We start from the raw sequence: 57671 nt of genomic DNA on the forward strand, positions 1-57671 counted from the left end.
CGCCGGCGGTATCGACCCCGAATACCTCGTCGTCGATCCCGGCCTCGGCTTCGCCAAACAGGCCGGCCACGACCTCGCGCTCCTCGCCCATCTGCCGGAACTACGCTCCCTGGGCCGCCCGCTGCTGGTCGCCGCCTCCCGCAAGCGGTTCCTCGGCCATGTTCTCGCGGGCGGCGAGGGCTCCCCGCCGCCCGCCCGCGAGCGCGACGCGGCCACCGCCGCGGTCTCCGCCATAGCGGCCCACCAGGGCGCCTGGGCCGTACGGGTCCATGAGGTACGGGCGACCGCCGACGCCGTACGGGTCGCGCGCGCGGTCGAGGGCGCCGCCCGGTGACCGCCCTCACGGACCAGGAACAGGTCGAGCAGGCCAACACGACCTTCTACGAGGCCATGGAGCGCGGTGACCTCGACGCGCTGTCCGGGCTCTGGCTGGAGGGCGAGGACGACGAGATCTCCTGCGTCCACCCCGGCTGGCCCGTGCTCACCGGCCGCGGCGATGTGCTCCGCTCGTACGCCCTGATCATGGCGAACACCGAGTACATCCAGTTCTTCCTGACCGATGTCACGGTCTCCGTCGCCGAGGACACCGCCCTGGTGACCTGCACCGAGAACATCCTGAGCGGCGGCCCCGCCGAGGAGAGCGGCGAGCTGGGACCGCTCGTCGGCCAGCTCGTCGTCGCCACCAATGTGTTCCGGCGTACCCCCGAGGGCTGGAAGCTCTGGTCCCACCACGGTTCACCCGTTCTGACCGAAACCGATGAGGAACCGGACGACGAGACACCGGCCTGAGTGGGTAGGCGCTCCCTTGTGAACCGGTTGCCGGAGGCCGTGCGCGGGGACGGGCTCCGACGGCGCGGCGCCGCGCCCGTCACCCCCTCGGGGGAGAGCTGTCGGTGCCCGCGAGTAGATTCAAACGAGGGCACGCGGCCGCCCGTACGCGGTCGGGTGCCCCCGGACCAACGACAGCAGGAGTGATTCGCGTGGATCGTGTCGCGCTGCGCGGCCTCAAGGCCCGTGGGCACCATGGCGTCTTCCCCCGGGAGCGGGAGGAGGGCCAGACCTTCATCGTGGATCTGGTGCTCGGCCTGGACACCCGTCCCGCGGCGGCAGACGACGACCTGGCGAAGACCGTGCACTACGGGATCGTGGCCGAGGAGGTCGTGGAGGTCGTCCAGGGCGAGCCCGTCGACCTGATCGAGACCCTGGCCGAGCGCATCGCCCAGCGGTGCCTGAAGCACGACGGCGTCCAGGAGGTCGAGGTGGTCGTCCACAAGCCCGACGCGCCGATCACCGTGCCGTTCGACGATGTCACCGTCACCATCACCCGGAGCCGAGTATGACCGTGTTCTCTACCAATGGGCCGCAGAGCGACCCCACCGTGCAGCCGGTACCCGCCTCCGTGGTCGCGCAGGTGGACGCGGCGGACACCACGCTCTCCAATCCGAAACGCGCCGTGGTCTCCCTCGGCTCCAATCTCGGCAACAGACTGGAGACCCTCCAGGGCGCCATCGACGCGCTGGAGGACACGCCCGGCCTGCGGGTCAAGGCGGTCTCCCCGGTGTACGAGACGGAGCCGTGGGGTGTCGAACCGGGCACCCAGCCGTCGTACTTCAACGCGGTCGTCGTGATCAGGACGACCCTGCCGCCGTCGTCCCTGCTGGAGCGCGGCCAGGCCATCGAGGAGGCCTTCGACCGGGTCCGCGACGAGCGCTGGGGACCGCGCACCATAGACGTGGACATCCTGGCGTACGCGGACGTCGTCTCGGACGACCCGCAGCTCACCCTCCCTCACCCCCGCGCCCACGAGCGCGCCTTCGTGCTCGCTCCGTGGTACGACGTGGAGCCGGAGGCGCAGGTGGTCGGCCATGGCGCGGTCGCCGAGCTGCTCGCGCGGATCGGCCGGAGCGGTGTGCGGCCCCGGGCCGATCTGGAACTCCGCCTGCCCGAGTAGGCCCTGTCCGGCCGATCTTCGCGGGCCCGGAACGCCTGGCACGGCACCTCGCCGCGTTGTCGGAGTCGTCCAAGTACGTCCAGTACGAGGACGATCCTCCGCCTTGCGATGCACCGCACCAGACGCCCCGGGCTGATCCACGAAGATCGACCGGACAGGACCTAGTCGTTAGGCTCAGCGGGTCGGTACGGCAAGGCGAAGGGCGGCTCTCTCGGTGAAGCAGTTGCGGATCGGCGTCCTGGCCGGCCTGTTCGTGGTGGCCGGTGTGCTCGCCTGGGCCGGTGCCCGGCTCTGGGACTCGTTCGGCACGCTGCCGAGCGTCCCGCTCGCGGCGCCCATCGTGCTGGCCGTGATCGCCGCCGTGCTCACCGCCACCGCGCTCTCCCTGCGCGCCCGGCTCAAGGCGCAGCGCGAGCGCCGGCCCGACGCCAAGGGGGTCGATCCCCTGATGGCGGCCCGCGCGGTCGTCTTCGGCCAGGCCAGCGCCCTGGTCGCGGCCCTGGTCTCCGGCATCTACGGCGGTACGGGCGTCTACCTCCTGGGCCATCTCGACATCCCCTCCCGCCGCGACCAGGCCATCTATGCGGGCTTCTCGGTCCTGGCGGGCATCGCGGTGATCGTCGCGGCCTTCTTCCTGGAGCGCGTCTGCAAGCTCCCCGAGGACCCGGAGGACAAGAACCACAACAACCACGGCGCGGCCCCTGCCGGCCCGGTCTGAGTCTCCACGGCCTCTGAGCGCTACGGGCCGGCCGGCTGCGGCCGACCGGTCAGCGGGCCATGATCAGGCTCATGGCCTCCGCCCGGGTCGCCGGCACACGCAACTGCCCGCGGACCGCCGACGTGATCGTCTTGGCACCCGGCTTGCGCACCCCGCGCATGGTCATGCACATGTGCTCGCACTCGATGACCACGATCACCCCGCGCGGATCCAGGATCTCCATCAGGGAGTCGGCGATCTGTGTGGTCAGCCGCTCCTGGACCTGTGGCCGACGGGCATAGACATCCACCAGCCGGGCCAGCTTCGACAGACCCGTGATCTTCCCGTCCGCCGACGGGATGTAGCCGACATGGGCGACCCCCACAAAGGGGACCAGGTGATGTTCACAGGAGGACATCACTTCGATGTCCTTCACCAGCACCATTTCGTCATGGCCCAGATCGAACGTCGTCGTCAGGACGTCCTCGGGCGTCTGCCACAGGCCTGCGAATATCTCCTTGTACGCGCGGGCCACCCGGCCGGGGGTCGCTCGCAGACCCTCACGGTCCGGGTCCTCCCCGACCGCGATGAGAAGTTCGCGCACCGCATTCTCCGCCCGCTTCTCGTCGAATTCGCGGATGGGGGTCTCACCCTCCAGCGTCACCGGGTCGGTCATGTGTGCCTCGTTCCTGTGCCGTCCTCATGGGCGGGCAGACGAATGCCGCGCTCCCACAGGCTAAAACCTGGGGGGCGCGGCATCCATTCCGGGCCAGGTGAGGGGCCGGGCCTCAGCTCTCCGGGCGGTCCTCCGGGAGCGCCTCGGCGGAGGTGTCGCCGTTGGTCACCGCGGGCATTCCGCCGTTCGACCCTGCCGCGCCATTGGTCAGTGCCAGCTCCTTGGGCGAGAGAACCGGCGGGCGTGTCGAGGGCGTACGACGCGAGGAGCCGGTCCACGCCGGACGGGCCGGACGCTTGACGACGGTCGCGAAGACCTCGGCGATCTGGTCCTTGTTGAGCGTCTCCTTCTCCAGGAGCGCGAGCACCAGATTGTCGAGAACGTCACGGTTCTCGACGAGGATCTCCCAGGCCTCGTTGTGCGCGGTCTCGATGAGCTTCTTGACCTCTTCGTCGACCAGCGCCGCGACCTCTTCCGAGTAGTCGCGCTGGTGCGCCATCTCCCGGCCGAGGAACGGCTCCGTGTTGTCGCCGCCGAACTTGATCGCGCCGAGCCGCTCGGTCATGCCGTACTGCGTGACCATCGCCCGGGCCGTGGCCGTGGCCTTCTCGATGTCATTGGCCGCGCCCGTGGTCGGGTCGTGGAAGACCAGTTCCTCGGCCGCGCGCCCGCCCAGCATGTACGCGAGCTGGTCGAGCATCTCGTTGCGGGTGGTCGAGTACTTGTCCTCGTCGGGCAGGACCATGGTGTAGCCCAGCGCCCGGCCGCGGGAGAGGATCGTGATCTTGTGGACCGGGTCGGAGTTCGGAGACGCCGCGGCGACCAGGGCGTGTCCGCCCTCGTGGTACGCGGTGATCTTCTTCTCCTTCTCGGACATGATCCGGGTCCGCTTCTGCGGGCCCGCCACGACGCGGTCGATCGCCTCGTCCAGGGAGTGATTGTCGATCAGCTTCTTGTCGCTGCGCGCCGTCAGGAGCGCCGCTTCATTCAGCACGTTCGCCAGATCCGCGCCGGTGAATCCGGGCGTACGACGGGCGACCGCGCCCAGATCGACGTCCGGGGCGACCGGCTTGCCCTTCTGGTGGACCTTGAGGATCTCCAGCCGGCCCTGCATGTCCGGGCGGTCGACGGCGATCTGCCGGTCGAAGCGGCCGGGGCGCAGCAGCGCCGGGTCGAGGATGTCGGGCCGGTTCGTGGCGGCGATCAGGATGACGCCGCCCTTCACATCGAAGCCGTCCATCTCGACCAGGAGCTGGTTCAGGGTCTGCTCGCGCTCGTCGTGGCCGCCGCCGAGGCCCGCGCCGCGGTGCCGGCCGACGGCGTCGATCTCGTCGACGAAGACGATCGCCGGGGCGTTCGCCTTGGCCTGCTCGAAGAGGTCGCGGACACGGGAGGCGCCGACACCGACGAACATCTCGACGAAGTCGGAGCCGGAGATCGAGTAGAACGGCACCCCGGCCTCACCCGCGACAGCGCGGGCGAGCAGCGTCTTGCCCGTACCGGGCGGGCCGTACAGCAGCACACCCTTCGGGATCTTGGCGCCGACCGCCTGGAATTTCGCCGGCTCCTGGAGGAACTCCTTGATCTCGTGGAGTTCCTCGACCGCCTCGTCGGATCCCGCCACGTCGGCGAAGGTCGTCTTCGGGGTGTCCTTGGTGATGAGCTTGGCCTTGGACTTCCCGAACTGCATGACCCGGGAGCCGCCGCCCTGCATCTGATTCATCAGGAACAGGAAGACCACGACGATCAGGACGAAGGGCAGCAAAGACAGCAGTACCGAGACGAACGGACTCTGCTTGGACGGCGAGACCGTGTAGCCCTTGCTGATGTCGCCGTTCTGGAACTTGACCTGAAGTGTCTTGGCCAGCGTCGATCCCTGGCTGCCGATATAGCTCGCCTGGATCTTGTCGCTGCCCTTGACCTTCAGGCCGTCCTTGAGGTCGACCTTGATGATCTGTTCGTCGCCGGTGGTCAGTCTGACCTGCTCGGCCTGGTTCTTGTCGATCGCCTGGACGACCTCACCGGTGTCCACCGTCTTGTAGCCGCCCGACGAGCCGACGACCTGCATCAACACGACCACGGCGAGGACGGCCAGCACGATCCACATGACCGGCCCACGGAAGTATCGCTTCACGTCCATCCATACGGAGCGAAGTCGCCCCGTCCCTCCTGCCCGTAGGTAAATGCTGCTGTGAGAAAAAGACTGTTCTTCGGACGGTACCCCAGCATTGTGGCCCGCGATGGCACGGGACGGCTGACAAACCCGTCTTCCCATGCTTCAACGGCGCGAGAGCCGCCGGGGTTCCCGGCGCCCGAGCCTTTCCGGCGCCGGGTCCGGGCTGTGCCCGGCTGCCGTACTAGCCGCCGTAGACGTGCGGCGCGAGCGTCCCGACAAAAGGCATGTTGCGGTACTTTTCCGCATAATCCAGGCCATATCCGACGACAAACTCATTCGGAATGTCGAAGCCGATCCATTTGACGTCGATCGCGACCTTCGCGGCATCCGGCTTGCGGAGCAGGGTGCACACTTCGAGCGAGGCGGGCTCGCGGGAACCGAGGTTGGAGAGCAGCCAGGAGAGCGTCAGTCCCGAGTCGATGATGTCCTCGACGATCAGAACGTGCTTGCCCTTGATGTCGGTGTCGAGGTCCTTGAGGATCCGGACCACTCCGGAGGACTGGGTGCCGGCCCCGTACGAGGAGACGGCCATCCAGTCCATCGTCACGGGGGTGGACAGCGCCCGCGCCAGGTCCGCCATGACCATCACGGCGCCCTTGAGGACCCCGACGAGAAGCAGATCCTTGCCTGCGTACTCCGCGTCGATTTTCGCGGCCAGGTCGGCCAGCTTCGCGTCGATCTCTTCCTTGGTGATGAGCACCGACTGGAGGTCGCTGCCCATGTCCTTGTCGTCCACCCGTATCACTTTCTTTGTCGGCCGGGGGTCCGGGACTCACGCCCCGGGAGACACAGCCGTAGTGCTTCCGCGCTTCAGCCCTGCCGGACGACCAGTCTGCCACCCTGCCGCATGGCCTCCACCCGGCCGGGCAGGTTGATGGCTCCCTGGCCGCGCCAGCCCGTGATCAGGCGGTCGACCTCTTCGATGTGGCGGGCGAACAGGGAGCCGGCGGGGGCGCCCGCGGCGATGACCGCCCGGCGCAGCACCCGGCGGCGGACGGCGGGCGGCAGCGCGTACAGCTTGGCGCAGTCCAGCAGCCCGGTCTCGTCCCGTACGGCGTGGTCCGCGTCGGCGGCCCAGGCGTCGAGGGCGTCGGCGTCGTCGCGGGAGAGCTGTGCGGTACGGGCCAGGGCTTCGACGACGCCCTTGCCGAGACATTTCTCCAGCGCGGGCAGTCCTTCGTGGCGCAGCCGTGAGCGGGTGTACGCGGGGTCGCTGTTGTGCGGGTCGTCCCAGACCGGGATCGACTGGACCAGACAGGCCTTGCGGGCGGTCTGGCGGTCGAGCTGGAGGAAGGGGCGCCGGTAGCGGCCGGCCGTCCCCGAGACGGCCGCCATGCCGGACAGGGAGCGGGTGCCCGAGCCGCGCGCGAGGCCCAGCAGGACGGTTTCGGCCTGGTCGTCGCGGGTGTGTCCGAGCAGGACGGCGGCGGCGCCATGGCGCTCGGCCGCGGCGTCGAGGGCGGCGTAGCGCGCGTCGCGCGCGGCGGCTTCCGGACCGCCGTCGCGGCCCACGGTCACGGCGACGGACTCGACGGGGTCGAGCCGCATGGCGGCGAGCCGGGCGACGACTTCGGCGGCGCGGAGGTCGGAGCCGGTCTGGAGGCCGTGGTCGACGGTGATCCCGCCGGCCCGTACGGAGAGCTTGGGGGCCTCGAAGGCGAGCGCGGAGGCGAGCGCCATGGAGTCGGCGCCGCCGGAGCAGGCGACAAGCACGAGCGGCCGCCCGCCGTACGGGCGTGCGGCGGAGGCCGGGGAGGCGGTGGGGGACGAGACAACCGCGCTGTCGGTCAGGACGTCGTGGAGTACGCGGCGTACCGCCAGGCGTATCGCCGCGACCGCAGGATGGGGACCCATATCCGGTGCCCTTCGTGATGTGATTGGGGGGTGTCTCGCTCGGATTCCCGGCCGCTGTACAGACGGAGGGCGTCACTCAGAGTGCGTCGATGGTGACAGAACCGAGCCATTACCCGAGCATTGCACGCCTATCCCTCACTCACGGTCCCTCGGATGGGTGATACATGGGGCGTTCTTCTGCCACGGACCGCGAGGCACCGTCATGGGCCGCCGTGAGCCGGGCCGGGGTCATGAGTCCGCCTTACGGTGCACCCGAGCGACCCAGTCGGCCGGTTTGGCGATCTCCGCCTTGGTGGGGAGGGTGTTGGGCGAGGTCCAGACGCGGTTGAAGCCGGCCATGCCGACCTCCTCGACGACGGTCCGTACGAACCGCTCGCCGTCCCGGTACTGGCGGAGTTTGGCGTCGAGTCCGAGCAGCTTGCGCAGCGCCTGGTCGAGCCGGCTGGCGCCGCGGGCCCTGCGCTGCTGGAACTTCTCGCGGATCTCGGCGACGGTGGCCACGACATCGGGCCCGACCCCGTCCATCACATAATCGGCGTGGCCTTCGAGCAGGGACATCACGGCGGTCAGCCGGCTGAGGATCTCGCGCTGGCCGGGGGTCTGGACCAGCTCGACGATGCTTCTGCCGTGCTCGTCCTCCTCGCCCTCGGGCCGGCCGCCCGCGAGCGACTGGGCGGCCTCGCGGAGCCGCTCCAGGACGGTCATCGGGTCGACCTCGGTCTCGTCCAGGAAGGACTGGATCTCGCCCTGGAGGTGGTCGCGCAGCCAGGGCACGCCGGTGAACTGGGTACGGTGGGTCTCCTCGTGGAGGGCGACCCAGAGCCTGAAGTCGTGCGGGTCGACGTCCAGTTCGCGCTCGACGTGGACGATGTTCGGGGCGACGAGCAGCAGCCGTCCCGCGCCGTGCTCGCCCGCGGGGAGATCGCGGGTGGCGGGGGCGAAGGTCTCGTACTGGCCTAGCACCCGGGAGGCCATGAACGACAGCAGCATGCCCAGCTCCACGCCGGTCACCTTGCCGCCGACCGCTCCGAGCACGGCGCCGCCGGGGGTGTTCGAGCGGCGCTCCAGCATCTTTTCGAACAGGGGCTTGAGCAGCTCGCGGAACCCGGCGACGTTCGCCTTCACCCAGCCGGCCCGGTCGACGACCAGGACGGGGGTGTCCGGGGGTTCATGGCCGTCCGGGACCATTCGCGTGTACCCGCGTACGTGCTCCTCGGAGGCCTTGGCATGCCTGCGCAGCTCCGCGACGATCGCGCGCGCCTCGTCCCGGGTCACCTCGGGCCCGGGCCGTACCAGGCGGGTCGCGGTCGCCACCGCGAGATTCCAGTCGACCATCTCGGCACCACCGATGCTCGTCATGTGTCAACCGTACGTGGTCGGCCCGCGGAGCGGTGAGGTGTCACGGACCCGGATCCACCCTCGTACCGCCCCCTAGGGGCTCGCCTGCACCCCGGAATCAGGCCCGGAGACCGGGCGGGACACGCCCTCCTGAGCGGGTTGGGCCGTCGGAGGGCCGGGCGGGTGCAGGGGCGGGGGTACGAGAGGGCGCGCGGCGGTACGGCTGCGGGGCGCGCGGGTACGGGGGTCAGCGGATCAGGGCGGCCGAGAGCCGGTCCAGAGCTGCCTGCGCTCCCCCGGGGGCCGTGGTCGAGCCCGCCATGAAGGCGAAGGCCAGCAGTCGGCCCCGCGCGTCGACGACGGTGCCGGCCAGGGTGTTCACGCCGGTGAGCGTGCCCGTCTTGGCGCGTACGAGTCCGGCGGCGGGCGCGGCGTCCGCGTACCGGCTCCGGAGGGTCCCGGTGAACCGGGCGATGGGCAGCCCGGTCAGGACGGGCCGCAGCTCCGGGTGGTCCGGATCGGCGGCGCGCGCCAGCAGCGCGGTGAGCAGCGCGGCGCTGGCCCTGTCCTTGCGGTCGAGGCCGCTGCCGTCGGCGAAGCGGGCTCCGGTGAGCGGCAGGCCGAGCTTGCCGAGCTGGGCGCGGACCGCCCGGTCGCCGCCGTCGAAGCTGGCGGGCATGCCCAGCGCGATCGCGGTCTGGCGGGCGAGGGCCTCGGCGGTGTCGTTGTCGCTCTCGGTCAGGGTGCGTTCGACCAGGGCGGAGAGCGGCTGGGAGTAGGTGCGCGCGAGGGGCTTCGAGTCCTTGGGTGCCCTGCCCTCGGCGGGGGGCGCGGCCGTACGGATGCCCCGCTCGCGCAGCAGCTCGGCGAATTCGCGGGCCGCGGCGCCGGCGGGATCGCCGCCGCGGGGGGCGGGTCCGCGGGTGGACTCGTCGAGGCGGGCCTGCCGGGTCATCAGCGCGGTGACGGGGGCGATGTTGTCGTTGGGGCCGATGGGATGCAGCTTGGGGCCCGAGTAGAGGGAGATGTCGTACTGGAGCCCGGCCTTGGCGATTCCGCGGTCGCGCAGCGCGCGGGCGGTGTCGTCGGCGAGCGCGCTCAGTCCGGTGCGGTCGAGGGTGGAGTCCCCGCCGCCGACGAGGGTGAGCCGCGTGGCGTCGGGCGAGGCCATGACCGTGGTGGCGATGCGGTGGTCGGGGCCGAGGGCGGAGAGGGCGGCCACCGTGGTCGCGATCTTGACGGTGGAGGCGGGGGTCATCGGGGTGTCCGCGGCTTTTCCGTACAGCGCCTTGCCGGTCGTGGCGTCGACGACCGAGGCGCTGCGCAGCCGGCCGAGGTCCTTGTCGTCGAGCAGCGGCCCGAGCTTCTTCCTGAGCTCCTCGGACAGTTCGGCGGGCTCGGCGGACGGGGCGGTGAGCACGGAGAGCACCCCGGGGGCACTGGGCGCGGGCGAGGGCGTACGGGGAGCGGCCGGCTCGTGATGTGCGCCACCCGTGCCGCTCTGCGCGGCCGCCCACTCCCGCTCGGACCTGCGCTGACCGGATTCCCAGGGTCCTGCCATGGTCACCGCGACGGCCGCGAGGGCCAGGCCGACAACGGCGGAACCCGCCGTGAGCTGCCACACTTTCGGCTCAAGCACGGCCGACCAGCCCCTTTCGCGATCACACTGCTGCGTGGGGGACACTTAATCACTGCGCCTTGCCACGAGCATGGCACCCCGGCCCAGCGGCGGCCCGTCAGGCCGCCGGTCCGGGGGCCCTCCTCCGCGAAGACGCAGCACTCAGCAGTATCACCGGACAGATGTGTTGATCATGGAGGAGCCACCCGTGGAGTTCGACGTCACCATCGAGATCCCTAAGGGTTCGCGGAACAAGTACGAGGTGGACCACGAGACCGGCCGGATCCGCCTCGACCGGCGTCTCTTCACCTCGACCAGCTACCCGGCCGACTACGGCTTCGTCGAGAACACCCTCGGCGAGGACGGCGACCCGCTGGACGCGCTGGTCATCCTGGACGAACCGACCTTCCCGGGCTGCCTCATCAAGTGCCGCGCCATCGGCATGTTCCGGATGACGGACGAGGCGGGCGGCGACGACAAGCTGCTGTGCGTCCCGGCCTCGGACCCCCGGGTGGAGCACCTGCGTGACATCCACCATGTCTCGGAGTTCGACCGGCTGGAGATCCAGCACTTCTTCGAGGTCTACAAGGACCTGGAGCCCGGCAAGTCCGTCGAGGGCGCCGAGTGGGTGGGGCGTGCCGAGGCCGAGGCCGAGATCGAGGCCTCGTACAAGCGACTTGAGGCGCAGGGCGGCGCGCACTGACGGCGCACTGACCGCACACTCCTCCGGATGACCGGCCGGACGGCCGGGGCGGACGACGGGCGGCGCACCTCTTCGTGAGGTGCGCCGCCCGTCCGTGTGCGGGGGTGGCTGAGTGCCCGGGTCCGCGGACGCGGGTGTGGGCTCTCATGTCCGTGCTCATACTGGGCAGACGCGGGACTGCGGAACACGCGGACGCGTACGGGGGGCACGGACGAGTACGGGCGTAAGAGCGAGCACCACAGAGACGAGCACCACAGAGACGACAGGGAGCCGGGGAGTGAGGGCGTGACGGCGAGGACAGTGGCGGCCGAGCCGGACGGCCCCGACGAGCGCAAGCCCCGGTCGGACGAGGCGCACAGTGCCTTCACCCCGCCGCACGGGGTGGAACCGCTGACGCTGACCGGCGGTGAACGTCCGGGATCGGGTTTCGTGCTGCCCGAGGGATGGGCCAAGGGGGCGCCCTGGCAGGACCGGATGCGCACCCTGCTGCGGATGCCGCCCGGCGACCGGCCCGTACCGGAACCGGTGCAGCGGCACGACGACAACGGGCCCGCGGTGCCCCGGGTGCTGGACCTGACGCTCCGTATCGGTGAACTGCTGCTGGCGGGCGGCGAGGGCGCGGAGGACGTCGAGGCCGCCATGTTCGCGGTGAGCCGCGCGTACGGCCTCGACCGCTGCGAGCCGAACGTCACCTTCACCCTGCTGTCGATCTCCCATCAGCCGTCGCTGGTGGAGGACCCGGTGACGGCCAGCAGGACCGTACGGAGGCGGGGCACCGACTACACCCGGCTGTCCGCCGTCTTCACGCTCATCGACGACATCACCACCGCGGACACGGATGTCACGCTGGAGGAGGCCTACCGGCGGCTGGCGGAGATCCGGCGCAACCGGCATCCGTACCCCGGATGGGTGCTGACGGTGGCGAGCGGGGTGCTGGCGGGGTCGGCCTCGGTGCTGGTCGGCGGCGGGTTCCTGGTGTTCGTGGCGGCGGCGTTCGGCGCGATGCTCGGGGACCGGCTGGCCTGGCTGTGCGCGGGGCGCGGGCTGCCGGAGTTCTACCAGTTCGTGGTGGCCGCGATGCCGCCCGCGGCGATGGGGGTGGCGCTGACCCTGGTGGGCTCGGCCGCGCAGTGGGAGGTACGGCCCTCGGCGGTGATCACCGGCGGTCTGTTCGCGCTGCTGCCGGGGCGCGCGCTGGTCGCGGGGGTGCAGGACGGGCTGACCGGCTACTACATCACCGCGTCGGCGCGGCTGCTGGAGGTCATGTACTTCTTCATCGCGATCATCATCGGCGTGCTGACCGTCCTCTATCTGGGGGTGCAGCTCGACGCGCAGCTCAACCCGGACTCCGCGCCGCACACCGCGGAGCGTCCGGTGGTGCAGATACTCGCGGCCGTGGTGCTGAGCTTCACCTTCGCGATCCTGCTCCAGCAGGAACGTTCCACGGTGCTGATGGTGTCCCTCAACGGCGGGATCGCCTGGGTCGTGTACGCGGCGATGCACGATACGGGCGGGATCTCGCCGGTGGCCGCGACGGCGGTGGCGGCCGGTCTGGTGGGGCTGTTCGGACAGCTCTTCTCGCGCTACCAGTTCGCCTCGGCGCTGCCCTATGTCACGGCGGCGATCGGACCGCTGCTGCCGGGTTCCGCGACCTATTTCGGGCTGCTGGGGATCGCGCAGAACAATCCGGACCGCGGGCTGGCCTCGCTGTCCAAGGCGGCGGCGCTGGCCCTGGCGATCGCGATCGGGGTGAATCTCGGGGGCGAGATCTCCCGGCTGTTCCTCACGGTGCCGGGGGCGGGCCGGGCGTCGAGCCGCCGCGCGGCCAAGCGGACGCGCGGCTTCTAGAACGTACGGGTACGGCCCCGGCGCAGCGGGGTCGGCGGGCTCAGCCGGCTCAGCGCTTGGCGTGACGGCCGCGCTGGCCGCCGGCGCCCGGGGCGCCCGGGATGTCCCCCTGCGCCGCACCGGAATCCTCGTCGGCCGTGAGCGCGGCCTTCTTGGACTTGGAACGTGCCCGCAGGAACTCGATCACGATCGGCAGCACCGAGATCAGCACGATCAGGATCAGGATCATCTCGATGTTCTTGTGAACGAACTCGATCTTGCCGAGCGCCGCTCCCAGCAGCGTGACCCCCGCGCCCCAGAGCGTGCCGCCGATGACGTTGAAGATGATGAACGAGCGGTAGTTCATCCGGCTCACACCGGCGATGATCGGCGTGAAGGTCCGTACGACGGGCACGAAGCGGGCCAGGACCAGGGACTTGGGGCCGTACTTCTCGAAGAACTCGTGCGCCTTCTCGACGTTCTCCTGCTTGAAGAGCCTGGAGTCCGGGCGCTTGAAGAGCGCGGGGCCGACCTTACGGCCGAAGAGATAGCCGACCTGGTCACCGATGATCGCCGCGAGCACCACCAGCGTGCAGACGAGCCAGAGCGGGTGGCCGAGCGTGCCGGAGGTCACCAGCAGACCGGTGGTGAAGAGCAGTGAGTCGCCGGGCAGGAAGAACCCGATCAGGAGGCCGGACTCGGCGAAGACGATGACCAGGACACCGATCAGTCCGAAGGTCCCGATCAGATAGTCCGGGTCCAGCCAGCTTGGTCCGAGCGCAATGGTCGTCACGGGTTCCGGACTCCTGTGTTGTGTCGATAGTCGGTCGATCGTCAATTCGGCGTGGTCGGCCGCGCACAAGCTATCAACGCCCGCCCGCTCCTCCAGGTTCCACCCGGCCCCGTGGACATGCACCACGGATGCGCCGCAGCGCCATTTCGGGCATAAATGAAGAAAGCTGACCGGAAAAAGCCGGCCCTGATCAGATCCGGGCCGCGCCGACGCCCCCGACCGGCCGCACCGACGCCCCTGAGGAGAACCGCCGATGCCACTCCACCGAGGCGCGGACGCGACCGGCATGCCCGAGGCCGAGCGCGCCGAGCGGCAGCGGCTGTCGATCAACCCCTTCTACGGGGAGGCCGACCCGGTCAGCGGAATGACCTCGGCCCCGCCCATCCACCGGCTGCCCGACGGGCCGATCCCGCCCGCCATCGCGTACCAGCTCGTCCATGACGAGCTGATGCTGGACGGCAATTCGCGGCTCAATCTCGCGACGTTCGTCTCCACCTGGATGGAACCGCAGGCCACGACACTGCTGTCGGAGTGCCGGGACAAGAACATGATCGACAAGGACGAGTACCCGCGCACCGCCGAGCTGGAGCGGCGCTGTGTGGCGATGCTCGCCGACCTCTGGAACGCCCCGGACCCCGCGACGGCCGTCGGCTGCTCGACGACCGGGTCCAGCGAGGCGTGCATGCTCGCCGGAATCGCGCTCAAGCGCCGCTGGGCCAGGCGCAACGCGGACCGCTACCCGGCGACCGCCCGGCCCAATCTCGTGATGGGCATCAATGTGCAGGTCTGCTGGGAGAAGTTCTGCAATTTCTGGGAGGTCGAGCCGCGCCAGGTGCCCATGGAGGGCGAGCGCTTCCATCTCGACCCGCGGGCCGCCGCCGATCTCTGCGACGAGAACACCATCGGGGTGGTGGCCGTGCTGGGCTCCACCTTCGACGGCTCGTACGAACCGGTCGGCGAGGTCTGCGCGGCGCTGGACGCCCTCCAGGAACGTACGGGACTCGACATCCCCGTCCATGTCGACGGGGCGTCGGGGGCCATGGTCGCGCCGTTCCTCGACGAGGACCTGGTGTGGGACTTCCGGCTGCCGCGCGTCTCCTCCATCAACACCTCCGGGCACAAGTACGGACTCGTCTACCCGGGCGTCGGCTGGGCGCTGTGGCGCTCGGCCGCCGAACTGCCCGAGGAACTCGTCTTCCGGGTGAACTATCTGGGCGGCAACATGCCCACGTTCGCGCTGAACTTCTCGCGTCCCGGCGCCCAAGTGGTCGCGCAGTACTACACGTTCCTGCGGCTGGGCCGCGACGGCTATCGCGCGGTGCAGCAGACGGCACGGGACATCGCCACCAAACTGGCCGGGCGGATCGAGGGCCTGGGCGACTTCCGGCTGCTCACCCGGGGCGACGAACTGCCCGTGTTCGCCTTCACCACCGCGCCCGGCAACGAGAACTTCGATGTCTACGACGTCTCGGCCCGGCTGCGCCAGCACGGCTGGCTCGTGCCCGCGTACGCCTTCCCGGCCGACCGGCAGGATCTGTGCGTGCTGCGGATCGTCTGCCGCAACGGCTTCTCCGCCGATCTCGCCGCACTGCTGATGGACGATCTGGAGCAGATCCTCCCCGCGCTGCGCGCCCAGCCGCATCCGTCGGTGCGGGACAAGTCGCTGGCCACGGCGTTCCACCACTGAGCGTACGGAGGCGGGGGCGGGCGGCGGGTCGGGTACGGCCGGCCTCGCCGCCCGTCCGGTACGGCTCGCTCCTCAGCGGCTGAGCCGGGCGAACCGCCGTACCGCCAGCGGGAAGAACACCGCGAGCAGGACCACCGGCCAGAGGACCGCCAGCAGTCCGGCGTGCTCCGCGGCCCAGGAGCCGCCCGCCGCGGCCGGGTTGCCGAAGAGGTCGCGTACGGCGGTGGCCGTGGCCGACATCGGGTTCCACTCCACGACCGCGCCCAGCCAGCCCGGCATGGACTCGGGTGTCGCGAACGCGTTGGAGAGGAAGCCGATCGGCCAGACCAGGATCTGCACCGCCTGCACCATTTCGGGGCGCCCCGCCACCATGGCGAGCTGGATGCCGAGCCAGAGCATCGCGAACCGGAAGAGGAGCAGCAGCCCGACGGCGGCGAGGAAGGACGCGGTTCCTTCGTGCCAGCGCCAGCCGAGGGCGCTGCCGACGCCGATCATCACGCACAGGCCGACCACGGACTGGAGCATGTCGGCGGCGCTCCGGCCCACCAGGACCGCGGACGGCGCCATGGGCATCGACCGGAACCGGTCCACCACGCCCTTGTTGAGGTCCTGGGTGACGGCGAGCATCGTGGACTCAAGGCCGAAGGCCATGGTCAGCGCGAGCATGCCGGGGACGAGGAACGCGACGTACTCCCCCTCGATCCCCCGGCCGCCGCCGATCAGATAACCGAACATCAGCAGGAGCATCACCGGGAAGACCAGCCCGACGACGACCTGGACGGGCTGCCGTGCCCAGCGGGCGAGTTCGCGGCGGGTCATGGTCCAGGAGTCGGCGAGGGCCCAGCCGAGGCGGCTGCGAGGGGTTTCGGAGGGCGCGGGCGCGTGCGCCGGGGCGTGCAGGGTCGTCATGCCCGTACCTCCTGTTCCTGCTGCTGGTCATGGGCCTGCGTGCTCTCCCCGCCCGTCAACTGGAGGAAGACCTCGTCCAGCGTCGGCCGCCGCAGCGCGATGTCCTCCGCCTCGATCCCCTCCCCGTGCAGGGCCCGTACGGTCTCCGTGAGCGCCGCCATCCGGTCGGTCACGGGCGCGCTGAGCAGCCGCCGGTCCGCATCCGTGCTGACCGCGTACGTGCCCGTCGTACGCGCCAGGGTCCGCGCGCCGTCCGCGAGCCGGGCCGCGTCGCGCAGGACGACATCGATCCGGTCGCCACCGGTCCTGGCCTTGAGTTCGTCCGCGGTGCCGCCGGCGATGACCCGGCCGCTGTCCACGACCGAGATACGGTCGGCCAGTTGATCGGCCTCCTCCAGATACTGCGTGGTCAGCAGTACGGTCGTACCGCCGCCGACCAGTGAGCGCACCGCGCTCCACACCTCCGCCCGGCCGCGCGGATCGAGCCCGGTCGTCGGCTCGTCCAGGAAGAGCACCTCCGGGCCGGTGATCAGGGACGCGGCCAGATCGAGCCTGCGCCGCATGCCGCCGCTGTACTGCTTGACCGGCTTGCGGCCGGTGTCCAGCAGGCCGAACCGTTCCAGCAGGGCGTCGGCCCGCTCCCCCGCGCGCCGGGAACCGAGGTGGTAGAGCCGTCCGAACATCTCCAGGTTCTGCCGGCCGCTCAAGTCCTCGTCGAGGGCCGCGTGCTGGCCCAGCAGCCCGATCCTGCGCCGTACTCCGCGGCCCTCGGTCCGTACGTCCAGACCCGCCACCCGTACCTGCCCCTCGTCGGGGCGCAGCAGCGTGGTCAGGATCCGTACGGCGGTGGTCTTGCCCGCGCCGTTGGGGCCGAGCACGCCATGGACCGTGCCGCGGGCCACCGTCAGATCGAACCCGTCCAGGGCCTGCTTCTCCCCGTACCGCTTGCGTACACCGGTCGCGACGATCACGTCGGTCATATCCCTCGCCTCCCCATTCCTCACCCCTACGCAGTAATCAAACTTGACTACTGGCTCGCGAAGAGTAGCCCTCGCCCGCGGATTGGTCAAACTTGATTAGTGGGTGTCGCCCTCATCGGGGATCCCCGTCGCGTACGGGTTCTCCTCGCCTTCGCCGAGCACCCCCACGAACGGCTCGCCCTCGCCCGCGAAGGTGTAGGCGCCGCCCTCGATGCGTTTGATCAGGCCGCGTGTCCACTCCGCGCCCGAGTCCGCCGAGTACACCCAGAGGTTCATGATCTCGCCGATGTGCCCGAGCTGCTCGGGGCCGTCCTCGGGTACGTAGTGCTCGGTCACGGCGGACCGCCAGGCCTCCATCCCGGCCACCCGCTCCTTGAGCAGCTCGACGACCTCGGCGCGCGGCAGATCGACGATGGCGCCGAGCCCGGCGGACAGGACGTCCATCTTCTGGTCGTATGTGGTGAGCGACTCGCGCAGCAGCCGGAAGTACTCCTCGCGGCCCGCGTCCGTGATCTCGTACTCGGTCCGCGGCGGTCCGCCCGCCGTGCTCGGCGCCACCTCGTGCGCCAGCAGCAGGCCCTGCTTCGCCATCTGCTTGAGCGCGTGGTAGATCGAGCCGGGCTTGGCGGTGGACCACTCGTGGGCGCCCCAGTACTCCAGGTCGTTGCGCACCTGATAGCCATGGGCCCGGCCGTGCTGACGGACCGCGAAGAGCACGAGCAAACGGATCACTGACATGGCTCCAGGTTATGACCCCGGCGAGCAGCGCCTCTCGCGGCTCCGGTCAGCGTTCCCGTTCCGGCCGGCGCCGCTGTTGGGCGCGCCGCTCCAGCTCGACCAGTTCGTACGCCGTCGCCCCGTCGATCGTCTCCCGGATGATGTCGGCATGGCCGGAGTGCCGGGACATCTCCGTGATCAGGTGCAGCAGCAGCCAGCGCATCGACACCCGCTCCCCCGGCGGGAACCAGGGGGCTTCGGGCAGCGGGAAGGTCTCGTCCAGGCTGTCGAGACCGAGGATGAACATCTCGGTCTGCCCGGCCACCTTCTCCCAGTACGCCAGTCTGTCCGCGACCGTCTCGTCCCCGGCCGGCCGGAACGACTCCTGCCACTCGTCCTCGGAACGCCGTACATCGGGCGCCACCCCCTGAGCCCGGGAGAGCCAGCCCTGCTCGACCTCGGCGGCGTGCTTCAACAGGCCGGCGAGGGAGAGTTCGCTCGCGCTCGGGGCCGTCGTCGCCTGCTCGTCCGTCAGCCCGAGCAGCGCCCGGCGGATGCCGCCGCGCTCGTCGTCCAGGCAGGAGAGAAGCGCGCCGCGCTCGTCGCCGGGTGCTTCCGCGTAGATGCGGGTGGCCATGGGTGGTGCCTCTCGTCCGGTGCCGGCCCTTGCTGTTGCCTGTCCTGGCCGGCACCCGTGAAGCTATCCACCCTTTTGACCATTTCCCGTCCCCAACCGCCGACGACACGCCCGGCGGCCGCCTCGCGCCGCCGCCGGCCCGCCGGAGCGGGGGTTCAGAGCGGGAATTCCGTACGGCCGTGCTGTACCGAGATCCACTTCTGCGTGGTGAACGCCTCGACCGTGGAGTCGCCGTTGAGCCGGCCGAGACCCGAGAACTTCTCCCCGCCGAACGCCACCATCGGCTCGTCCTGCACCGTCGAGTCGTTGACGTGCATCATGCCGGTGACAATCCGCTTGGCGAAGGCCACGCCGCGCTCGACGTTCGAGGTGTGCACGGCCCCGCTCAGTCCGTACGGCGTGTTGTTGGCGAGCCGTACCGCCTCTTCCTCCCCGTCGAACGGCATCAGCACCACCACGGGCCCGAATATCTCCTGCTGCATCAGCGGCGAGTCCTCGGCCAGCCCCGACAGCACCGTCGGCTCCACGAGATTGCCGCGCGTCCGCCCCCGTACCAGCGCCGTGGCGCCTTCCCCGAGGGCCTGGTCAACCAGGGCCGTCAGCGCGTCCGCCTGGAAGGTGTTGATGACCGGGCCGATCTGGGTCTCGGGATCGCGAGGGTCGCCGGTCCTGAGCGCGGTCACCTTCGCGACGAACTTCTCGGTGAACTCCCGCTCGATGCTGCTGTCCACCAGGATGCGGTTGGCGGCCATACAGACCTGGCCCTGGTAGATGAACCGGCTGGCGACGGCCGCGTCCACGGCGTAGTCGAGTCCCGCCTCGTCGAGATCGTCCAGGACCACCAGGGCGCTGTTGCCGCTCAGTTCGAGGATGGCCCGCTTGAAGTTGCTGCCCGCGACGGCGCCCACATGGCGGCCGACCCGGTCGGAGCCCGCGAAGGAGATCACCTTGGGGACGGGGTGCTCGATCAGTGCGTCACCGACCTCGGCGATGTCCGTCACCAGCACATTGAGCAGTCCGGCCGGCAGCTCCGCGTCCTCGAACAGCTTGGCTATGAGCCCGCCGCCCACCACCGGCGCGTTCTGATTGGGCTTGATGACCACGGCGTTGCCGAGCGCCAGCGCCGGCGCCACCGACTTGATCGTCACCAGGAAGGGGTAGTTGAAGGGGCTGATCACCCCGATGACCCCCACCGGCAGCCGGTACACCCGGTTCTCCCGGCCGTCGACCGGTGACGGCAGGATCCGGCCCTCCGGGCGCAGCGCGAGCTGGATGGCCTCGCGGAGGAACTCCTGCGCGCTGCGCACCTCGTACTCCGCCTTGACGCGCGTACCGCCCAGCTCGTCGATGATCGCCTCGACGATGTCGTCCTTGCGCTCCTCGACCAGTCTGAGCACCCGCTCGAAGACCAGCCTGCGGGCGTACGGATTGGTCTCGGCCCAGCCGCGCTGCGCGCGTTCGGCGGCGCGGTAGGCCTCGTCGACCTCACCGACGGTGGCGATCGTGATGGCCGCGAGCTTCTCCCCGTTGTACGGGTTGAAGTCGATGATGTCCCACGAGCCGCTGCCGGTCCGCCACTCGCCGTCGATGTACTGGTGGGCCAGATCGGTGAAGTAGGACATGCGATCCCTTACTGCAGGTGCAAACTCCTGATGTGAGGTCATCGTACTGATGTCTCAGATCACTTGGAGCAGCTCGCGGAGGACATCCCGGCTCTCCTCCGGACCCGGGCTGTCAACCTGTAGTCGCCCCATCACCCGTTCGTACTGAGCGACCTCCTCGCTCTTGTCCAGATACAGCGCGCTGGTGAGCTGTTCCAGGAAAACGACGTCGGAGAGATCCGACTCGGGGAAGCTCAGCATGGTGAATGCGCCGCTCTCGCCCGCGTGTCCGCCGAAGCTGAACGGCATCACCTGGAGCGTGATGTTCGGCTGCTCGGAGATCTCGATGAGATGTTTCAACTGGCCCTGCATCACCGAGCGGTCGCCGTACGGACGGCGCAGCGCGGCCTCGTCGAGAATGGCGTGGAAACGCGGTGCCCGCTCGGACACCAGAACCTTCTGCCGCTCCAGCCTGAGGGCCACACGGCGGTCGACCTCACCGCGCGGCGCGTCCGGCTGGCCGCGGGTCACGACAGCGTGCGCGTACGCCTCGGTCTGCAGCAGACCGTGCACGAACTGCACCTCGTAGATACGGATCAGTGAGGCGGCGCCTTCCAGACCGATGTACGTCTGGAACCATCCGGGCAGCACATCACCGAAGCTGTGCCACCACCCCGCGACATTCGCCTCTCTGGCGAGGCCGAGGAGGGCAGCGCGTTCGCCCTCGTCAGCGACACCGTAGAGGGTCAGCAGGTCCTCGATGTCTCTGGCCTTGAAGCTCACCCGTCCCAACTCCATACGGCTGATCTTGGACTCGGAAGCGCGGATCGAGTAGCCGGCGGCTTCACGTGTGATGCCGCGCGTCTCGCGCAGCCGCCTCAGCTGTGAGCCAAGCAGGATGCGCCGCACCACGGAACCGCCCGATTCGGCTGCGGTCACGTCTCCAACCCTCCCCATCGCATGTTGTTCTGCCTGGAGCACCCCCGGACTCCAAGTGCCGGATTCTGCCATCAAAACGCTTCAGCCCGTACTCATTCGATTACGGAAATAAGAAGCCTTTGCGTAGAGACCAAAACTGGTCACGAGGAGAAATCTGCCAGAACCGGTACGGTCATGGTCAAGTCCGGCGCGTGCACGTGCATCTGCCCTTGCATCTGCCCTACGCATTGGGAACCATGGTGCTCGCGCACCTGCGTGCTCGTTCGTGATTGACGTGATGTGACTCTGGACCACCGCAGTATCGCTACGGCCGCGAATCCCGGGAGTGCCTCGCATGGGGATGAATGGATCGACCATGCTCGAGCCGTTAAGGCAGGGGCTTCCCCCGATCGATCCCGCGGGCGCCGCGGGGTCCGCGTCGTGTGCGCTGCCGGCCCGCTATGAAGCGGTGCGCGGGGCCCGGCAGTTCACCCGGACCACGCTCAGCCGCTGGGAGCTGGACGACCGCTTCGACGATGTCGCGCTGGTCGTCTCCGAGCTGGTCACCAACGCGCTGCGCCATGCCCTGCCCGCGGACACGCCGCGGGAGCCGCAGGATCCTCCCGTACGGCTGCATCTGATGCGGTGGACGTCCCGGCTCGTGTGCGCGGTACGGGACCCGAGTCACTCGGGGCCGACGGCGCGGGAGGCCGGGGAGGACGGCGCCGCGGAATCGGGGCGCGGGCTGTTCCTGGTGGAGTCGTTCAGCGACACCTGGGGCTGGCACCCGCTGGCGGGGTCGCTGCACGGCAAGGTGGTCTGGGCGCTGTTCCAGTTGCGGACCGACTGAAGCCGACCGAGTTCGACCGCCCTGAGCGAGGCAGCTCGGGCGGGTGGCCGAAATATAACTGTTGAGACGGCGGCGGTACGGGCTTCACGCCCGGGACACGCCCGTGCGGCGGCGGCCGGTTGCCGGGCGTGGCGCCTGCCGGAACGTTCCGGCAGGCGCTCAGGCGCCCGTCGCCAAGTGATCGAACTCCCCGTCCTTGACACCCAGTAGCAGTGCCTCTATTTCGGCGGGCGTGTAAACCAGAGCGGGACCGTCGGGGAAGCGTGAGTTACGTACCGCCACTTCCCCGCCCGGCAGCTTCGCGAACTCCACACAGGACCCCTGCGAGTTGCTGTGCATGCTCTTCTGCCAGACGACTCCGTGAAGCTCTGTGGCCGTTATGCCGTTGTACACGTGGTGCACAGGTCGCTCCCCGAGTTTCAAGGTGCAGTAGTCAACTGTCTCGGATCATAGCTGTGTTTCATGTGCTGATGCATGAGCAAATGCACGTGCACGCGGGGTGGTCCTTTGATTACAGACACCGCACCGAGGCGGTCGTCCGGAGCGAATCCCTCGTGCTCTAGGAACAGACGCGTTTCACGCCCATTCGGATCCCAATTCCGGCCATGGTCTACGGGTTTGAGACCGATATGAGACCGGTTCAACACATGGGAGCCCCTTCTGACCTGCTCAGGAGGGGCCCCCGGGGCTCGGCGCACTGCCGGGCCGTACGGCGGCGGCGCCTTTTCCCGGGCGTTCTTGACCGCCCGCGCCGGCGCGCGCTGTTGCCGGGCCGTCACCCTCGTCACACGGTGGCTCCGATTCCGCTCGCGGCCGGAGATGAATTCCGCGACAGATCCGTGTCCTTGTAGTCGCTTGTAGTCGATATAGGGCACGCGAGTGCTCCTGGTAGCTTGGCGCGGTCCGGTATCCGGTACCCGACAAGGGGGACTTGAACGTGCAGAAGCTCGTACGAACCAGCGCCGCCGCGGCCGGCCTCGTCGCCGCACTCGCCTTCGCGCTCACGGGCTGCGGCGGTGACAGCGGGGACGGCGACTCGGGGAAGGACAGCAGCAGTTCTGGGGGGCCGAGTGCGCCGGTGTCCGGCTCGGGTTCCAGTTCGGGCTCCGGCTCCGGTTCGAATTCCGGCTCCGGTTCCGGCGGGGACGCGAGCGGCGGTGTCGAGGGCACCTGGGCCGGGCTGACCGACGGCAAGGCCGTCGCGCTGTCCGTCAGGGCGGGGAAGGTCGCGCTCGTCGCCGACAACCATGTGTGCCAGGGCTCGGTGGAGGACATGGGCGAGCCGATGCTCTCCCTGACCTGCGACGACGGGAACACCGACCGCACCATGGGGTCGATCGAGTCCAACAACGGCAAGACGCTGGTGATTTCGTGGGGCAAGGGCACGAAGGACACGCTGGCGAAGACCGAGACCGGGGTGCTTCCGGAGGGTCTGCCGACGGACCTGCCGACGGCTGTGCCGACGTCGTAGCCGTAGCTCGTGGGTGATTGTGGCCGGGCGCCGGACGGCTCGCACTGAGCATGTCCGGCGGTTGAGCGGTGCTTGAGGGCGGCGGTCGAGAGCGACGGCGGTTGAGAGCGGCGGCGGTTGAGAGCGGCGGCGGTTGACGGTGGACCGTCAGCCCGACACGCGCGCCGCGTCCGCCGCCGAGGTCCCGTGGTGCCAGCCCTCCGCGTCCGTCACCCCGCGGACCCGGGTCGCCACCGTCTCCGGGAACATCCGGTCCGTACGGTCGGTCACCGCCACATCGCGCGCCGCGAGCACGGGCAGCAGCCCGCCGCCCTCCCCCTCGTCGCTCACGCTCGCCTCCCGCGTCGTACGCTCCGTGGCCTCCGCCAGGCGCTCGCCGATGCGGTGGGCGTATGCCATCAGGAACGACTGACGGAACGTCTTCGTCCGTTTGCGGCCGCCCGCGCGCTGGGCGGCCTCGGCGCGGGTCATCGCCGCCGTCCCCTGGACCAGCAGCGAGGTGTGGAGCAGTTCGACGGCCTCCAGATCGGGTTCGAAGCCCACGACCGTCGAGAAGCCGTACGCGCTGTTCCAGACGGCGCGGCAGCGGTTCGCGGAGGCGACGGCGTCGAGCAGGATCGCCTTCGCGGTCTCGTACGGGGCGTCCACCCCGATCCGGCAGGCGCCCGGCACGTCGCCCCGGTGGGTACGGTCGGCGAGCAGGGCCTCGTCGATGCTGTGCCGGGCCATCAGCTCCTGCGCCTTGGCGGTGAGGGCCTCCGCCTCCTGCGGGTAGCCGGTCGCCTCGGCCTTGGCGAGCAGCGCCCGGATCCGGGTGAGCATCCGCGGCTCGCCGTCCGAGGGAGGCAGGTGTACGGGCGTACCGGGCACCGGTCCCACCGGCTCGACCGCGGGCAGCCGGATGAGCAGCACGTACAGCTCCAGTACGGCGGTGGCGTACGAGAAGCGGTCGGTCCTGCGGGACCGCGAGCCGGCCTCGTCGTCGGGACCGGCGAACTCGGCGAGGTCCGCGAGCTGGGCGGTCCAGCGGGGTGGCAGCCGCTCGTACCGCCGCGCCTCGGCCGTTATCAGCTCGGCGAGCAGCCGCAGATGCGGGGCGTCGAGGTCGCGCCGTACCAGCCGTACGAGATCGGCGGGCTGCCAGCCGCGCTCCCAGGCCAGCCGTACGAACCCCTCGCCGCGCAGGCGCAGTTCGGCGTCGGCCGCGGGGTCGGCGGCGAGCAGGGAGGCGCCGGAGTCGATGCCCTGGCCGCGATCGCCCTCCGGCGTGGAGAGCACGGTGTGCAGGGCACGCTCGACGGTTCGCGCGCCCGCGGCGGCGGCATCCGTGTCACTCATGGTCCCGATGATCCCAGGTCCGGCGGGAGCGGGGTCGGGCCAGGTCCGGCGGGAGGGAGGTCGGTACGGGTGGTTGCGGCAGCTCTGTCCACAGGCTGTGGATATCCAGGCCCGGTGCGAGGCGGGCCGACTACCGTTGCTGTCTCCAACACCTGATCCGACAGCGCCTGATCCGACGGTCCGGCGCGGGAGAGGACTTCCATGGGCGAGAACAAACGCCGCATGCTGGCCGGGGACTGGTTTCTTCCGGACGACGAGGAGCTGGGCGCGGACACCGAGCGCCGGTTCGCGCTCTGCGCGGCGTACAACGCCAATGGCGGGGCCGCACCGGGCGAGCGCGCCAAGATCCTCGCGGAGCTGCTGGGTTCGGTGGGCGAGGGCGTGCGGATCCGGCCGCCGTTCCAGTGCGACTTCGGCCGTTACATCAGTATCGGCGCCCGTACGTTCGTCAACTTCAACGCGGTGTTCCTGGATTCGGCGCCGATCAACATCGGCTCCGACGTCCAGATAGGCCCGAATGTGCAGTTGCTCACCCCTATCCATGAACTCGCCGCGGAACGCCGCCGGGCGGGCTGGGAGCGGGCCGCTCCGGTGACCATCGGCGACAACGTCTGGCTGGGCGGCGGGGTGATCGTCTGCCCGGGGGTGACGATCGGCGAGAACACGGTGGTGGGCGCGGGAGCGGTGGTGACGAAGGACCTCCCGGCGGGTGTGCTGGCGGTGGGGAATCCGGCGCGGGTGATCCGGACGCTGGAGATATGAGGGAGGGCCCTGGAGACCAGGGCCCGAGGGACCCGAGGAAGCAGGGCCCGAGGGGCGGGTCGACGGGCGGGGCGGCCGACGGGCCGAGCGGTAAGGGAGCGCTTGCGCTCTAGCGGCCGATGAACTCGCACCACACCACCTTTCCCCGGACCGGGCCCGCATGGTCGCCCCAGTCCGCCGCGAGGGCGGTGACCAGCAGCAGGCCGCGGCCCTCCTCGGGGTCCGCCGTGTCCGCGCCGGCCGGCCCGGTGCCGATGGGCCAGCGCGGGGGCGTACGGGACGGATCGGCGACCTCGACGCGGAGCCGGTTCCACGCGACCCGGCAGTCCGCGCGGCCGTCCGACCGGTTCTCCGTGTGGCCGTAGGCGCGGCCGTACGTACGGGTGTCCGTACGGTCTTCCGTGCGCAGGATGCTGAGCGAGACCGGGCCCCGGGTGCAGCCGCAGAGGCAGACCCCGTGGCGTACCGCGTTGGTGACCAGCTCGCTGACCACCAGCTCGACGGTGGCGGTCAGTTCGGCGTCCACCCGGCGCAGCGCGAGCACCTCGCGGGCGTGCCTGCGCGCCCTGGGGGCCGCTTCCGGCTTGTGAGGAAGCGGGATTCGCGTCAGGGGCAGCCAGGACCGGCCGGGGTCGTAGACGTCGTGCACAAGTCCACTGTCAGCGGGCATCGTTACTCTCTGGAATCAAGAATTACTGAAAGCAACCTATGGTGCATGAGAGGAGCCCTCCGTGCCATGTCACCCGTTTCAGCGCTTGCTCCGGCAGTTGTGCCTGCACATGTGCCGGAGCTTGTCCCGGCGCTTGTTCCCGCACTTGGGCCAGCAGTTGGTCCGGCAGTTGGTCCGGCGATCAAGGCTTGATCACCAACTTGCCGCCCGCATGACCGCTCTCGCTTGTCTCCTGGGCCTTCGCCGCGTCCGCCAGCGGGAAGGTCCCGGCGACCCGGAGGCGCAGTTTTCCCTCCGCCGCCAGCCGGACGTTCTCGGCGAGGGCGGCGCGCTTCCTGCCGGGGGCGGTGACGCCGGAGGAGAAGGTCACTCCGTGGTCGGCCGCTCCGGGGTCGGCGATGGTGATGATCCGGCCCGTGGTGCCGCCGCGCAGCTCGATCGAGTCGGGCAGCGCCCCTCGGCCCGCGGTGTCGAAGACCGCGTCCACGCCCTGGGGCGCGACCGCGCGGACACGCTCGACCAGGCCTTCGCCATACGCCACCGGGATCGCGCCCAGCGAGCGGAGGTAGTCGTGATTGGCCGGGGACGCCGTGCCGATCACGGTGGCACCGCGGGCCACCGCGAGCTGTACGGCCACGGAGCCGACCCCGCCCGCCGCGCCGTGCAGCAGCAGGGTCTCGCCCCTGCGCACGGCGAGCTGGTCGAGCACGCGGCGGGCCGTCTCGCCCGCGACGGGGATCGCCGCGGCCTCCTCCCAGCCCAGGGAGGGCGGTTTGGACACCACGGTCTCGGCAAGGGCGTACTGGGCGTAGGCGCCGGTTGCGGTCCAGCCCACCACGTCGTCGCCGACCGCCATGTCCGTGACGCCTTCGCCGGTTTCGTCCACGACTCCGGCGAACTCCAGACCGGGCACGGCGGGCAGTTTGGTGAAGAAGTGCTGTTCCATCCATCCGTGGCGGATCTTCCAGTCCATCGGGTTGACGCCGGCCGCCCGGATCGCCACCCGGACCTCGCCCGGACCGGCGTGCGGTTCGTCGATGTTCTGGGTGTGCAGGACGTCGGGGCCGCCGAACTTCTCGAACACAGCCGCTCGCATATCGATCTCCCTTCCGTGCGGGCCATCGCCATGGCCACATTTCCGATCCTCCCGGCGTCCGGCCCGGCGCGCCTTCCGAGCGGTTCGCGGGGACGCGCGGGACCCGCCGTTGTCAGACCCGGCTGCGAGACTCGGCGTATGACCGGGAGATGGGCCCTGGCCCCCGCGGAGGGCGGCGGCGCGCTGCTGGCTCCGCTGGGAGCGGACGGCCGGGCGGCGGGGCCCGTGCTGCGGGAGCCCGATCTGGTCGCGGCGGTCGGGGCCCGGCTGGCGGAGGCCGGGCGGTGGGTGTGGCGGTCCACCGCCGAGGTGTATCCGCGGCTGCTCGCGGCGGGGGTGCGGGTCGAGCGGTGCTATGACGTCGAGGCCGCGGAGCTGCTGCTGCTCGGGCATGAGGGGCGGCTCGGGGAGCCCCGGTCGGCCGCGGCGGCCTGGGCGCGGCTGCGGAACGCGCCGGTGCCACCCGATCCGCCGGCGCGCTCGGCGGAGCCCGGCTCGCAGTCCTCGCTCTTCGAGCCGCACGCGGGGGCGGGGCTTCCGTTCGAGGCGCTCCTCGATGTGTACGCGGAGCAGCAGCGCCGGCATCTGGCGGCCGAGCATCCGGGCCGGATGCGGCTGCTCACGGCGTCCGAGTCGGCGGGGATGCTGGTCGCCGCCGAGATGCACCACGCGGGGCTGCCCTGGCGGGCGGATGTGCACCGGGAGGTGCTGAACGAACTGCTGGGCGAGCGGTACGCGGGCGGGGGCGAGCCCCGGCGGCTGGCCGAGCTGGCCGACGAGGTGTCGGCGGCCTTCGGGCGGCGGGTGCGGCCCGATCTGCCGGCGGATGTGGTGAAGGCCTTCGCCCAGGCCGGTATCAAGGTGCGGTCGACCCGGCGCTGGGAGCTGGAGAAGATCGACCATCCGGCGGTGGAGCCGCTGATCGAGTACAAGAAGCTCTACCGGATCTGGACGGCGCACGGCTGGAGCTGGCTCCAGGACTGGGTACGGGACGGCCGGTTCAGACCGGAGTACCAGCCGGGCGGTTCGGTCTCGGGCCGCTGGACCACCAACGGCGGCGGGGCGCTCCAGATACCCCGGGTGATCCGGCGCGCGGTCGTCGCGGACGAGGGCTGGCGGCTGGTGGTGGCGGACGCCGACCAGATGGAGCCACGGGTGCTGGCCGCGATCTCCCGGGATCCGGGGCTGATGGAGGTGGCGGGGCACGACGGCGATCTGTACACGGCTCTGTCCGACCGGGCGTTCTCCGGCGACCGCGCCCACGCCAAGGTGGCGCTGCTGGGCGCGATCTACGGGCAGACGTCGGGCGACGGGCTGAAGAATCTGGCGGCGCTGCGCCGTAGGTTCCCGCTGGCCGTGGCGTATGTGGACGACGCGGCACGGGCGGGCGAGGAGGGCAGGATCGTACGGACCTGGCTGGGCCGGACAAGCCCCCGGGCAGCCGGTGCGGAGGACGACGGCGAGGCCGGAATCCCGCAGGAGATATCCGGCGGGCAGGGCCAGGGCACGGACGAACCGGACTCCGGCGGCGGCGAGTTCACCCCGGGCTACGCGTCGTCGAACAGCCGGGCGCGCGGCCGGTTCACCCGTAACTTCGTCGTGCAGGGCAGCGCGGCCGACTGGGCCCTCCTGATGCTGGCGGCCCTGCGCCGGTCCACCGCGGGCATGCGGGCCGAGCTGGTCTTCTTCCAGCACGACGAAGTGATCGTCCACTGCCCCGAGGAGGAGTCCGAGGTGGTTGTGCAGGCGATCCGCGAGGCCGGTGAACTGGCCGGACGGATCGCCTTCGGAGAGACGCCGGTGCGCTTCCCCTTCACCACGGCGACGGTGGAGCGCTACTCCGACGCGAAATGAACGAAGGGCGCGGCGCGGTGGGAGGCGGGGCCGTCAGAAGCCGGTGAGGGTGATCTTTCCGATGGAGGTGCCAGACTCCTGGAGGCGGTGGGCCTCGCGGAGGTTGGCCGCGTTGACGGGGCCGAGGTCACGGCCGGCCGTTGTGGCCAGGACACCCTGGTCCACCAGGCGGGCGACCTGGCTGAGGATGTGGTGCTGCTTCTGGCGGTCGGGGGTCTGGAAGAGGGAGCGGGTGAACATGAACTCCCAGTGGAAGGAGACGCTCTTGGTCTTGAGCACACCGATGTCGAGCGAGTCGTAGTCGTCGATCGACACGAGCTGGCCGAAGGGGGTGAGGATCTCGGCGTACGCGGTGATGTTCCGGTGGGTGCCGGCCGTACTGAAGATGTAGCGGACGCCGCCCGGCGCGATGTCCTTGAGCTGTGCGGCGAGCGACTGGTGGTGGTCGATGACATGGTGGGCGCCCATGCGGCGGGCGAAGGCGGTGGTCTCCGGCCGGGAGGCGGTGCCGATCACGGTCAGGCTGGTCAGTGACCGGGCGAGCTGTACGGCCATGGCACCGACGCCGCCCGCGGCGGCCGTCGCCAGCAGGACGCCCTCCTGTTCAAGGGCACCGGTGCGCAGGCCCATCCGGTCGAAGAGACCTTCCCAGGCGGTCAGCGAGGTCAGCGGGAGCGCGGCGGCTTCGGTGAAGGTGAGCGTGGCGGGCTTGGGGCCGACGAGCCGCTCGTCGACGGCGTGGAAGCGGGAGTTGGCGCCGGGGCGGTCGACCGCGCCCGCGTAGTAGACCTCGTCCCCGACCGCGAACAGCTCGACCTCGTCGCCGACGGCCACGACCGTACCGGCCGCGTCCCAGCCGAGTACCTTCGGGCGCCCGCCGGGGTCGGTGTTCTGGCGGACCTTGTAGTCGACCGGGTTGGTCGCGATGGCCTCGACCCGTACGAGCAGATCGCGCGGGCCCGGCTCGGGGACGGGCAGCTCGATGTCCACCAGGCTCTGGGGGTCGTCGATGGGAAGGCTCTTGAGGTACGCGACGGCGGGCATGGGCGTACCCGGGCGCGCCTCTTGGAGGTTCGGATTCTGGTTCTTGTCCACGTGTCCACGCTAGGTCTTCCGTCCCGATCGGGCTGGATCGGGCCGGGTCGGGGAGTGCGGCGTCCGGCGCGTGCCCTCCGGCGTCCCCGCGCGTTGTACCGATCATGAACAAGCATCGTTTTCTCCTCGCTTTCGCCGGCTCCGCCTTCCTCACCGCCGTCGCCCCCTCCGCGGCCCACGCCGATCTCGGCGACACCCTGAGCAGTACGGCCCAGACCGCGTCGGCGGTCGGTGAAGAGGCCGGTCCGGTGGTGGAGGGCGTCATCGGAGACAAGGTGGGCCAGAAGGTGAAGGCCGCCAAGGGCGTGGTGAAGGGCGGCTCCGACGCGGTGAAGTCGGGCAGGGAACTCCTGAGCTGAGCGCCCCGGCCTCGGCAATGAGTGGTGCACGTGCACGGCAGGGGACACCATGGACACGCATGTACGCTTCTCATCCGATTTGTATATGATTGGCGCGTATGAACGAGCGGCTGGCTTTGCTGAATGCCGTGGACGCCGTTCTTCCGGAGACCGAAGTGCTGCGGCTCGCTCTTCAGCAGGCGGTCGCGGAGTTCAGCGGCCTCGGTGGTGTGATCCATGTCCGTGGGTCAGTGAACGCTCACCGTATGTATCTGGTCACTGCCAGCGGGCTGCCGCGTGCCCTCACCCGCGCCTGGGACGGAATACCCGACGGCGGCCCGGAGGCTCCGGCGCTGGCCGTGCGCGGGGGATCCACCGTATGGCTGCCCGCCTCCTCGGGGCCCGGCACGGGCATGGTGTCGACGCCGCTGCTGTCCCCGAAGGGAACGTTCGGGGCGCTCTCCGTCGTCACCACCGCCCCGGGCGAGCCGACCACCGCGCAGAAGGACACTCTCCGAGCCGTCGCGGGATGGGCCGCCGACCGGCTCCGACGGGCCGAGGAGCCCACCGTCCCGCCCCCGGAGCAGACCGCACCGGGGGCGCGGGACGTCACGGGCGCGACGGGAGGGCGGGACGGCCACCCGCGCCACTGGTCCAAGAACGGCCTCACCGTCACGGATCCACCACCCTCCACCAGGACCTCAAGCACCCGGGCCACCCCAGCCGTATCCACTCCGGCCGCCGCCACCCCGGCCGCCCCTGAAACCGCCGGCATTCCCCGCCTCCCCGATGCCCCCGACATCCCCGGGGCCGGGGCGCAGGACGTCCTCAAGGCCACCCGGGTCGGCTCCTGGGAGCTGTACGCGCCCACCGGGCGCCTCCATGTCGACCGGACCCTGCTCGATCTGTTCGGCTTCGACCCCGAGACCTATGACGGCCGTACCGAGACCTGGCTGAGCATCATCCACCCCGACGACCGGCCCTGGGTGGTCAACGAGTGGAAGCAGGCGGTCAACACCTTCGGGCTGATCGACCTGGAGTACCGGGTGCGCCGCCCCGCCGACGGCACCCTGATGTGGGCCCATGTCCGGGGCCGCGCGGAACCGGGCACGGAAGACCGGCCGTACCGGATCGTGGGCACGGCCTGGGACAGCACCGAGACGGGTCTCAGCCGCGATGCCATCCGCCGCGCGCTGCGCCATATGAGTGATGGGTTCCTCTCCCTCGACAGTTCCTGGCGGATCGCCTTCGTCAATGTGGAGGCGGAGGGCCTGCTGGGCTGCTCCTCGCGGCGGCTGGTCGGCAGCGTGCTGTGGGATCTGCCGGTGGTCCAGCGGGTGCCCGGGCTGGAGGCCCGCTGCCGCGAGACCGCCGCCGGGACGACACCGGCCGGCTTCGACGCCGAGTGGCCGGACACCGGGCGCTGGTTCCATATCCGGCTCGTCCCCGTCCCCGACGGCCTGGCCTGCTACTTCGCCGACATCACCGAGCGCAGGCAGCGTGAGGAGGAACGCGAGGCGGCCGAGCGGCAGGCCGCCGAACGGGCCGCCCGTATCCAGGAACTGACCGCCGATCTGGCCGAGGCCGTCACCACCCAGGATGTGACCGACGCCGTCGCCCGGCGGGTGCTGCCGCCGTTCGGTGCCTCCGGTCTGGTCATCCAGGTCAATGAGAACGACCGGATGTGGGTCGTCGGGATGGTCGGCTACCCCGAGGAGTTCCGCGAAGAGGTCAATGGTGTCTCCGCGTCGCGCAGGGCGCCGGCCGCCGACCGGCTGCGTACCCGTATCCCCTGGTTCTGCGGATCGGTGGAGGAGTACGCCAGGACCTACCCCGAGCATGCCGCCCGGCCCGGGGCGATCCACAAGGAGGCGTTCGCGTTCCTGCCGCTGATCGTGTCCGGGCGGGGCGTCGGTGTCTGTGTGATCGCCTTCGACCGGCCGCACGAGTTCACCGGCGAGGAGCGGACCCTGCTGATGGCGGTCAGCGGTCTGGTCTCGCACGCGCTGGAACGGGCCCGGCTGTACGACGCCGAGCACAGCCGGGCCCAGCAGCTCCAGCGCACCCTGCTCCCCCGGGCGCTGCCCACCCTGCCCGCCGTCACCGCCGCCGCCCGCTATCTGCCGGCCGGGCAGGGCATGGATGTCGGCGGCGACTGGTACGACGTCATTCCCGTCTCGGGCTGCCGGGTGGTGCTCGTCATCGGCGATGTGATGGGGCACGGCCTGTCGGAGGCGGTCACCATGGGCCGTCTCCGTACCGCGGTACGGACACTCACCGACCTCGAACTGCCGCCCGAGGAGATCCTCAACCACCTCAGCGAGCTGATCTCCGGTCTCGGTGACGACTCCTTCGCCACGTGCCTCTACGCGGTATACGACCCGACCAACGGCGTCTGCACCTTCGCCAGTGCCGGGCATCCGCCGCCCGCCGTGGTGCACCCCGACGGCTCGGTGACCTTCCCCGAGTCGGCCCCCGACCCGCCGCTCGGGGTGGCCGAACCGCCGTACGAGACCGTGGAACTGCAGGTCCCCGAGGACAGCCTGCTCGTCCTCTACACCGACGGCCTGGTCGAGTCGTCCTGCCGCGACATCGACACCGGGATGGACCGGCTCGCGCAGCTCCTGGCCGCCCACCACGACGGCGACCTCGACGATCTCTGCGACCGGCTCACCTCGGAGCTGCTCCCTGCCGACCAGCAGAACCCCGACGACGCCGCGCTGCTCGTCGTACGCGCCCACCGGCTGGCGCCCGAGTCCATCGCCACCTGGTCGCTGCCCGACGATCCCCAGTCCGCGGGCACCGCGCGGAAGTTCGTCGGCGAGCAGCTCGCCGCCTGGCATCTCGACGAGCTGGTGACGACCACGGAACTGCTGGTGAGCGAGCTGATCGCCAATGTGGTCCGGCATGCCCGGGGGCCCGTACGGCTACGGCTGCTGCACTGCACGGCCCTGGTCTGCGAGGTCTACGACGGCAGCCCCACCACCCCGCGGATCCGCCGCGCGAGCGAGACCGACGAGGGCGGCCGCGGCCTGCAGATGGTGGCCGCGCTCTCCGAGCACTGGGGTATCCGCTACACCGGCAGCGGAAAGTGCATCTGGACCGAACAGGCCCTGCTCGTGCCGGAGACCGCGGCGTCCAGTACGTCCGGTTCCAGCCTGGACCACGTGGCCTGAAGAAGCGGGCGACCCGAACCCGGTGCCCCGAACTGGGTACCCTGAACCCGGCCATCTGGCGCCCGAATTGCGGTGATTCGCGAATGTTTGATGTCCGAGGTGCGGGGGTTCACGGAGAAGAGTGAGTGAATCCTGCGTTTCATGTGTGAAGAGATACTCACACTGCCTCTACATTCTTTCGTACAGTAGCGCTCCACGCGCATATCTGGCGCAAAAGCACATCACCACGTGGGGTGGGGGCCGGGTTCGGTGTCGGGGTTTTTCGATGAAATATGGTCATGGATCGTCACAGCGGTGGGGGAGACTTCATGGCGTGAGGTGATGCCACTCGGCCTGGCCGGCGCGTTCGTCTGGGCGCTGTGGCTCTACCGGGCGGTCCTCTCGCGGTTCGCCCGGCCGGTGGTGAACGAGTTCCGTACGACGGTGTCCGTCGTGGTCCCGGCGTACCGCGAGGACCCGGACATCCTCCTGGACTGTCTGGAGACCTGGCTGGATCAGGACCCCACCGAGATCATCATCGTCCCGGACGTCGAGGACACCGAAGTGCTGCGCAGGCTGGCGCTGGTGAAGGATCCGCGGGTGCGGGTGCTGGCGTTCGAGCACCGCGGCAAGCGGTCCGCGCTGGGGGTGGGGATACGGGCCGCGACCAGCGAACTCGTCGTGCTGGTCGACTCGGACACCCGCTGGCAGCCGGGGCTTCTCGCGGCGGTCCAGATGCCGTTCGTGGACCCCGAGGTGGGCGGCGTCGGCACCCAGCAGAACGTCTATCTGCGCGGCACCAGCGTCTGGCGGCGGGTGGCCGACTGGCTCGTCAACCTCCGTTACTACGACTACGTTCCGGCCATGGGCCGCGCGGGTGCGGTGGCCTGTCTCTCCGGCCGTACGGCGGCGTATCGGCGAGCGGCGATCGAACCGGTGCTGGAGAACCTGGAGAACGAGTTCTTCCTCGGCCGCCGGTGTGTCGCCGGGGACGACGGGCGGCTGACGTGGCTGGTCCTGGCGTCCGGGTACCGGACCGTGCACCAGTCCTCCGCGCGGGCGCTGTCGATGTTCCCGGCCTCGCTCTCGGCGTTCGTGAAGCAGCGGGTGCGCTGGAGCCGGAACTCGTACCGCTGCTATCTGACCGCGCTGTACAAGGGCTGGCTCTGGCGGGTGCCCATGGTCACCAAGATCACGGTGCTGCAGATCCTGCTGACGCCGGTGACGATGGGGATGGCGCTGGGGTATCTGCTGTTCAGCAGGCTGGAGTTGAACGGGCGCGGGGTGGTGCTCGTTCTGATCTGGCTCATCGCGGGGCGCGGGATCCGCGGCTACTCACATCTGCGCAGATATCCACAGGACCTGTTCCTGCTGCCGCTGCTGGCGCTGGTGGTCATCATGATCTCGCTGCCGATCAAGCTGTACGCGTTCGTCACCATGAACAAGCAGGGGTGGCTGACCCGTACGAGCGACAGCGTGGGCGGCCAGGGGCAGGACGCGGCGTCGCTCATCAACAACTCCGGGCGATCGGGCGCGATTCCGGCGCACGCCGGCGCTTCCGTCGGCGGGCCCGCTGTCGGCTCAGGTGCTGTCCAGACAGATTCGGTTTCTTCGGCTGAGGCGGTCCAGCGATGACGCAGTTGAGACATCGGCACGCGCCGTCCGCCGCGCGGAGAATCCGTACCGCGAGACTCCGTACCGCCGCGCGCCTCGCGGCCGTACTCCCCGTGGCCCTGGCCCTGTTCCTCGGCTCCCCCGCGCCGGCTTCGGCCGACGGCTCGGACGGGCAGGACGACCGGCCGGTCACCACCGCCGAGGACGCCGAGAACGAGACCGCGCTGGTCGCCGAGGAGGACCACCGGCTGGACCAGGTCCGCGCGGTGGCCGCCGTCGCCCCGCTGAAGGGCGAGAAGTGGACCCGCCCGTACCGGCTGGACACCGGGGGCGGCTACACCCTGGTGTTCACCCCGCGCACTCAGCCGTACGGCGTCTCCGACCTGCTCAAACTCGCCCCGCAGACCTTTGTGCGCAGCAAGCGTGACGGCTCGTACCTGCTCACCGAGAACATCTATCTGCTCGCGGGGGCGAAGCTGAAGCTGTCCAGCCCGGGCGGGCTGACCCTGCATCTGGCGAGCAACACCAGGGGCTTTGTCTCGATCGTCTCGTTCGGCGGCCGGCTCACTCTGGAGGGCACTCCGCAGGCGCCGATGAAGATCAGTAGCTGGGACCCCGCGGCCAACAAGCCCGATACGGATGTACGGGACGGGCGGGCCTATGTGCGCGCCATCGGCGGCCAGTTCTCGATGTCCCACGCACAGGTCTCGGATCTGGGGTTCTGGAGCGGCCGTACGGGCGGCCTCAGCCTCACCGGTACGGACCGGCCCGACACCGGCAACATCAAGTACACCGACGGCGACCAGGACCTCAACCGGCGCGAGCTGGCGGCGGCCGACGACAAGGCCGAGCGCGAGTCGGAGCAGACGCCCCACGCGGGCGGTGTGATCGCGCAGCCCGCGGGTGAACTGGCCGCTCCGGACAGCCGGTTCTCGGTGCCCGATCTGTCCTATGTCTCCGCGGAGATCAACAACTCCACCATCACGGGCAATCTGTACGGGCTGTTCCTCTCCGGCGCCACCGGGGCCAACATCATCCGGACCAAGGTGATCAACAGCCTGGAGGACGGGGTGGTGCTGCACCGCGGTGTCACCAATGTGGTCGTGGACCGTACGGTCTCGCAGGGGAACGGCGGCGACGGCTTCGTCCTGTCGCGCGCCACCCAGCAGGTCCGGGTCACCGGTTCGAAGGCGCTGTCCAACGGCGGCAACGGCTTCACGCTCAGCGGCCGGCCGCTGGCCAACGGGCCCTCCGCCTCCGGCGAGTCCACCAGCAGCTACGGTTCCAACTCGGTGTCCGACAGCACCGCAAGGGACAACGGCCGGTACGGCATCGAGGTCTTCGGCGGGGTGAACGTCGGCGTCCAGAACAACGAGGTCGACGGCGGCGACATGGGCATCGTGGCCCGCGAGGACTCCGCCAAGGTCACCATCACCGGCAATCACCTCACCGGCCAGACACGCCAGGGCATCTCGGTGCGCGACGGGGTGTCGTCGGCCACGGTCACCGGCAACATCATCGAGGGCACCGAGACCGGGGTGTACATCCGCGACTCGCAGGCGGAGGTACGGGGCAACACCGTCCAGGACGCCACCAACCACGGCATCTCGCTGGTGGGCGGGATCGACAAGTCGACCGTCTCGTACAACGTCGTCGCCGGGGTCGGCCCGAGCGCGGTGGACACGAGCCGGGCGCACGGCGAGGTCACGCTCAAGGAGAACCAGACCTTCGCGTGGCACGACACCAGCGCCTTCTGGGTCAAGTTCAAGCACTACGCCAGTCCGATGACGCTGCTCTGGGTGTCCATCCTGGTGCTGATCGTGGTGTCGGCGGTGCTGGGTGCGCGCCGGGGCATTGAGCGGGACGGGCAGCCGAAGGTCCATCCGTACGCGGACAAGAAGCCGCTGCCGAGCGCGCCCGCCACCGAGGTGCGGGTGGCGGAAGCGGGTGCGGGTGCTGGTACGGGCGTGGACGATACGGGGACGAGGCCGCGGGGGCGGCACAGGGTCCCTGTGATGACGGGCGGTCCCGGGCCGACGTAGACCTGGGCCTGCCTGCTGGCCGGGGCCCGGGCCCCTGGAGTCGACACCGGGGTCCGGACCAAAGAACCGGACCAAAGAACCGGACCCGAGACCCGGACCAAGAACCGGACCCGAGGCCCCGTCCTGATCCCAGGCCCCCGCCCCCTGACCCCGCCCCCCTGACCCCGCCCCCGACAACTCATTCCCGCGAAGCCGGAGTTACCGCCGATGTCATCCACCCCACCTCCGCCCGACCTGCCCGAGGCGCCCGAGCCGCCCCGCAGGGCCGGGCTGCCCAGCGGGCCGGCCCTCTGGCTGTCCGGGGGCGCGTTCCTGATCGCCCTCGCCGCGCTCGTCGTGGCCATCGCCGGGAGCGGCGACAGTCCGGACCCCGAGGTGACCGTGGGCGCCACCACGGCCGGGCCCAAGGCCACCTGGTCCGTACGGCCCGGGACCCTGCCCGACGACCCGGCCGAGCCGGACCCGGTGGTGACGGACGGGGCGAGCGCCGGTTCCGCCTCGCCCGCGCCCTCCGGCCAGGTCGCCTGCCCGCCGGCCTCGGTCACGGCCGTCGACGCGCCCTCGCTGGAGGAGGCCCTCGCCCAGGCGGGGCCCGGCGACAGCATCCGGCTCGCGGACGGCACGTACACCGGCCGTTTCACCGCCAAGACCCCCGGCACCGCCGAGAACCCGGTCTTCCTGTGCGGCGGTCCCGGCGCGGTCATCGACGGCGGCGGCACGGACGGCGGTTACGCGGTGCACCTCGACGGCGCGTCGTACTGGCGGCTGGTCGGCTTCACCGTACGGAACGCTCAGAAGGGCGTGATGGCGGACCGGGTACGGGGAGCCGTCATCCAGGGCCTCACCGTCGAGCGGATCGGTGACGAGGCCGTCCATCTGCGGAACTTCAGCTCGGACAACGTGGTCCGGGACAACACCATCCGCACCACGGGACTGCGCAAGGAGAAGTTCGGCGAGGGCGTCTACATCGGCTCCGCCGAGTCCAATTGGTGCACCGTCAGCCAGTGCAAGCCGGACGCGAGCGACCGTAACGCGGTGGTCGGCAACCGCATCACCGCCACCACCGCCGAGGCCGTCGACATCAAGGAGGGCACCACCGGCGGCCGGGTCACCGGCAACTCCTTCGACGGCTCGAAGCTCGACGGCTCCCACAACGACTCCTGGGTCGATGTGAAGGGCAACGGCTGGCTGATCCAGGGCAATACCGGCCGCCACTCCACCGAGGACGGCTTCCAGACCCACGAGATCCTCAAGGGCTGGGGCACCGGGAACACCTTCAAGGGCAATACGGCGCAGGTGGACGGGCCCGGCTGGGGCTTCCATCTCACCTCCGACGGCAATGAGGTGGCCTGCGACAACAAGGTGACCGGGGCGGCCAAGGGGCTCGCGAACGCGGCCTGCGTTCCGTAACCGGGCGGCGTTTCCCGACCGCTCGGTCTCCCGACCGCTCGCGTTCCTTGGCCGGACTGCCGGCCGGACTGCCGACCGGGCCGTCGGCCGCCCGCTCGTACCACCCGCACCACACTGCCTTCTCTGTTTTCCACCGCTCAGGCGCCCGACCGCTCGCGCGCCGTCCGTACGCCCCTGGAGGCCGGCATGACCGCTCCCGCTCCCCGCATCACCGTCATCGGCACCGGCTATCTCGGGGCCACCCATGCCATCTGCATGGCCGTCCTGGGCTTCGAGGTCCTGGGCGTGGATGTGGACCCGGCCAAGATCGAACGGCTGCGCTCGGGCGAAGTGCCCTTCTTCGAGCCCGGTCTGCCGGAACTGCTCGCCAAGGCGCTGGACTCCGGCCGGCTGCGCTTCACCACGAGCCCCGAGGAGGCCGGGGAGTTCGGGGACATCCACTTCATCTGTGTGGGGACGCCGCAGCAGCGGGACTCGTACGCCGCGGACATGACGTACGTCGACAGCGCGGTCGGCGCGCTCGCCCCGCATCTGCGCAGACGGGCGCTGGTGGTCGGCAAGTCGACCGTGCCGGTGGGGACCGCGGCCCGGCTGACCGAGCTGGTGCAGCGGAACGCCCCGGCCGGTAGGGACGTCGAACTGGCCTGGAACCCCGAGTTCCTGCGCGAGGGCTTCGCGGTGGAGGACACCCTGCGGCCCGACCGGCTGGTGTTCGGTACGGCCTCGGAGTGGGCGGAGGAGCAGCTACGGGCCGCCTTCGCGCCGGTCATCGCGCAGGGCACCCCGGTGGTGGTCACCGATCTGCCGACCGCCGAACTGGTGAAGGTCGCGGCCAACTCGTTCCTCGCCACGAAGATCTCGTACATCAACGCGATGGCGGAGGTCTGTGAGGCGACCGGCGCCGATGTGACGGGGCTGGCCACGGCCCTCGCGTACGACGACCGGATCGGCGGCCGGTTCCTCAAGCCGGGCCTGGGCTTCGGCGGCGGCTGCCTGCCCAAGGACATCCGTGCGTTCAGCCACCGGGCCGAGGAGCTGGGCGTGGGCCAGGCCGTCGCCTTTCTGCGCGAGGTGGACGGCATCAACCAGCGCCGCCGCGCCCGTACGGTCGATCTCGTCCGCGAACTGACCGGCGGCGAGCTGGCCGGGGTACGGGTGACCGCGCTGGGCGCGGCGTTCAAGCCCGACTCCGACGACATACGCGACGCGCCCGCGCTGGATGTGGCCAGGACCCTGCACCGGGCGGGCGCGCATGTCACGGTCGTGGACCCGGCGGCCACCGGGAACGCCCGGCGCGCCTTCCCGGAGCTGGAGTACGCGACGGACGCGATACCCGCCGCGACCGGGGCCGATGTGGTGCTGCTGCTGACCGAGTGGTCGCAGTTCCGTGAGATCGACCCGTATGCGATGGGCTCGGTGGTCGCGCGGCGCCGGATCGTCGACGGGCGGCATGCGCTGGACCCTGCCCAGTGGCGGGCGGCGGGCTGGGAGTACCGGGCGCTGGGCCGCCCCTGACCTCGCCACCGGGCACTCACCGCACGCGGGACAGCAGCCCGCCTTCTCCAGGCCCCCCGGCCTGGCGGAGGCGGGCTTTCTCATGCCGCGGACCAGTCGGGCCGCGGCAACCGAGCGGCAGGCGTGCGAGAACCGTTGACAAAACGGTGACACGACTGCAACCTGTGACTCGCAAAAAGATGGTTATCCAGCTCAATTTTTTGCACTGCTGATGCAACTTAACAGCATGGGCCCACGGCCGGCCCGGTCCCGCGGGCTGTCCGCTCTCGTCGATCTTCTCGTTCCGAACGTTCCGATCGTTCCGACAGAACAGAGGACACCATGAAACGGAAACAGCTCCGCTGGCGGCTGATCATCGGCGCGGTCCTCGCCGGTCTGATCGCCGTCGGGCTCCTGCCCGTCTCCGCCTCGGCGGCCGCCCGCCCCAATCTGGCGCTGGGGAAAACGGCCACGGCCAGCGGCTCGGAGGGGAACCATCCCGCCGCCAATGTCACCGACGGCAGCCAGCCCTCGTACTGGGAGGGACCGGCCAACTCGTTCCCGCAGTGGATCAGGGTCGATCTGGGCGACAGCGCGTCGGTCGATCAGGTGGTGCTCAAACTGCCGGCCTCGTGGGAGGCCCGGACCCAGGCCCTGAGCGTCCAGGGCAGCACCGACGGGATCAACTTCAGCACCCTGTCCGCCTCGCAGGGGCAGTCCTTCGCCCCGGCTTCGGGCAACACCGTGACGGTCGACTTCCCGGTGGCGTCCGTCCGGTACGTACGGGTGAACATCACCGGCAACACGACCTGGCCCGCGGCGCAGGTCTCCGAGTTCGAGATCTACGGTCCTGACGACGGCGGCGGGGAAGGCGGCGAGGAGGGCGGCGGCGAGGATCCCCAGGGCACCAACCTGGCGGTCGGCAAGCCGATCGAGGCCTCTTCCTCGGTCTTCACCTTTGTCGCGCGCAACGCCAACGACGGTAATGTGGGCACCTACTGGGAGTCCGCGGGTCACCCGTCGAACCTGACCGTGAAGCTCGGCGCCAACGCCGACATCACCGGCGTGGTGGTCAAGCTCAACCCGGACCCGGTCTGGGGGACGCGCACCCAGAGCATCCAGGTCCTGGGCCGCGACCAGGCCGCTACCGGCTTCACCTCGCTGGCCGCCCGTGCCAACTACACCTTCAACCCGGCCACGAACCAGAACTCGGTCACCATCCCGGTCACCGGCCGCGCCGCCGACGTACAGCTCCAGATCTTCAGCAACACCGGCGCGAGCGGCGGACAGGTCGCCGAACTCCAGGTCATCGGGGCCCCGGCGCCCAACCCGGACCTGACCGTCACCGCGCTGTCGTGGACCCCCGCCGCCCCGGTGGAGAGCGACACGGTCACGGTCAACGCGACCGTACGGAACGCCGGAACGGCCGCTTCCGGAGCGACCACCGTCAATGTCAGCCTCGGCGGAACGGTCGCGGGCAGCGCCGCGGTCGGCGGACTCGCGGCGGGTGCCTCGACGACCGTCCCGGTGAGTGTCGGGAAGCGGCCGATGGGCAGCTACCGGGTGTCGGCGCTGGTGGACCCGACCGACACGGTCGTCGAGCAGGACAACGACAACAACGGCTTCACCGCGACCCCGGAGCTGGTGGTCGCGCAGAGCCCAGGACCCGACCTCCAGGTCCTCGGCGTCGAGACCAACCCGCAGAACCCGGCCGTCGGAGCGGCGGTCCGCTTCACCGTGGCGGTGAAGAACCGCGGAACCACCAGTTCCGGCGCGACCACGGTCACCCGGGTGGTGGTCGGCGGCACCACGCTCAACACCGACACCCCGGCGATCGCGGCGGGCGCCACGGTCAATGTCAGCGTCAACGGCACCTGGACCGCCACCAACGGCGGCGCCACGATCGTCGCCACCGCCGACGCGACCAACACCGTCGCCGAGACCAACGAGACCAACAACGCGTTCTCGCACTCGATCGTGGTCGGGCGCGGGGCGGCGGTCCCGTATGTCGAGTACGAGGCAGAGGCCGCGCGCTACCAGGGCACCCTGCTGGAGACCGACCCGCTGCGCACCTTCGGGCACACCAACTTCGCTACCGAGTCCTCGGGGCGCAAGTCGGTACGGCTCAACTCCACCGGTCAGTTCGTCGAGTTCACCTCGACCAACCCGTCGAACTCGATCGTGGTGCGCAACTCCATCCCGGACGCCCCGAACGGCGGCGGCACCGAGGCCACCATCAGCCTCTACATCAATGACACCTTCTCCAGGAAGCTCACCCTCTCCTCGAAGCACAGCTGGCTGTACGGCGACACCGACGGCCCCGAGGCGCTGACCAACACGCCCCAGGCCGACGCCCGGCGCCTCTTCGACGAGTCGCACGCCCTGCTGCCGACGACCTACCCGGTCGGCACCAAGTTCCGCCTGCAGCGCGACGCCGCCGACTCGGCCTCCTTCTACATCATCGACCTGATCGATCTTGAGCAGGTCGCTCCCCCGGCGGCCAAGCCCGCCGAGTGCACCTCCATCACCGCGTACGGCGCCGTCCCCGACGACGGCATCGACGACACGGCCGCCATCCAGCGGGCGGTGACGGCCGACCAGGAAGGCGCCATCGCGTGCGTCTGGATCCCGGCGGGGCAGTGGCGCCAGGAGAAGAAGATCCTGACGGACGACCCGCTCGACCGGGGCCAGTACAACCAGGTCGGCATCCGCAATGTCACGATCCGGGGCGCCGGAATGTGGCACTCCCAGCTCTACACCCTCACCGAGCCGCACCAGGCCGTCGGCAGCATCAACCACCCGCACGAGGGCAACTTCGGCTTCGACATTGACGACAACACCCAGATATCCGACATCGCCATCTTCGGCTCCGGCACGATCCGCGGCGGCCCGGGCGGCGCTGAGGGCGGCGTCGGCCTGAACGGGCGGTTCGGCAAGAACACCAAGATCGCCAATGTCTGGCTGGAACACGCCAATGTGGGTGTCTGGGTCGGCCGTGACTACGACAACATCCCCGACCTCTGGGGCCCGGCCGACGGGCTGGAGTTCAGCGGTATGCGTATCCGCAACACCTATGCGGACGGCATCAACTTCACCAACGGCACCAGCAATTCGCGGGTGTTCAATTCGTCCTTCCGCACCACCGGCGACGACTCACTGGCGGTCTGGGCGAACCGGTATGTGAAGGACCCGTCGGTGAATATCGCGCACGACAACCAGTTCCTCAACAACACCATCCAACTGCCCTGGCGGGCCAACGGTGTCGCGGTCTACGGCGGCTACGGGAACAAGATCGAGAACAATCTGATCTACGACACGGCGAACTACCCGGGCATCATGCTGGCGACCGACCACGACCCGCTGCCCTTCTCCGGGCAGACCCTGATCGCCAACAACGCCCTGCACCGCACGGGCGGCGCGTTCTGGAACGAGGACCAGGAGTTCGGCGCGATCACGCTGTTCCCGCAGGCCAGAGATATCCCGGGGGTCACGATCCGGGACACCGACATCTTTGACTCGACGTACGACGGCATCCAGTTCAAGACGGGCGGCGGCAATATGCCGAACGTCGCGATCACGAACGTACGGATCGACAAGTCGAACAACGGAGCCGGAATCCTGGCGATGAGCGGCGCGCGGGGCAACGCGGCGCTGACGAATGTGACGATCACGAACTCGGCGGACGGCAATGTGGTCACACAGCCGGGATCGAGCTTCGTGATCACGGGCGCGGCATCCACGGCGACAAAGACAAAGCCCACCCCGCCGAAGCAGGCGATCCGCAACCGCGACTGACCCTGCTCTCAACCCTGTTGGCTGCCCCTGCCCCCGCCCCCGTCCCCGCCGCAAGCGGGGGGGGGGGCGGGGGCCTACCCGTTCCGCTGTCCCGCGCTCATGTCCGCGTGAGGGCCCGGCCGATCACGCGGCCGGCTTCCACGATCGCTCACCGCACTGGGCAAATGGTGAAACCAGACGCCATACACGGACCGGACCGGAGTCCACCGGGCCCAGGCCGGGCGGTGCCCGCGGTGTTCATGGGCCTGAACTGCCGTGGGGGGAGGGCCCATTGACAGGGTCTTGGGGGGTGATCGATTATCGCGGAGCGCGTGGTTCCGGGAGTGTTGTCGCGGTGCCGGTGCCGCAGTCGTTCTGTGCGTTCGGGGCGGCTGGTGACTGGTGATCCGTTACTCGATGGCAACGTTGTCGTCATATGCCCGGCGCGTGATGCCCCTCCCCACTGAGCCACCCGCGGACGAGGAGAGCCAGCTTGTCGCCCAGAGAACTCATCCACGCGTCGGCCGTCACCTCCTTCCAGCAGCAGCGGCTCTGGTTTCTGTCGCAGATGCCAGGGGCGAGTACGGCGTACAACGAGGCCATGGCGTTCGAGCTGCGCGGGCCGCTCGACCGCGAGGCGCTGGCGCGGGCGCTGGACGCGCTGGTGGCGCGGCATGAGGCGCTGCGGACCCGGCTGGTTTCGGAGGAGGGCGAGGTACGCCAGCTCATCGGGCCGCCGGACACCGGATTCGCTCTGGAGACCGATGACTTGACAGGTCTGGCCGGTGCCGGGGAGCACGTTGAGGGCCGCGCCGAGGATCTCGTCGGGCGCCGCGCCGAGGACCGTATCGCCGAGCTGCGGCTCGCCGAACTCACCACGCCCTTCGATCTCGCCGAGGGACCGCTCGGGCGGGGGCGGCTGATCGTACTGGGCGCCGGTCATCACATCCTGCTGCTGACCATGCACCACAGCGTCTACGACGGCCAGTCCATGGATGTGATGCTGCGCGAACTCGGCGCGCTCTACACCGCGCTGGCCCGGGGCACCGGTGATCCGCTGCCGCCGCTGCCCCTCCAGTACGCCGAGTACGCCGCCGAGCAGCGGCGTCGGGCGGCCGGGGAGGCGCCCGCCGCGCAGGCGGCGTACTGGCAGGAGCAGTTGGCCGGCGTCCCCTCGCTGCTGGAGCTGCCGACCGACCGGCCCCGGCCGCCCGAGCAGGATCACCGCGGGGGCCGGGTGGGTTTCTCGCTGGACGAGGAGCTGACCGCGCGGCTCGCGGGTGTGGCGCGGCGGCAGGGCGGGACGCTGTTCGTTGCGGTCCTGGCCGGGTGGGCGGTCGTACTGTCGCGGCTGACCGGCCGTACCGACATCGTTGTCGGCACCCCCGCGGCCAACCGCCGCCGCCCCGAGGTCCGCAAGCTCATCGGCTTCTTCGTCAACTCGCTGGCGCTGCGGGTCGATCTGTCCGGTTCGCCGTCCTCGGCCGCGCTGCTGAAGCGGGTGCGCGGGGTGGTACGAGGGGCACTCGACCACCAGGACCTGCCGTTCGAGCGGGTCGTGGAACTGGTCAACCCGCCGCGCAGCGCCGCGCACACGCCGGTCTTCCAGACGATGTGCGCGTGGGTTCCGGACAGGAAGGGCCTGCTGGACCTTCCGGACATCGCTGCCGAGCCGCTCGCCATCCCGCACGCGGCGGCCAAGTTCGATCTGGCGCTGTCGCTGAGCGAGACGGACGGGCGGATCGAGGGCCAGCTCGACTACGCGACCGCGCTGTTCGACCACGGGACGGCCGAGCGGTACGCGGGGTATCTGCGGCAGGTGCTGGCCGGGATGGCCGAGGATCCGGACCGGCCGGTCGACGACCTCGATCTGATGGACGCGGAGGAGCGGCGGTGGCTGCTGGCGGACTGGAATGGGCTGGCCGAGCCCGGGCCGTCGCTTTCGCCGTCGCCGTCGCCGTCGCCGTCACAGGAAAGCGAATCGCCGTCTCCGCAAAGCGAAGAGCCCCGACCGCAGCCCCCAAGCCCCGGGCTCGTCGAACGGTTCGAGGAGCAGGTACGCATCCGTCCCGCTGCCGCCGCCCTCGTCGCCGGCAAGCAGCACCTCGACTACGCGGCTCTCGACCGCCGCGCCAACCGGCTCGCCCATGCCCTCATCGCCCGCGGAGTCCGCCCCGATCAGGTCGTCGGGCTGCACACCGGGCGGTCGCCCGAACTCGTCGTCGGCATCCTGGGAATCCTCAAGGCGGGCGCCGCCTATCTGCCGCTCGACCCCGGCCAGCCCGCCGAGCGGCTGGCGGTCATCGTCGAGGACTCCGCCCCGGCCCTGGTCCTCACCGACGCTGCTCCCGACACCGGCACCGCTCCGGGCGCCTCACCAGAGGACACGCCCAGGGGCTGGCACGCACTCACCGCCGTAGAAGAAGAGGGACGGGCCGACCACTCCCCCGCCGTCCCGACCCCGCCCTCCCGCCTCGCCTACGTCATCCACACCTCCGGATCCACCGGCCGCCCCAAGGGCGTCGCCGTGACCCACGCGAGCGTCCTCAACCTCTTCGACTCCTGGCGCGCGCTGATGGGCGACGAGCCCGGCGAGGCGCATTCGGCCTGGTCGAGCATCGGTTTCGACGCCTCGGTGCACGAGATCCTCATGCCGCTCACCACCGGCGGCACCCTCCATCTCGTCCCCGACGAGCTGCGCGGCGACCCCGAGGCGCTGATGGGCTGGCTGCGCGAGCACCGTGTCGTCCAGGCCTTCCTGCCGCCCTCGTACATCAAGTGGATCGACGAAGCGCCGGAGGAACGGCTGCGCGGTCTGGCGCTGCGCCAGGTGCTGACCGGGGTCGAGAGCCTGCCCGAGACGGCGCTGTACCGGATGTGCCGGGCGCTGCCCGGTCTGCGGATCCGGTACGGGTACGGGCCCACCGAGGCCACCCTCTACAGCACCGCGTACACCGCCCCCCAGCCCCTGGACCGCCCCTGCCCGATCGGCCGGCCGCTGGACGGGACCCGGCTCTATCTGCTGGACGAGCGGCTGCGGCCGGTGCCGGCCGGGGTGACGGGCGAGGTCTATCTGGGAGGCGCGAGCCTGGCCAGAGGGTATCTGCACCGGCCGGATCTGACGGCAGAGCGGTTCGTCGCCAATCCTTTTGTGCCGGGCGAGCGGATGTACCGTACGGGCGACCTCGCGCGTCGGCTGCCCGACGGCAACGCCGAGTACGCGGGCCGGAGCGACGACCAGATCAAGCTCCGGGGCTTCCGCATCGAGCCGGGCGAGATCGAGGCGGCGCTGCTGGCGCTGCCCGGGGTCCGCGAGGCCGCGGTGCTGGCCGACCACGACCCGGCCGGTCAGCCGCGCCTGGTGGCGGGGATCGGCCATGGCGACGCCGAACCGCGCGGGCCGCGCGGGCCGCATGAGTGGCGTGCGGCTCTGGCCAAGCGCCTGCCGGACTACATGATCCCCGCCACCTTCGTCGAACTGCCCTCCCTGCCCCTCACGCACAGCGGCAAACTCGACCGGGCGGCCCTGCTGCGGCGTATCGGCGCCAACGGACCGGCGGGGCCCGCGCAGGTCAACCAGGCCAGCCCGCGCGACCATATCGAGCTGACGCTCTATCAGATATGGCGGGACATCCTGCTGCATCCCGACATAGGTATAGGGGACAGCTTCTTCGACCTCGGCGGCACGTCCCTGTCGGCGATCAAGATGGCCCATGCCGTACGCGAGAGCCTGGGCGCGCCGCTCGCCGTACGCGACATCCTGCTGCACCCGACCATCGAGGCCCTCGGCGGGCTCCTCAGGCACGGTGCGCCGGACCGCCCGGAGAGCAGCCTCATCGAGTTCCGCGCGGGCGAGGGCCGGGGCCGGGTGGTGTGCGTCCATCCGGCCGGCGGCACCGCCTTCTGCTATCTGTCGCTGGCCAAGGCGCTGCCCGAGTCCCTCGGTCTGTACGGGATCCAGTCCCCCGGACTGAACCCGGACGAAGCGTTCCTGCCCTCCGTCGACGCCATGGCGGAGGCCTATCTGCGGCTGATCGAACCGCTGCCCGCCGGGCCGCTGGTCCTCACCGGCCTCTCGTACGGCGGGCTCGTCGCCCATGAGATGGGGCGGCGGCTGGCGCTGGGCGGCAGAAACGATGTGAGCGTGGTCCTGCTCGACACACAGGCCAGCGACGATCCCGCCGACCGCGCGGCGGTCGCGCCGGTGGACATGGCCGAGTTCCGCGACAAGCTCGTGCGGTTCAACGGCATGTATCCCGGGATCGACGACGCGCAGATCGAGCGCTACTTCCACGTCTACAACCACAACCGGATGACCGCCCGCGACCATCAGCCGCTGCCCTCACCGGCCCGGCTGGTGCTGGTCCAGGCCGTGGAGGGCGCCAAGGACAAGCCGTTCCACGGCGCCGTACGGGAGTTCTGGCGGCGGCGGGCCGAGGGGGGATTCGCTGTGGAACCGGCGGACTGCGACCACTGGGAGCTGCTGGAGAGCGGCGAGTCGGTGCGCGTGGCGGCGGTGATCGAGAAGGAGCTGGGGCGGGTGGGGGCGGGAGCGGGGGTCCGGGCGGAGGCTCGGGCCGGGGCCTCTTCGGTTGCGGTCGATGAGTGGGCTGAGGTCGGTGAGCGGGGTGCGGCCGGTGAGCGGGGTGCGGCCGGTGAGCGGGGTGCGGCCGGTGAGCGGGGTGCGGCCGGTGAGCGGGCCGCAGTGGGTGAGCGAGCTGCGGCCGATGAGCGGCCGGCCGTACGGTTCGAGGGGCGGGAAGCGTGATGGACCGGGCTGCCGCGGTTCCCGACCGGGCCGTTCCCCGGAGCCTCGCCGGGTCGGTCCTCGCGCAGGCGCGCCGTACACCGTCGGCCACCGCGATCGTGGACGGTGACCGGCAGATCGACTACGCCGAACTCGACGGGCGCAGCGCGGCCGTCGCCCATGCGCTGCGCAGCGAAGGGGTACGGCCAGGACAGGCGGTCGCGGTGTGCCTGCCGCGTTCGTGGTCCCTGGTGTGCGTGATGCTCGGCATCCTGCGGGCGGGGGCAACGGTCGTACCCCTCGACGCACAGAGCCCGCCCGCCCGGCAGCGCCACATCCTGGAGGACTCGGCGAGCGTGGCGCTCGTGCATGACGCGGAACCGCCCGGCGGACTTGCGCCGACTGTGCTGTCACTGGCGGCGGATACGCTGCTGGGGGCGGGTGCGGAGGGGCACGCCGTACGGTACGAGGAGCGGGGACCCGGGCCGTACGAGCAGCCTCAGGCGGGGCCGTACGAGCAGGCCGTACGGTACGAGGAGCCGGCGCCCGAGCCGTACGAGCAGGCCGTGCCGTACGAGCAGCCGCAGTCCGAGCCCGGCGCCGCGTCAGCCTGTTCGTTCCTCTTCTACACCTCCGGAACCACCGGTCGGCCCAAGGGCGTTGAGGTCCTGGACGCCGGCATTCTGCGGCTCGCCCGGCCCGGCTACACGCAGCCCGGCCGCACGGCACCGGCCGACGGAGCCCGTTACGCCTGCCTCGCCAACCCCGCCTTCGACGCCCTCAGCTTCGAGGTCTGGGTGCCGCTGCTGACCGGCGGCTGCTGTGTGATCCTCGGTGACGCCGAGGTCCAGACCCCGCGGCTGCTCGCGGCGGCGCTGGAGCGCGAGCGCGTCGACACCCTCTTCGTCACCACCGCCCTCTTCAACGCGGTGGTCGACGAGGTGCCCGACTGCTTCGCCACCGTCGACCGGGTCCTGATCGGCGGCGAGCAGCTCAACGCGCCCCTGATCCGCCGCTGGTACCGCGACAACCCCGCCGGCACCACCCGCCTCCACAACGTCTACGGCCCCACCGAATCGACCACCTTCGCCCTCTGCCATCCCATCCCGCGCGGCTTCGACGCGGATGTCGTACCGATCGGCGGACCCCTGCCCGGCACCGAGGCGCTGCTCGTCGTCGACGGCACACGCGCGGCCGGGCCCGGCGAGGTCGCCGAACTGCACCTGGCCGGGGTGGGGCTGGCCGCCGGCTACCGCAATCTGCCCGAGGAGACCGCGCGCCGCTTCGTCCGGCTGCCGTGGTACGAGGACGGCGACCGGGTCTGGTACCGCACGGGCGATCTGGTGCGCCGCGACGACGCCGGGTTCATCACGTACGTCGGACGGGCCGACCGGCAGGTCAAGGTACGCGGCTTCCGGATCGAGCCGGGCGAGATCGAGCGGCACATCCTGTCCCACCCGGCGGTGCGGCAGGCGTACGTCTGCACCCGCCGCGACGCCGCCGGGGCGAACGAGCTGCTGGCGTATCTCGTTCCGCGCCACGAGCTGTCGTTCGACGACTTCGACCGCCATCTGACGGCCGGCCTGCCGGTCTATATGCGGCCGCACCGGATGTATCTGACCGATGCGCTGCCGCTGAACGCCAACGGCAAGGTCGACCAGGACGCGCTTCTGCGGAGCGGGGTCGAGCCATGGCGCCGACTCGCCAACCGCCCCGGCGAAGGCGAACCGGTCTCCGCCTGGCAGCGTGAGGTCCTCGATCTGGCCGCGGGCGTTCTCGGCGTACCGGATCTGCGTCCGGACGACCGCTGGATCCCGCAGGGCGGCGACTCGCTCAAAGCGCTGCGGCTGCGCCACGAGGTGAGCCGCCGATGGGACTGCGACCTGCCGCAAGCGCTCGTCCTGCGCGCCGACTTCGCCGCTCTGGCCGCCGCGGTCGCCGAGGGGCGGCGGCAGGGTCCGCAGGGGGCCGGGTATCCGGCCGCGCCGGTGCCGTCCGGGGCCCGGTCGGCACCGGCGACCTCCGAACAGCAGCGGTTGTGGCTGCTCCAGCAGCGGGACCCGGGCTCGCGCGCGTACAACGTGCCGCTCGCCTTCCGGCTGCACGGCGCCCTCGACACCGGGGCGCTGCGCGAGGCGCTCCGGCGCCTGGTGGCGCGCCATCCCGCGCTGCGAACCTCGTTCCGGGCGACGCCGGAGGGGCTGCGCCAGGAGGTGGGCGAACCGTACGACCCGTGGATCGCGGCACCGGATCCCCGGGACGCGAGGCCGGAGGCGGCGCCGGAGCCGGGCGGCCCGGGCAGCTCGGACGGCCCGGGTGGCTCCGCCGGGCGCTTCCTCTTCGATATGCCTTTCGACCTGGCCGAACCGCGGATGCTGCAAACCTCCTGGCTGCCCGATCCAGAAGGCAGCAACGGAATTCTCCTGCTGCATCTGCACCACATCGCCGTCGACGGCTGGTCGCTGACCGTCCTGTTCCAGGACCTCTCGGCGTACTACCGAGCCGCGCTGCACGGCGAGGAGTCCGGCCCGCCCGAGCACGCCGACACCGTACCCACCCCCCTGGACTTCGCCGACTGGCAGGCGGACTGGCTCGGCCGCGGCCCCTACCTCGACCAGCGCACCGCCCTCAAGGAGCACTACGCGGGCCGCCCTGCCGTATCGCCGCCCCTGCTTCCCGTACGGCCCGTCCGCCCGCCGGACCGCCCCGCCGGCCGGCTGCTCCGTACCTCCCTCGGCCAGCACCACCGCACCGCGCTCGACCGGCTGGGCGCCGAGCTGGGCCTCACCCGGTTCCAGGTCCTGCTGAGCGTGTTCGCGTGGAGTCTGTACGGGGTGACGGGCGACGCCCGGCCGCTGATCGCCACTCCGGTGGCCAACCGGCCGCTGCGCGAGTTCGAGTCGTCGGTCGGCATGTTCGCCAACACCGCGCTGGTGCCGCTGGAACTGGGACCGGGGGAGGATCTCAGGGCCCAGCTCGCCAGGCAGGGCGCCGAGGCGCGGGCGGTGCTGGACCGGCAGGACGTGGTCCTCGCCGATGTTCTGGCCGACCATCGGTTCCGTACGGACGGGCCCCCTTTCGATTTCCTGTTCGTCCTGGAGAACACCGAGTTCGGTGCGCTGGCGCTGCCGGGCTGCGAGATCCGTCCCGAGTGGCCGGAACCCGCCGAGGCCAAATGCCCGCTGACCCTGTCGGTGGTCGAGCACGAGTCCGGCTTCGACTGTCTGTGGGAGTACGCCGACGATCACTTCGACCGTGCCGGGGCCGAGGCGGCGGCCCTGCTCTTCCGGCAGGGCATCGACCGGCTGGCGGAGGGACGCCCGGCCACGCTCACCGAGCTGATCGCCCCGTACCGGCGCGGCCTGGCCGATCCGGGGCGCGGCCCCTCCGTACCGCTCTCGTTCACGACCGTGGCCGAGGGGTTCGCGCGGCAGGTCCGCAGGACCCCGGACGCGCCGGCGGTGACGGCGGAGGGACGGACGCTGAGTTACGCGGAACTCGACGCCCAGGCCGAGGCGTTGGCCGCGGTTCTGGGCGCGCGGTACCGGGTGGACCATGGCTCCCCGGCGCGGGTCGCGCTGCACCTTCCGCCGTCGCCGGAACATGTGGTGGCACTGCTGGCGCTGGCCCGGCTGAACCTCACCGCCGTACCGCTCGATCCCGCGTACCCGCCGGCCCTGCTGCGGCGGATCCTGGACCAGGCAAGGCCGCTGTGTGTTCTCGTACCACCGGGCGGGGAGGACGTGCTCGACGCTCCGGATGCTGCGGACGCTTCGGACGATCTGCCGCGGTACGCCGTGACGCTGGCGGCCGTGGTGCCGTCCGCGCCTACGCCCGTCGCGCCGCGACCGCTTCATGAGGGCCGACGGCCGCTGTACACCCTGTTCACCTCGGGATCGACCGGTACGCCCAAGGGCGTCGACGTACCCGACCGCACCCTGTGCAATCTGCTGGAGTGGCAGTCCGGGGCGGGCGGACTGGCGGGGCGCGCGGTGACGCAGCAGTTCTCGATGCTGTCCTTCGACGTCTCGTTCCAGGAGATCTTCACGACCTTGTGCGGCGGTGGGCATCTGCATCTGGTGCGGCCCGGCTGGCGGCACGATGTCCCGGCGCTGCTGGAACAGCTCGAAACCGCTGGTGTCGAGCGCCTCTTCATGCCCTTCGTGGCGCTTCAGCTCCTGGCCGAGCACGGTGTCCGGCTGGGGCGCCATCCTTCGCGGCTGCGCGAGGTGATCACGGCGGGCGAGCAGCTCGTATGCACGGATGCGATCCGGCGGTGGTTCGCCGGGATGCCGGGGGCGCGGCTGTTCAACCACTACGGCCCGACCGAGACCCATGTGGTCAGCGGGCTGTGCCTGGAGGGCGATCCGGCGCGCTGGCCGGCGCGTCCGGCGATCGGCCGGCCGGTGGGCGGGGCGTGGCTGCGGGTGGTCGACGAGGCGGGTGAGGCGGTACCGCCGGGGCGTACGGGGCAGTTGATGATCGGCGGGACGATGGTCGCGCCGTGCTACCTGGGCGACGAGGAGCTGAACCGTACGAGGTTCGTGGAGCTGCCGGGGGCGGGGACGGGGCAGCCGGGGGCGGGGTCCGGGCCGGAGCAGGGGGTGGTGCCGGGGGTGGTGCGCTTTTACCGCAGTGGCGACCTCGCGAGCTTCGACCGGCAGGGCCTGCTCCACTACATGGGCCGCGACGACGAGCAGATCAAGGTGAGCGGCCACCGGCTCGAACTGGGCCAGGTGGAGGCGGCCCTGCTCGAACACCCCCGGATCGTCAATGCGGTGGTGACCAGGGACGGCGAGGACCTCGTGGCGTGCCTGGAGTGCCGCGATCCCGGCCCGACGGCACAGGAGATGGCGGAGCATCTCGCCCCGCTGTTGCCATCTTTTGTGCGGATACACCGTTTTCGCCGCATACGGTCGCTCCCGCGCACGCCGAGCGGCAAGATGGACCGCAGGGCGGTACTGACGGCGCCGGGCGAGGAGTTGGAGGCGTACGGGCCGGACGAGCCGGTGCTGTCGGCGGGGGAAGCGCGGCTGGCCGGGCTGTTCGAGGCGGTGACGGGCAAGCGCGTGGGGCCCGAGCAGCGCTTCTTCGACGCGGGGGCGACGAGCCTGGACCTGATGCGTTTTCATCTGCGCTGTACGACGGAACTGGGGGTGGCGTTCACCATCGCCGATCTGTTCGAGCATGTGACGGTAAGGGGGTTGGCACGGTTTCTGGAGGGGCCGGCGCCTTCGGATCCGGTTTCGGATCCGACTTCGGTCTCGGTTTCGGAAGCCGTTTCGGGAGCGGTTTCGGGAGCGGTTTCGGAAACGGAATCGGTTTCAGCGGCCGGCGGTTCTGTGGGTCCAACGGGTTCCCCGGACGAGCCGATCGCCGTCGTGGGAATGGCCGTACGACTCCCCGGTGCCCCGGACCTGGCCGCCTTCTGGGACCTCGTACGGACGGGCGGCAGCGGCATCGAACACTTCGAGGCCGCCGAGGGGCTCGTGGGCGCCCGCAGCCAGATGGACGGTCTACTGTCCTTCGACCCCGGACGCTTCGGCATCAGCCCGCACGAGGCCCGGCTGATGGACCCGCAGCAGCGGCATCTGCTGATGAGCTGTGTCGAGGCGCTGGCCCACGCGGGTATCGCCACCCCGGAAGGGGACAGGGAAGGGGACGGCGAGCGTGTCGCGCGCGTCGGCCTGGTCGCGAGCTGCGGCGAGAACACGTACTACCGAACCATGCTCCGTGAGGCCGACCCCGCCGATCTGCCGGACGACTTCCAACTCGCGCTCCACCACGACAAGGACTTCCTCGCCACCAAGGCGGCCTACCACCTCGGTCTGACAGGACCGGCGTTCACTGTGCAGGCGGCCTGCGCGAGTTCGCTGGTGGCCGTGCATGTGGCGGCAGGTCTGCTGCGGCAGGGGGACGCCGATGTGATGCTGGCCGGCGGTGTGCTCGTCGACACCGATCTGAGCGAGGGCTACCGCTACCGCCCGCAGCACATCTTCTCCCCGGACGGACACTGCCGCCCGTTCAGCGACGACGCCGAGGGCACGATCGGGGCGAGCGGGGTGGGCGTGGTGGCGTTGAAGCCGCTACGGCTGGCCGAACGCGACGGGGACACGGTGTACGCGGTCGTCACCGGCTCCGCCCTCAACAACGACGGCGCCAACAAGCTCGGTTACAGCGCCCCCTCGCTGGCCGGCCAGCGCGAGGTGATCCGCTCCGCACTGCGGCGCAGCGGCCGTACGGGCTCCGAGGTCGGGTACGTCGAGGCCCACGGCACCGCCACCCGCCTGGGCGACCCGGTCGAGTTCGCCGCCCTCCGCCAGGCCTTCGCCACCACCGGCCCCGCCGCCCGCTGCGCCCTGTCCTCGGTCAAGAGCCAACTGGGCCACCTCGGCGCGGCAGCGGGAGTCATCGGCCTGGTACGGGCCACCCTCTCCCTCCACCACGCCCAGATCCCCCCGGCTTTGGGTTTCCGCCGCCTGAATCCTCAGATCGGCGAGGACGCAACGCCGTTCTACATCCCGGAGCGGTCGCAGCCATGGCCAGCGGACCGCGAACGGGTGGCGGCGGTAAGCAGCTTCGGAATCGGCGGCACAAACGCGCATGTGATTCTGGAGGCGGTGGGTGCGGGCGCGGGTGGCGCCGGCCGTGTCGGCCGAGGCACGCATGGCGCAAGCGCCGGCAACCGGTACGGCTCCGAGGGCCCGGCCGCCCGTCCAGGCGCCGGCAGACCGGATGACCGCAGCGGCTCCGCCAACCCCGACAACTCCGGTGTCCCTGGCGGCTTCAGCAGCTCCGAAGCCGATGTCGGCGAACCCGGTGACCACAGCGGCCTTGGCGCTCCCGGCGCCATCCCCTGCCTCGTGCTCTCCAGCAGCAGCCCCGCGGGGCTGCGCGCCGACGCCGACCGGATCGCCGACTACCTGGCCGCCCGGCCCGAGGCCTACGCGCAGGTGTTGCGGCATCTTCAGGCCGGGCGCCCCCCGCATCGTTGGCGGGCCGCCGCGGAGTGCGCGGATGCCGGCGCCGCGGTGGCCTGGCTGCGGACGGTCGCCGGGGGCGTCACGACCGTACCCAACGGGCGGACCGAACAGCCCGCGCCGCATGAACCCGGCCTCGCCACCGCAGGCCGTACCGCCCGCGAACTCGCCGTGGCCTGGGCATCCGGCCGTACGGTCCGCTGGCCCGCCGGGACCGCGCAGGCGCCCTGGGACTTCCCGCCGCCCGCATTCGAACTGGCCGACTACGACTTCCCACGCGCCGCCCCGAACCGGGTACCCGACGCGACAACACCGCAGCGGCTACCTGACGCGACGACACCGCAGCGGCTGCCCGAGGACAAGTGGCTGCACCAGCCGCACTGGGTACGGCTCCGCCGCGCGACCTCCCGTACTCCGGACCGTACCCCGCCCCCGGCCCGTACCCTCGTCACACTCACTGTCGGCCCATCCCCCTCAGCCGCCTGGCAGCCCTTCGAGCGGACCCACGCCCGAGTGATCCGCGTCAGCGCCGCCGACCGCTTCGCCCGGCTCGCGGACGACGCATACGAGGTGGACCCGGCCGACCCCGCCTCGCTCCGCCTCCTCCTCACCGCCCTGACCAGCTCCGACGCACCGCCGTCCGGTATCGACTGGCTGCACGCCCTCCCCCTGGCGGTGGACGGAGAGGCCGACGAGGACACACTCGCCCGCGCCCAATGGGCCTGCCTCGACACCCCCGCCGCCCTGCTCCGGGCGATCGCGGAAACGCCTGAGCTGCTGCCGAGGCCCCGCCTGTGGTGGCTCTCGTACGGCGCGCAGCCGGTCGTCGGTTTCGTACAGCGCCCCGCACTGGGCCTGCTGGCCGGTGTGGGCGAGGTGGCACGCCAGGAGACCGGCGCGGAAAGCCACTGGCTGGACCTGCCGAGCCCCGGTCCGACGGCCTCCGATCCGACGGCCTTCGGTCCGACGGCCCTCGATCCGACCGCCCCTGCCACGGCCAATTCCGCCCCAGCCCCCGCCACCTGGGCGCCTCCGCTCGCAGCGCTCCTCGCAGAGGACGGCACCGCCCTCCCCCACCGGCTCGCGCTGCGCCAGAACTACTGGTGGCACCAGACCGTCCAGCCCGTAGCCGGCCCGGCAGCAGACCCCGTGTCGGCGCCGGAAGTCCAGCGAGACCCGGCAGCCCAGCCGGCCCAGCCGGCCCAGCCGGCCCATTCAGCCCGCGCCACCCACCTCATCCTCGGCGGCACAGGCGGCATCGGCACCGCCATCGCGGCCCTCCTCCTCGAACAGACCGCTTCCGACGTCGTCCTGCTGGCGCGCCGACCGTACCTTCCGTCCCAACTGACCCAGTGGGCCGACCGCGTCACACTGATCGAAGCCGACCTGGCACAGGACGCGCTCGACTCGATCCTTGCCCGCGTCGCCCCGTACCTCGGCCGACTCGAAAGCGTCGTACACGCGGCGGGTACGGCGGCCGGCAGCCTGATCCTGAGGCGCGAACCCGGCGCCATGCGCCAGGCGATGGCGGCGAAGGTACGCGGTGCCCTGCTCGTCGAGCGGCTGATCGCCGGCCACAGTCCGGCGTACGCGGTGTACTGCTCATCGATGTCCGTACTGTTCGGCGGCGTCGGGCAGTTCGACTACGCGGCCGCCGCCGGCCTCCTCGACGGCTTCGCGCGCCACCAGGCCGGCCCGGACGAGAGCACCGTCCGTATCGGCATCGACTGGGACGTCTGGCGGGAGGTCGGTATGGCGGGCGGCGCCCTGCGTACGGACGCACGCCACCGGGCGCACCTCTCCACCGGGCTGAGTACGGAGGAGGGCCGGCGTCTGTACGCGCGGGCTCTGCGGCTCCAGTTGCCGCAGCTCATGGTCTCGACGGTCTCCGTGGACGAG

Annotated in this window: 39 protein-coding genes and 1 pseudogene (2 of these 40 running past the window's edge); 21 read left to right on the plus strand and 19 right to left on the minus strand. The window is 70.7% G+C overall.

The features are described 5' to 3' along the window. The 5 genes from folP to ACFU9P_RS11890 all read left to right on the plus strand — a co-directional run. Positions 1 to 334, plus strand: the 3' end of a protein-coding gene (gene folP, locus ACFU9P_RS11870; RefSeq protein ID WP_384079070.1) for a dihydropteroate synthase. It extends 530 nt beyond the left edge of the window; only the last 334 of its 864 coding nucleotides appear in the window; the start codon falls outside the window, past its left edge; the stop codon is at positions 332 to 334. Continuing rightward, positions 331 to 789 (plus strand): nuclear transport factor 2 family protein, encoded by a 459-nt coding sequence (locus tag ACFU9P_RS11875; protein WP_384079073.1) that lies wholly within the window; start codon positions 331 to 333, stop codon positions 787 to 789. The genes folP and ACFU9P_RS11875 overlap by 4 nt, the downstream gene beginning before the upstream one ends. 191 nt (positions 790 to 980) lie before the next feature. Beyond that, positions 981 to 1340, plus strand: coding sequence for a dihydroneopterin aldolase (gene folB, locus ACFU9P_RS11880; protein WP_384079076.1), 360 nt, complete (start codon positions 981 to 983; stop codon positions 1338 to 1340). Beyond that, on the plus strand, positions 1337 to 1951 hold the full coding sequence (folK, locus tag ACFU9P_RS11885) for a 2-amino-4-hydroxy-6-hydroxymethyldihydropteridine diphosphokinase (RefSeq protein WP_384079079.1): 615 nt from the start codon (positions 1337 to 1339) through the stop codon (positions 1949 to 1951). Before folB ends, folK begins: the two co-directional genes overlap by 4 nt. A gap of 214 nt (positions 1952 to 2165) precedes the next feature. Continuing rightward, on the plus strand, positions 2166 to 2669 hold the full coding sequence (locus ACFU9P_RS11890; protein WP_217307250.1) for a DUF3180 domain-containing protein: 504 nt from the start codon (positions 2166 to 2168) through the stop codon (positions 2667 to 2669). A gap of 49 nt (positions 2670 to 2718) precedes the next feature. On the opposite strand, the gene folE is transcribed toward ACFU9P_RS11890, so the two are convergent. From folE to dacB, 6 genes are all read right to left on the minus strand, one after another. Continuing rightward, a complete protein-coding gene (folE, locus tag ACFU9P_RS11895; RefSeq protein WP_376384107.1) occupies positions 2719 to 3324 on the minus strand; it encodes a GTP cyclohydrolase I FolE in 606 nt (201 codons plus the stop codon). 112 nt (positions 3325 to 3436) lie between these two features. Next, a complete protein-coding gene (gene ftsH / locus ACFU9P_RS11900) occupies positions 3437 to 5464 on the minus strand; it encodes an ATP-dependent zinc metalloprotease FtsH (protein WP_217307252.1) in 2028 nt (675 codons plus the stop codon). A gap of 217 nt (positions 5465 to 5681) precedes the next feature. After that, entirely contained in the window at positions 5682 to 6221 is a 540-nt protein-coding gene (hpt, locus tag ACFU9P_RS11905; RefSeq protein WP_217311068.1) for a hypoxanthine phosphoribosyltransferase, read from the minus strand. Positions 6222 to 6310: 89 nt separating this feature from the next. Next, positions 6311 to 7354 carry a tRNA lysidine(34) synthetase TilS gene (gene tilS / locus ACFU9P_RS11910; RefSeq protein WP_376384100.1) on the minus strand — a complete coding sequence of 348 codons (1044 nt, stop codon included), beginning with the start codon at positions 7352 to 7354 and terminating at the stop codon, positions 6311 to 6313. A 228-nt stretch (positions 7355 to 7582) separates the two neighbouring features. Next, complete coding sequence (locus ACFU9P_RS11915) at positions 7583 to 8713, minus strand: zinc-dependent metalloprotease (protein WP_376384097.1); 1131 nt, start codon at positions 8711 to 8713, stop codon at positions 7583 to 7585. A gap of 226 nt (positions 8714 to 8939) precedes the next feature. Then, complete coding sequence (gene dacB / locus ACFU9P_RS11920) at positions 8940 to 10331, minus strand: D-alanyl-D-alanine carboxypeptidase/D-alanyl-D-alanine-endopeptidase (RefSeq protein ID WP_376384094.1); 1392 nt, start codon at positions 10329 to 10331, stop codon at positions 8940 to 8942. Between the two features lie 187 nt (positions 10332 to 10518). Here dacB and ACFU9P_RS11925 point away from each other — a divergent pair, with 187 nt between their 5' ends. Beyond that, positions 10519 to 11013: an inorganic diphosphatase gene (locus ACFU9P_RS11925; protein WP_046504875.1), complete on the plus strand. Its 495-nt coding sequence runs from the start codon at positions 10519 to 10521 to the stop codon at positions 11011 to 11013. 300 nt (positions 11014 to 11313) lie between these two features. Continuing rightward, positions 11314 to 12861: a threonine/serine exporter ThrE family protein gene (locus tag ACFU9P_RS11930; protein WP_384080008.1), complete on the plus strand. Its 1548-nt coding sequence runs from the start codon at positions 11314 to 11316 to the stop codon at positions 12859 to 12861. 49 nt (positions 12862 to 12910) lie between these two features. On the opposite strand, the gene ACFU9P_RS11935 is transcribed toward ACFU9P_RS11930, so the two are convergent. After that, on the minus strand, positions 12911 to 13633 hold the full coding sequence (locus ACFU9P_RS11935; protein ID WP_384079086.1) for a DedA family protein: 723 nt from the start codon (positions 13631 to 13633) through the stop codon (positions 12911 to 12913). 253 nt (positions 13634 to 13886) lie between these two features. Between ACFU9P_RS11935 and ACFU9P_RS11940 the strand changes: the two genes are divergently transcribed. After that, the gene (locus ACFU9P_RS11940; protein ID WP_376383821.1) at positions 13887 to 15320 is read left to right on the plus strand and encodes a glutamate decarboxylase; all 1434 of its coding nucleotides are present in this window, start codon (positions 13887 to 13889) and stop codon (positions 15318 to 15320) included. 72 nt (positions 15321 to 15392) lie between these two features. Here ACFU9P_RS11940 and ACFU9P_RS11945 read toward each other — a convergent pair whose 3' ends face one another. From ACFU9P_RS11945 to ACFU9P_RS11970, 6 genes are all read right to left on the minus strand, one after another. Then, positions 15393 to 16229 carry an ABC transporter permease gene (locus tag ACFU9P_RS11945; protein WP_384079090.1) on the minus strand — a complete coding sequence of 279 codons (837 nt, stop codon included), beginning with the start codon at positions 16227 to 16229 and terminating at the stop codon, positions 15393 to 15395. After that, entirely contained in the window at positions 16226 to 17209 is a 984-nt protein-coding gene (locus ACFU9P_RS11950; protein WP_384079093.1) for an ATP-binding cassette domain-containing protein, read from the minus strand. Before ACFU9P_RS11950 ends, ACFU9P_RS11945 begins: the two co-directional genes overlap by 4 nt. Positions 17210 to 17305: 96 nt before the next feature. Then, positions 17306 to 17947 carry a PadR family transcriptional regulator gene (locus tag ACFU9P_RS11955; RefSeq protein WP_384079095.1) on the minus strand — a complete coding sequence of 214 codons (642 nt, stop codon included), beginning with the start codon at positions 17945 to 17947 and terminating at the stop codon, positions 17306 to 17308. Positions 17948 to 17993: 46 nt separating this feature from the next. Next, positions 17994 to 18563, minus strand: a complete 570-nt coding sequence (locus ACFU9P_RS11960; RefSeq protein ID WP_384079098.1) for a DinB family protein — start codon at positions 18561 to 18563, stop codon at positions 17994 to 17996. 155 nt (positions 18564 to 18718) lie between these two features. Next, positions 18719 to 20185 (minus strand): aldehyde dehydrogenase family protein, encoded by a 1467-nt coding sequence (locus ACFU9P_RS11965; RefSeq protein ID WP_376383836.1) that lies wholly within the window; start codon positions 20183 to 20185, stop codon positions 18719 to 18721. A 54-nt stretch (positions 20186 to 20239) separates the two neighbouring features. Continuing rightward, entirely contained in the window at positions 20240 to 21121 is an 882-nt protein-coding gene (locus tag ACFU9P_RS11970; RefSeq protein ID WP_376383839.1) for a helix-turn-helix domain-containing protein, read from the minus strand. 316 nt (positions 21122 to 21437) lie between these two features. On the opposite strand from ACFU9P_RS11970, the gene ACFU9P_RS11975 reads away from it, so the two are divergent. After that, complete coding sequence (locus ACFU9P_RS11975; RefSeq protein ID WP_079023567.1) at positions 21438 to 21932, plus strand: ATP-binding protein; 495 nt, start codon at positions 21438 to 21440, stop codon at positions 21930 to 21932. Positions 21933 to 22091: 159 nt separating this feature from the next. Here the strand turns inward: ACFU9P_RS11975 and ACFU9P_RS11980 are convergent, their stop codons facing one another. Together ACFU9P_RS11980 and ACFU9P_RS11985 are read right to left on the minus strand one after the other, a co-directional pair. After that, positions 22092 to 22334, minus strand: a complete 243-nt coding sequence (locus tag ACFU9P_RS11980; protein ID WP_046504855.1) for a DUF397 domain-containing protein — start codon at positions 22332 to 22334, stop codon at positions 22092 to 22094. 302 nt (positions 22335 to 22636) lie between these two features. After that, positions 22637 to 22842 (minus strand): annotated as a pseudogene (locus ACFU9P_RS11985) (bS18 family ribosomal protein); the annotation flags it as partial. A gap of 27 nt (positions 22843 to 22869) precedes the next feature. Here ACFU9P_RS11985 and ACFU9P_RS11990 point away from each other — a divergent pair. Next, the gene (locus ACFU9P_RS11990) at positions 22870 to 23403 is read left to right on the plus strand and encodes a hypothetical protein (protein ID WP_384080011.1); all 534 of its coding nucleotides are present in this window, start codon (positions 22870 to 22872) and stop codon (positions 23401 to 23403) included. Positions 23404 to 23550: 147 nt separating this feature from the next. On the opposite strand, the gene ACFU9P_RS11995 is transcribed toward ACFU9P_RS11990, so the two are convergent. Continuing rightward, positions 23551 to 24741, minus strand: coding sequence for a DUF2786 domain-containing protein (locus ACFU9P_RS11995; RefSeq protein WP_384079104.1), 1191 nt, complete (start codon positions 24739 to 24741; stop codon positions 23551 to 23553). 201 nt (positions 24742 to 24942) lie between these two features. On the opposite strand from ACFU9P_RS11995, the gene ACFU9P_RS12000 reads away from it, so the two are divergent. Then, positions 24943 to 25503 carry a sugar O-acetyltransferase gene (locus ACFU9P_RS12000; RefSeq protein ID WP_384079107.1) on the plus strand — a complete coding sequence of 187 codons (561 nt, stop codon included), beginning with the start codon at positions 24943 to 24945 and terminating at the stop codon, positions 25501 to 25503. A gap of 109 nt (positions 25504 to 25612) precedes the next feature. Here the strand turns inward: ACFU9P_RS12000 and ACFU9P_RS12005 are convergent, their stop codons facing one another. Continuing rightward, the gene (locus tag ACFU9P_RS12005) at positions 25613 to 26173 is read right to left on the minus strand and encodes an ATP-binding protein (protein WP_384079110.1); all 561 of its coding nucleotides are present in this window, start codon (positions 26171 to 26173) and stop codon (positions 25613 to 25615) included. 181 nt (positions 26174 to 26354) lie between these two features. Continuing rightward, a complete protein-coding gene (locus tag ACFU9P_RS12010; RefSeq protein WP_384079113.1) occupies positions 26355 to 27269 on the minus strand; it encodes an NADP-dependent oxidoreductase in 915 nt (304 codons plus the stop codon). Between the two features lie 138 nt (positions 27270 to 27407). Here ACFU9P_RS12010 and ACFU9P_RS12015 point away from each other — a divergent pair, with 138 nt between their 5' ends. Then, positions 27408 to 29123: a bifunctional 3'-5' exonuclease/DNA polymerase gene (locus ACFU9P_RS12015; protein ID WP_384079116.1), complete on the plus strand. Its 1716-nt coding sequence runs from the start codon at positions 27408 to 27410 to the stop codon at positions 29121 to 29123. 33 nt (positions 29124 to 29156) lie between these two features. Here ACFU9P_RS12015 and ACFU9P_RS12020 read toward each other — a convergent pair whose 3' ends face one another. Beyond that, positions 29157 to 30167 (minus strand): zinc-binding alcohol dehydrogenase family protein, encoded by a 1011-nt coding sequence (locus ACFU9P_RS12020; RefSeq protein ID WP_384080014.1) that lies wholly within the window; start codon positions 30165 to 30167, stop codon positions 29157 to 29159. Positions 30168 to 30322: 155 nt separating this feature from the next. On the opposite strand from ACFU9P_RS12020, the gene ACFU9P_RS12025 reads away from it, so the two are divergent. The 9 genes from ACFU9P_RS12025 to ACFU9P_RS12065 all read left to right on the plus strand — a co-directional run. Then, the gene (locus ACFU9P_RS12025) at positions 30323 to 30577 is read left to right on the plus strand and encodes a hypothetical protein (protein ID WP_376383857.1); all 255 of its coding nucleotides are present in this window, start codon (positions 30323 to 30325) and stop codon (positions 30575 to 30577) included. 98 nt (positions 30578 to 30675) lie between these two features. Further along, positions 30676 to 33732, plus strand: a complete 3057-nt coding sequence (locus ACFU9P_RS12030) for a SpoIIE family protein phosphatase (RefSeq protein ID WP_384079120.1) — start codon at positions 30676 to 30678, stop codon at positions 33730 to 33732. A 294-nt stretch (positions 33733 to 34026) separates the two neighbouring features. Continuing rightward, a complete protein-coding gene (locus tag ACFU9P_RS12035; RefSeq protein ID WP_384079123.1) occupies positions 34027 to 35346 on the plus strand; it encodes a glycosyltransferase family 2 protein in 1320 nt (439 codons plus the stop codon). Beyond that, positions 35343 to 37367, plus strand: coding sequence for a right-handed parallel beta-helix repeat-containing protein (locus ACFU9P_RS12040; protein WP_384079126.1), 2025 nt, complete (start codon positions 35343 to 35345; stop codon positions 37365 to 37367). Before ACFU9P_RS12035 ends, ACFU9P_RS12040 begins: the two co-directional genes overlap by 4 nt. A 207-nt stretch (positions 37368 to 37574) precedes the next feature. Next, positions 37575 to 38777, plus strand: a complete 1203-nt coding sequence (locus ACFU9P_RS12045) for a hypothetical protein (protein ID WP_384079128.1) — start codon at positions 37575 to 37577, stop codon at positions 38775 to 38777. A gap of 186 nt (positions 38778 to 38963) precedes the next feature. After that, entirely contained in the window at positions 38964 to 40292 is a 1329-nt protein-coding gene (locus ACFU9P_RS12050) for a UDP-glucose dehydrogenase family protein (RefSeq protein ID WP_384079130.1), read from the plus strand. A 321-nt stretch (positions 40293 to 40613) separates the two neighbouring features. After that, positions 40614 to 44066 carry a CARDB domain-containing protein gene (locus ACFU9P_RS12055; RefSeq protein ID WP_384079133.1) on the plus strand — a complete coding sequence of 1151 codons (3453 nt, stop codon included), beginning with the start codon at positions 40614 to 40616 and terminating at the stop codon, positions 44064 to 44066. A 547-nt stretch (positions 44067 to 44613) separates the two neighbouring features. After that, the gene (locus ACFU9P_RS12060) at positions 44614 to 48813 is read left to right on the plus strand and encodes an amino acid adenylation domain-containing protein (protein ID WP_384080017.1); all 4200 of its coding nucleotides are present in this window, start codon (positions 44614 to 44616) and stop codon (positions 48811 to 48813) included. Further along, a protein-coding gene (locus ACFU9P_RS12065; protein ID WP_384080020.1) for an amino acid adenylation domain-containing protein crosses the window boundary here: on the plus strand, positions 48813 to 57671 show its 5' portion. The gene runs 1224 nt beyond the window's last position; 8859 of the gene's 10083 nt are visible here — the first part of the coding sequence; its start codon is at positions 48813 to 48815; the stop codon falls past the right edge of the window. The genes ACFU9P_RS12060 and ACFU9P_RS12065 overlap by 1 nt, the downstream gene beginning before the upstream one ends.

Source organism: Streptomyces sp. NPDC057617, assembly GCF_042800555.1.
Taxonomy (GTDB): domain Bacteria; phylum Actinomycetota; class Actinomycetes; order Streptomycetales; family Streptomycetaceae; genus Streptomyces.

Bases quoted from the DNA above. Each gene is read 5' to 3' on its own strand.
- ACFU9P_RS11945 (WP_384079090.1), bottom strand. From the start codon at position 16,229: ATGACGACCCTGCACGCCCCGGCGCACGCGCCCGCGCCCTCCGAAACC.
- ACFU9P_RS11975 (WP_079023567.1), top strand. From the start codon at position 21,438: ATGGGGATGAATGGATCGACCATGCTCGAGCCGTTAAGGCAGGGGCTT.
- ACFU9P_RS12000 (WP_384079107.1), top strand. From the start codon at position 24,943: ATGGGCGAGAACAAACGCCGCATGCTGGCCGGGGACTGGTTTCTTCCG.
- ACFU9P_RS11970 (WP_376383839.1), bottom strand. From the start codon at position 21,121: ATGGGGAGGGTTGGAGACGTGACCGCAGCCGAATCGGGCGGTTCCGTG.
- folK (WP_384079079.1), top strand. From the start codon at position 1,337: ATGACCGTGTTCTCTACCAATGGGCCGCAGAGCGACCCCACCGTGCAG.
- ACFU9P_RS11995 (WP_384079104.1), bottom strand. From the start codon at position 24,741: ATGAGTGACACGGATGCCGCCGCCGCGGGCGCGCGAACCGTCGAGCGT.
- ACFU9P_RS11915 (WP_376384097.1), bottom strand. From the start codon at position 8,713: ATGACGAGCATCGGTGGTGCCGAGATGGTCGACTGGAATCTCGCGGTG.
- ACFU9P_RS11940 (WP_376383821.1), top strand. From the start codon at position 13,887: ATGCCACTCCACCGAGGCGCGGACGCGACCGGCATGCCCGAGGCCGAG.
- ACFU9P_RS11965 (WP_376383836.1), bottom strand. From the start codon at position 20,185: ATGTCCTACTTCACCGATCTGGCCCACCAGTACATCGACGGCGAGTGG.
- ACFU9P_RS12010 (WP_384079113.1), bottom strand. From the start codon at position 27,269: ATGCGAGCGGCTGTGTTCGAGAAGTTCGGCGGCCCCGACGTCCTGCAC.
- ACFU9P_RS11950 (WP_384079093.1), bottom strand. From the start codon at position 17,209: ATGACCGACGTGATCGTCGCGACCGGTGTACGCAAGCGGTACGGGGAG.
- ACFU9P_RS12050 (WP_384079130.1), top strand. From the start codon at position 38,964: ATGACCGCTCCCGCTCCCCGCATCACCGTCATCGGCACCGGCTATCTC.
- ACFU9P_RS12045 (WP_384079128.1), top strand. From the start codon at position 37,575: ATGTCATCCACCCCACCTCCGCCCGACCTGCCCGAGGCGCCCGAGCCG.
- ACFU9P_RS12015 (WP_384079116.1), top strand. From the start codon at position 27,408: ATGACCGGGAGATGGGCCCTGGCCCCCGCGGAGGGCGGCGGCGCGCTG.
- ACFU9P_RS12060 (WP_384080017.1), top strand. From the start codon at position 44,614: ATGCCAGGGGCGAGTACGGCGTACAACGAGGCCATGGCGTTCGAGCTG.
- tilS (WP_376384100.1), bottom strand. From the start codon at position 7,354: ATGGGTCCCCATCCTGCGGTCGCGGCGATACGCCTGGCGGTACGCCGC.
- ACFU9P_RS12055 (WP_384079133.1), top strand. From the start codon at position 40,614: ATGAAACGGAAACAGCTCCGCTGGCGGCTGATCATCGGCGCGGTCCTC.
- hpt (WP_217311068.1), bottom strand. From the start codon at position 6,221: ATGGGCAGCGACCTCCAGTCGGTGCTCATCACCAAGGAAGAGATCGAC.
- ACFU9P_RS12025 (WP_376383857.1), top strand. From the start codon at position 30,323: ATGAACAAGCATCGTTTTCTCCTCGCTTTCGCCGGCTCCGCCTTCCTC.
- ftsH (WP_217307252.1), bottom strand. From the start codon at position 5,464: ATGGACGTGAAGCGATACTTCCGTGGGCCGGTCATGTGGATCGTGCTG.
- ACFU9P_RS11960 (WP_384079098.1), bottom strand. From the start codon at position 18,563: ATGGCCACCCGCATCTACGCGGAAGCACCCGGCGACGAGCGCGGCGCG.
- ACFU9P_RS12020 (WP_384080014.1), bottom strand. From the start codon at position 30,167: ATGCCCGCCGTCGCGTACCTCAAGAGCCTTCCCATCGACGACCCCCAG.
- ACFU9P_RS12040 (WP_384079126.1), top strand. From the start codon at position 35,343: ATGACGCAGTTGAGACATCGGCACGCGCCGTCCGCCGCGCGGAGAATC.
- ACFU9P_RS12030 (WP_384079120.1), top strand. From the start codon at position 30,676: ATGAACGAGCGGCTGGCTTTGCTGAATGCCGTGGACGCCGTTCTTCCG.
- ACFU9P_RS12005 (WP_384079110.1), bottom strand. From the start codon at position 26,173: ATGCCCGCTGACAGTGGACTTGTGCACGACGTCTACGACCCCGGCCGG.
- ACFU9P_RS11955 (WP_384079095.1), bottom strand. From the start codon at position 17,947: ATGTCAGTGATCCGTTTGCTCGTGCTCTTCGCGGTCCGTCAGCACGGC.
- folE (WP_376384107.1), bottom strand. From the start codon at position 3,324: ATGACCGACCCGGTGACGCTGGAGGGTGAGACCCCCATCCGCGAATTC.